Genomic DNA, 57,671 nt, shown 5'->3' on the forward strand with positions numbered 1-57,671 from the left:
ACGGGCCCACACACTACGACAACGCCTACAGCCCCGACACCGGCTTCCACACCCGAAAAGGCTGGGCCGGACGCACATAACCCCCACGACACGCCCGAGCGATGCCACACTTTCCTGCCGGTAACCCTGATCTCGGGGTCGCAAGCGCTCAGCGAGTGGTAGGCGCGCGAAACGGCCCCGCGCAGGTTTTCACCAGACGCGGGGCCTCTTCTCTTCTTGTGGAGCTAAGGGGATTCGAACCCCTGACCTTCTCATTGCGAACGAGACGCGCTACCAACTGCGCCATAGCCCCAAGTACTCATCCAGCATAACACCACCCTCACGGCTTCGGTGAAATCGAAAACCCGCGAACTGGGTCACCCTCGCGAAGAGAAGTTGAGATAGGGGTGGCAAGCATTCATGTCAAGGGGTGGCGGGCATTGAGTCAAAGTCCCGCTCGCTAGATTCACGCTGGCAACGCAGATCGCGCCGATAGGCTCCGAGCACAGTGGGGCTCTTCCGGTGCTCATTCAGTAAGAACCGCGAGGGCGCAGGCATGCTGCGAACACCAATGGAGACCCCACGAAGGAACGGGGGAGTTTGCAGCGGCTCAATCGCCAGTCAGTGTCGAACGGAAGCGCCCACAAAAGGGGCAGGGACGCTTGTGCGCGACCTCGCCTCTTGCAGCGAAGAATCAGGAGTTCACAGCATCTTTCGGCTCAGATCATCCGATCATTTGTAGTTTCCTGTCAGCTTTCACGCAGCCCCTCGACTCGGGATGCCCGTTGAATCGCAGCTGGCCGCTGGCTCTCACGAAAACCCCTGCTCGCGCAGCTGAGCGACCCAATCGACGCTCAGTGTCGAATGGGTGCCGTTCAATGCTGAACGAGAGCTCCCACAAAAGGACGGGGGCACTCAGAAGCGGCCCCCTCCTTCATGGCAAAAGTTCAGCGACTCATTGTGCCCTGCGCGAGTCGAGAACGGAGTCCAAGTCGAGCGCGACCGCTTGATCCGCGACGACATCCTCCGTCGAAAGCGCGTTCGCCCCGGAGACGCTCGCCTGCAAAGGACGAGCCGGGACGCGAGCGTCAACCTTCGGGATGCCCCGAAGATCCGTGTCGGCGTGAACTGCGCGCCCCACGACTCGGCCGCGCATCGCATATGAGGGAGCTGGGATGGATTTCACCGACCACGTGCACCGTTCCACCGAAGCCGTCGCGGGAATCGGATCAGGGTCGCTTCCCCGCTCTTTCGCCTCGGCTTCCCGCTCTTCAGCCTCGACCTTGCTCACTTCAGCCGAAGCTTCGACGACCTCATCGGCACGGGTTTCTCGAGAGGGTGCGACCACAGCGATTGCCTCTGCTGGCCGCTCAATGACTTCGTTCGCGCGGGCCTCAACAGCTGCGCGAAGGAGTGCGAGAGCGGCAGAATCGCTCGGCGGTTCAGTCGCCGCTGCATCCTCATCCTCGTTTTCGCCTCTCGGAGCGGAGGACTTCTTCACGCGTCGCTCAGGAGCCTGGGTGCGCAGCTCGTTGAGGAGTTCAAGCTCAGCAGCGCCAATTTTCTCGGAATGGATCGCGGCGATTCGCGAAGCGACAAGGGAGGCTGTGAGCAGCGATGCCGGGATCAATGTCCACGCCCAGGAGATTGAAGCCGCAACGACCGCCCCAGCGACGATGAGGGTGAAGAAGGCAAGAATCGCAGATACGAGGAGGCGACGCCGACCGGCAGCGGCCTCGGCCGCGAGTCGCGCGGCTCGACGAGCACGCAGCCTGGCGATTTCTTTCACCGCCGCGCTGCCACGACGATCAACGCGAGTTGCGGAGTTCTTCGCGGAAGGCTGAGCCATGACGCCTCCATTCGTTTCGGGGAGAGTCCGTTTTCGTGCGAGAAGAGGTCCGGTGGATTTCCCGCACGCTTCGACTTCCCGAGGGTCGTTCGTCAGGAGTCTGAGGTGCTCGGAGAATCGGTCGTTCTCACGGTTCTGAGTGATCGCGGTACGACGGGCAACGAGCAGAGGAATCAAACCGAACAGCGCGAATACCGCTGCAACGATGATGACTCCACCTAACTCCACAGGGCCACGCTATGCGTTTTCTGTCCCCAGGAGGCGGTGGCACGCTCGCGTGTTGGCTGTCCCCATTCGCGCCACATTCACAATTGTCACACCAGCAACACAAGCCCCATTTCGGATCTCTCATAGGGCAGTTCGCAGCATGTACGGCTCAGCCCCGAGACTGCCCGTAGAGGCAACGACGAAGAGGAGCGCGGGCGCTCTTCCGACAAGCGGCAGAGATTGAAGCGAATGAAAGCCCAACCCCGAACGAACGGGAAGCAAGGAAGACGGAAAGAAAGCAACGGCCCTTCTTCCACCTCGTGTCTCTTCCACTTCATTTTGCCACCAGGGTTAGTCGTCCTCGTCACGCTGCACCAGGATCCGTCATCCTCGTCACGCCTCCACCAGGATCAGTCGTCCTCGGCAAGAATCCGCGAGCGCACGAGCCCGCCCTCGGGAAGCGATTCACGGTCGATCGAAAAGCAGAGGTGATCCGCCCACGCGCCGTTAATATGCATGAAACGAGGACGCAGCCCCTCTTCCCTCAAGCCAAGGCGCCGACACACTCCAAGGGATCGTTCGTTCTCGGGGCACACATCGACTTCAACACGATGAAGCCCGAGTTCCCCGATTACGAGATCAATGACCATCGCACTTCCAAGAGCTCCCAGTCCACGACCGACAAAGTCACGCGCGAGCCAATAGCCGAGCATCCCCTGTGACATCGCACCCCAGACCACGTTCGACACGGAGAACTGACCGGCAAGGACACCATCAACCTCGCACGCCAGAATGAGGGCTCGCCCGCGCTTTTGTTCTCGGTCGATTCTTCGCGCGTACTCCCCCAGGTCCGGGATGGGCTCATCGCTTTCGGGCGGCATGCTCGCTTCCCAACGGCGCAGCCATTGCGCATTGTCCTGCCTAAGGGCATCAATGCGGAAGTGATCCCTTCCCCAGGCCGGGCGGATAAGGACAGAGTCGATCCTCCGCGTTTCTCGGGACGAGGGCGACCCTTCTACTCCCAAGCGCGAGTCAACACGTTCTAAAGCTTCAGGAGGCATCGGCCTGGGGGCGTGCAAGAGTTTCTGCTCGAGAGGATCAAAGACCTCGAGGCGGAGCGCATCAAGAGGCCGCCCCCAGACTCGCGCGAAGGGACGCGCAAGGCAGTCAAGCTTCATCTCCACCTCCGAGTACAACACTTTCACAGGCCCATAGCCACATGACGCCAGGAAGGAAAGCTGATCCGAAGCGGGCGCGACGCCATGAACGAGCCCGCGCCCACGTGACACCAGGAAGGAAAGGGACGAGGCCGCTTCGTCGATGCCGACAATTCAGGCTCGCACTCTTTAGAGCACAGCATCCGGCGGCCTGACTGCTGCGCCTCACACAATGCCCACAAACACACTGCGTAAAAACGCGCGGCCCCCTCATTCGAGCACGAGGCATTGCAGCATGTCGCCGACACGCACATTCGTCGTCGCCTCAGGCACGACCGCGAGCGCGTTCGACTCGGCGAGCGCGGAGAGGAGAAGCGACGCGGGCGCCCCCATAACCTTCGCCTGATAGCCATTCCTCGGGTCACCGACGAGACGCACCCGAACGAACTCGCGCCGTCCTCTGGGTGAATACCAGGCGCGGTCGACCGCGGCCTTCACTGAAGGACGGGTCAGCTGCGTCCACCCCTGCATGTGACGCAGGGCCGGACGGACGAACACCTCGAAACACACCTGCGCGGACACCGGATCGCCGGGCAGGCAGAAGATCGGGATGCCCCCCTTGCCGTCCTCGTCCCCACCGACGGTGCCGACACCGAGGATGTGCCCGGGCCAGGCGGCGACACTATCGAAACGAACAGTGCCAAGGACGGAAAGGACCTCACGGACCGTGTCCCCTGAGCCGTAGGAGATACCCCCGGTCGTGAGGACCAAATCTGCACGTACGAGCTGGTCTTCAATGGTCTCGCGGAGCAGATGCGGTTCATCCGGGACGGCGGCAACCCGGAAAGTCTGCGCACCAGCATCGGCAACCGCAGTCGACAAGGCATGCCCATTCGCATCGAAAACGGTGCCCGGGCGGGCTTTCGAGCCTGGTTCAACGATCTCGTCGCCAATTGAGAGGATGACGATCCGTGGGCGCGGGTGGACGAGAACGCGCGAGCGGCCGACTCCAGCGAGGAGTGCGACTTGGCGTGCGCCGACCCGCGTGCCCTTGCGCAAGACGACCTCGCCGCGTTCAACGTCCTCAGCGCGACGACGAATGTTCTCACCAATGGCCGACTGGGTGCGCACACGCACCTTCGCGAGGCCACGATCCGTGAAGTCCAAGGCGATGACCGAGTCCGAGCCGGCGGGCATCGGCGCCCCCGAGGCAATGCGGATCGCAGAACCCGGGACGAGGGCGGCCGGGTTGACGTCTCCGGCGCGGATCTCCTCCGTGACGGGCAGCTCGACCTCCTCCTTGGGGCGAGCTCCCGCGAGGTCCTCGGATCGAACTGCGTAGCCGTCGCAGGCGGCGAGGTCGGCGACTGGCAGGTCAAAGGGCGCTTCAACGTCTTCTGCGAGGACGCAGGAGACAGCGTCGGCGAGTTGAACCTCCAGAGGGGGCTGCTGGCCGACTGCTGCGAGACAGTCCTGGTAGAAATCGGCGACGGTCCTCATTGAGCTCCATCCAATTCGTTCTTAAGGAAGGCGCGCAGCTCCGCGCCCAATTCCGGGTTCTCGAGGGCGAAGGCAATAGTCGCCTTGAGGTATCCGAGCTTGTCACCCGTGTCGAAGCGACGCTCGTCAATGACGACGCCGTACACGCCACCACCCTCTTCGGCGGGCAGATCAATCATCTTCGCGTAGCCGTCGGTGAGTTGGTACTCGTTATTCGCTCCCGGTTCGATGGTTTCGAGCGCGTCAAACACGGCGGCGTCCAAAACGTAGCGGCCAATGACGGCGTATTCGGACTTCACATCCTCCAGCTTCGGCTTCTCGACGACCTCGTCGATGCGCACGAGCGCGCCCTGAGCGAGCTGAACTCCCTCGGGAATGTCGATGGGGGTGCAGGCGACGGAGGCGTAGGCGGTCGCCTGCTCACGAGTGACTTTCGTGAGGGCGATGACGCTGCCGCCGAGGGCTGCGCGCACTTCGATCATGCGGCGCAGGAGCTGAGCGCCGGGCTCCATGAGGTCGTCGGGCAGCATGACGACGAAGGGCGCGTCTCCAACATGGGCCTTCGCCTGAAGGATCGCGTGGCCGAGCCCCAGCGGATGTCCTTGGCGGACCGAGTGAACGCCAGGCAGCTCCTGATATTCCTTGACGAGGGCGAGAAAAGTGTCCTTCCCGGCTTTTTCAAGCTCGGACTCCAGAGCGGGATCCGCATCGAAGTAGTCTTCGATTGACTGTTTTCCGGCGCGCGTGATGAAGAGAACATCTTCGAGGCCAGCATCGTGGAGCTCACGCATGATGTAGTCGATGGCGGGCCGGTCAACGATCGGCAGCATCTCCTTCGGGACTGCTTTCGTAACCGGGAGGAACCGCGTGCCGCGTCCTGCTGCTGGGATCACTGCGTGGGCGACGGGGGGCTTCTGCTCTGTCATGATGACCACACTAGCGAGGAGGAAGGAGAATCTGCGTGTGCGACGAGCGTAAACAGGCGATCCGTCAACAGGCCCGTTCGAAGCGACATGAGCGTCGAGAACACGAATTGGCAGCTCGCGGCCTTGAAACCGGGGCTGGTAAGGGGGCCTTCTCCCCTGCTGAAACGTTGCCCTGCGAGATTCACCCGGAGGGCCCTGCTCTGATGGAAGCCTGGAGGGGGCTCCTCCACTCCCTTCACCTGACCTATGCCGATCTTCTTCCCGCTTTGTTCCTGCCTACTCCTACAGAGCCCGATATTCGTCTGCTCTTCGGCACTGTTTCCCATTGTCTTGTGCCAGCCCTCGTCGGTAAGGACGGGTGTCGCTTACCTGATCCGGCGTGGGTGATGTGGGACGCGCCTTCCGTGGAGGCTCTGCCACGTCCGCTCGAGATCCTGGGTGCACCGATGCGCCCTGAGGTTCTGCGACAAGCAGATATTGTCCTCCTTCCCGCGCTCGCAGTCGACGAGGACGGGACTCGGATCGGTCAAGGCGGAGGATGGTACGACCGTGCGCTCCGACATGCGCGTCCGGGCGCGCCGATCGTCGCTGTGATCTTCGATGATGAGTGGAGCGCTCAGCCTCTGCCTCGTCTGTCTCATGACATCCCCGTTGACGCGGTTGTGACTCCCGGCGGGTTCAGGATTCTCACAAGCGATCTGTCCTCTGTTTGAGGGTTCGTCCTCGCGCTTGTCGGGGCCGGTTTTCTTTCGTGTCAGGCCCCTTCTTCGCGCGCCGATTCTCAGCGCTTCCTCATGTCATCCACAAGCTTGTGTTGCCTCCTGCCTGCTGTTGGGGGCCTTGCCATGAGGTGCTTCCCCGTGTCGTCCACAAGCTCCCATTACCCCTTTCACTATTCACAGCTGCACCGACACGCCCTCGTCGATCGGGCATGGGCATTCTTCAATGAGGCCATGCCTTCTTCTCTTCGCCGTCTCACACCCACTGTCCTGCTCGTCCTCGCCTTGGTCATGGCTCTTGGTGCTCTGATCATGGGAGTCCTGCCCGCTCGAGGCCATCATCCGGTCCTAGTCCTTTCACGCGACCTTTCGAAAGGAGATGCCTTCGGCCCCGAGGTCGTGCGAAACCTCGAGGTTTCCGATGAACTGTTTCCCGCAGACGCTCTCGCCCCGGGAACACCCCTGCCGGACAAATGGCCGTCCGAACCGGTGAAAGCGGGAACGATCCTGAGCGAATCTGTGCTTGCGGGCTCCGCTTTAGGCCGGGAATTGGCGCCGGATGAATCCCTCGTCACCCTCATGTTCGATCAGTCACGCCTGCCCCCTGTAGAAGCCGGTGACGTGGCGGATCTGTGGGCTCTTTCAGGGGAGTGTGATCAATCCGGCTGTGCTTCTCGAAGAGTCGCGACGAATGCTCGCATATCCTCGATTTCGGTCAAAGACGCCCCAGCTTGGGATTCGTCGACGAGTGTCCGCCTTGACCTGATCATCAAGTCAACGCAAGTCGAATCGCTGCTCGGATATTCCGGAGCTGGGGCACTCAGCCTCGCATTGAGTTCATCTCACAAGGGATAGCGGGGCATCCCGCTGAGGAGAACACAATGATTCAGGGTTTCAAGGAATTCATTTCGAAGGGCAATGTGCTCGATCTTGCCGTCGCTGTCATCATCGGTGCGAGCTTCACCCCGATCGTCAAGTCGGTCACCGATGTCATCATGGGCATCATCGGCGCCGTTGTCGGCCAGCCGAACTTCGATTCGGTCCTCCAGTTCTCAATCAACGGCTCGGATCCGATTCAGCCGGGAACCATTATCACCGCGATTGTGAACTTCCTTCTCGTGGCCTTCGCCCTCTATTTCGCGATCGTCGTGCCGATGAACGCGCTCAAGAAGCGCAGGGCCAAAGAAGAGGCCGAAAAGGTCGAGGAGGTCTCCAAGGAGGTCAAGCTCCTCGGCGAGATCCGCGATCTGCTCGCCGAGAAGAACTGATTCTTCTCAATGGAGTAACGCCCCGGGCGGCGCGACTCAAGGAGAGAGCCATAAGGGGCTTCGCACTGTCAGGTGCGGGGCCCCTTCGCATCGAAGGGGGAAGAGATTGAAAGGTCTTCTCGTATACGCGGGACCGAAGCACGTTGGACGGTGAATAGCGTGAGTGCGTGACTGGAGGAGCCCACGCGCACCGGCGGGGATCAGCGCCCGCCAACGTGAAGGTCGGCGGCCAGGTCAGGAGCCCACGCGCACCGGCGAGGACGAGGCGGAACCACGAAACCCCGTATCGCCTGCGCAGGGAATCCACGCGCACGGGCGGGGACGCGAGAATGCTCCTCGTGGTGCTCCCCGGTACAACACACGCGCATGCCGGATTCACAGGCTCCCAGCATCCGAATCACAGTGAGGGCGTTCGACTCATATTGGGAGCATCCGAGTCACGCTCCCGGCGTCCGAGTCACACGGGGAGTCTATGAATCATTCAGGTGCGGACTTGCGCGTGCGGGGGCACATTCTCCATGAGGCGCCGATCATTCGCCCCGTCCCCACGATCGGGTGAATCGCGCATTGAACCAGGACGAATATCTGCGTCCGTCACCCGGTCCTCCCAAGAGGGGGCGAGTCCCTTGTCAATCAGCTGCTGGTCAACATCTGATACGAAGGTGGCGACACGGCGGCGCCTCCCCCGCCTCGCACCTACACCCCGGCTCTGACCAGGGACAGCCCCGAGGGGGGCGGCTTCATCCTCGGAGTGAAGCTCCTCGCTCATCATTCCTCCGCCCGCTCAGCGCCCTCCGCGGCCCCGGCCTCGTCCCCTGTCTCCTTGGCGACAGTGGCCGCAGCTCCAGTCCTTCGCACGACATTGCCGAGAACCGCGTCGGATTGGAAACCCCTGCGTGTAATCCCCAGGGCCTCACGAAGCTCCTCAACGGTTTCCTCGCGACTTCGTTCAATTCCGTCCGAACGCACCCATTGCGCCATCTCGTCGAGCTGATCATCCGAATAGGCGGCCAGAGGAAGGCCGGAAGCAATCGCAGGACGCGGCCCCCGGTTGGAGGGCGGAGCCTGCTGGGTGATCACTTCGAGCATGCCAGTGTTGAACACATCGGCACGCTCTCGAGCGTCACTCGTAGCTGCAACAAGCTCATCAAGAGCCGTCTCCCCAGTCCCCTCCTCAGCATTCCAGGCAGCTGAATACTCTGCGGCTTCGCCCACAGCACCATCTTCGAGCCCTGGGTCGCCTACGCCGAGCGCAGCAGAAGACTTCCCCGCGAATTCGTCCCCATTCGCCCCTTCTAGGAAATACTCGGAGTCGGACTCGAAGTCGATGCTGTCAGGGACCTGAGTCGAGGGAACGAAGGGGCCGTTGATCTCATCAACCGCGTCAAGGACGAGCTCGACAATCGTGTCCGCCTCCTTCGCAGGATCAATGAAAACCGCCATAGACAAGGCTGTGTGGACTTTCCATCCTTGAGCCTCGAGCATCGCCGGCCACATCCGGTCCCGGACTCGCAAGGAGGGCTCTGTAACGTAAGCGTCGTCATCGGTGAGAACCGCGACGAGCAGACGGCCAGGAACCTCGGGGTGGCCGATCGCGAGGGGAATGCGCATCCCACCGGGAATGCCGATGTTCGGAACGACCTCCAGGCCCATGCCGTACAGGCGATCCGCCAGATCGACGAGAAGCCGATCCGGCTCCACTTCGAGGACGGGCCAGGCGCCGCTGCCCACACCGGATTGTCCCTCGGCGATCTCAAGGAGCTCGACGAGCATATGAGCCCCCTCGGCCTTCAGACGACTCCGGTCAATCTCACCGGCTCTGAGCGAGGACACGAGGATGAGATCACCGCGCACCGAGCGCAACACGTCCGACATGACTTTGACGCCCTCGGGAGTAGAGAACTCACCGAAATCGTGAACGACTCTTCCGTGCGGTGTCTTCGCAAAGCCAACGGCCACGATGATGCAGTCGCGAGCGAGTCCACGCGCTTCTGCTGGGTCCACAACAAGGAAAGGCTGAGCCGAGGTCGCGTCGAAGAAGTCACCCAAGCCAGGTTCGCTCGCCCTCGTCCTCATGATCGCGTGACGGATCCGCTCCGCGTGGCGCGCATTCAGAGCGATGACCGCCAAGGAACGCTCAGGCTGCTCAACCGCATGGGCGACGACGAGTTCCACGACCGCATCCACTTCCGCCGAGGTCGACTCGATCGCGTGAGAACCGGGGGCGGGCATTCCCGTGCCCTCGCACCACACGGCGGTGACCGGAGCAGAAGCGGCCGTCCAAGGAACCGGGACGCCCGTGTGGTCAACGCCGTGTCGCGCCAAGAGCAGGGCGACCTGATCGTTGAGGCGAGTCGGGGTCACATCCATCCGAGTCTTCGGCAGGACCGTCGTCAAAATCGTGGAAGCCCCCTCCTCGCTGCCCGCCGACAGGTCGGCGAGCACCACGACCTGTCGGGCGCGCGCAATGATCGGCACAAGCTCGGCGAGCGGCAAACCATCGATATCGTCGAGGATGAGCAGGTCCACATGGTGGCCCGGGCGGACGATCTTCGGGACGAGTGTCGGCACTGTGAAGACCACTGGCACGAGCAGACGCACGAGCGGCACCGAGGTCAACACCTCAAGTGCAGAATCGAAGCTGCTGCACAATTGCGCGATAGTTGTCTTCTGGTCTGGCCGGGTCGCCATTGCTTGCAGGCGCAGTCGGCGCAACTGGTCGAGGGCCTGTGGAGCCAATGATTGGACTTGGAGAGCATCCAAGGAACGCCCAGCGGCGAGAGCCTCTTCGAGGTGGGCCGGATCATAACCGCCGAGTTCCGGCTCGCTTGCCAGCATGAGGCCAAGGATCGACGCCCACCACGCGAGGTCCAGTTCTGAATCGATGAGTTTCGTTTTGACGTGGCGTTCCCGCAGATCATTGACGAGGGCGGAAAGGCCCGCCTCCGAGAGGTGTTTGAGGACCTCAACTCTCTTGGGCAGTTCCCGTGCGCCCTTGGGGTCCGCGTCGAGGGCTTCGAGCCTGTTCGTAAGATCCTCGATCGACATGCTGGTGAAGTCTCGGTGCACGGTGGAAAACGCCGGTGCGAGAGCCTTCAGATCTGCGAGGACAGATTCGGTGAGTTCGCGGGTCTCGTCGAGGCGCTGCGGGAGAATCGGCCAGCCCTCGTCAGCAGCGTAGGCGCGCCACGCATCGCGGTGTTCTTGGACTGTGATGAGTGCGGAATGCAAGTCCTCAATGTGCGTTCCGGGACGCACGAAATCTTGAGCACGTTTGACCAGGCGAACGCGCTCGGAGCGTTTCATGGAGATGCCGTGGGCGGTGCGCCACTGTTTCGGCGCGGTCGCGATCACCATGTCTGCGGCGGAGCGTTCGAAGACTTGGGGGAGGAAAATATCGAGCACGTCGCGCACGCCCTCGAACATGGCGAGTTGTTCTCGCCACTCGCTCAGTGTTGTCGCTTCAGCAATATCGGTTTCAGCGGCGACTGCTCTCATCTGGTGGTGGAGCTTGGGCAGTGTATCCTTCGCGAGGCGGTGGATACGTTCGAGGACATCGGGGACCTGCTCCTCAGAGCCAATGACGACCCCTTTCCACGCGGTGTGCGCGGCGGAACGGGAGAAGATCCCGAGTTCAGCAGCCTTATGGAGGAGCTCGCGCGCATATGCTCCCTGGTCAGCGGCGATCGCCAGGAGAATCTCTTCGCGCAAACGCACACGCGTCTTGGGAGCTGGATGCGCGGCAGTCAAGTCAGTGAGGACTTGCAGGGCGTTGTAGGCACTGACCCCGAAAACGCCGAAGGGACGGTGCAGGGAGCTTGTGTACGAGGACAGGCCTTCACGGACGTCGCGAAGACGTGTGCGCATTTCGTCGACTTCACGAGGATCCGTGACGGAGGTGGTGTCACTCAGTGCTGAACGCAAGAGCGCACGTAGTTCCTCACCGGAGGCGGTCGTCCCGTCAATGCGCGTCGCCACCTCCGCTAGGCCGAGTTCACGTAGGCGGTCTTCGGCGCGAGTTGTCCGTGAGGGGGAGCCGCCGATGTGAATGGTCTGACGGCCAGAGGCGGCTGCATCTGCGAGGATCGCGCCAACGAGGGCTGTATCGTCTGCACCGTGGGGGACGTCGACGACGAAGGAACGGCCTTCGGCGACCGCTTCAACGACGTCGAGCTGACGGGGGGTGAGATCACCGGCGCCGCGTTCGCGCCACGGATCGCGATCTTTCGGATCTGAAGCTTTGAGGGGCTTGAGGGTTTGAGTGCGTGCCTCTTCTTCTCCTGCAAGCGCCCGCACGATCGGGGAGGCGAGCAGATGCTCAGAATGTTCGTATTCGCGTTGGAGTTCTGAGGCGGGGTGTTCGAAAATCCCGAGCACGAGCTCGTCTCTGAGTTCAAAGCGGTCAAGGACGGATGCGCTCACGCGCAGTTCAGACAGGGCTCTGGAGGAGGAGAATCCATGCTGGGTGCTGGCCCTCGCAACGAGGTCCTCGGCTTCGATGTGCACTCCGCGTCTGGCGAGGGCGGAAGCCAGGAGCGGATCGAGGGCGTAGCCGGGCAGGAGGGTGATCGTGATATCCGCACCGTTCTCGCTGAGGCGCGCCGTGCGCAATAGGGCGGCTGAGGATTGGGCGCGTCCTGCTTCGAACCAGCGGGCGTGACCGATCGCCATGTGGATGATGCCGACACCGTGACGCGCGGTGAGTTCATGTGAACGCGCGATGATGGTCCGAGCCCGTTCGACTGCCCGCTGGTGGGATGCCGGCTCGCGGATGAGGAGTGACAGGCGCGTCGGATGATCCGTGTAGAGCTGGGCGAGACCACCCGGATGCGGCTGGTTCATGGTTAGACGCGGAGCATCTTCACCGTCGATGCGTGTCAGGCGCGCGAGTTGGTTCTTCCAGTCCCCAAGAGCGTCATCGAGCTTCGTGTGCGGAGCCGGTGCGACAGGCTCGACGGGGGTTGGGTCCGCTAACTCCGAAGATGTGTTCTTCGGATGACGTGAGAAGAAACCATTAGCCACGCTCTCACGCTACCGGGGGAAGCGTGAACCTCCCGGGAGGCGCACGCGTGATCTGTGGATCGCTGCCCAACTTCAAGTGAAGCTGAGAAGTTGACGCTCTCATGCAGGGGTCTGGGAGAACTTGCCGAGGAGGGGGCGGAGCCGAGACGGCGCCAGCCGTTTTCAGCTGGCGCCGTCCCTTATGTATCGGGCATCCCGGATTCTTCACCGGGTATTCCGAGGTTTCGGTGCCCCCGAGACGATTCGAACGTCCGACACCCGCTTTAGGAGAGCGGTGCTCTATCCCCTGAGCTACGAGGGCCCGCCCGGCGTTGCCGAGCCCGCTTACTCTATCAGTCCCAAGGATCGAGGGCGAAGCCCACTGTCACCCTTTCCCAAGACCGGTACATCCGCGTTCTTTTCGTGCTGATTACCAGTGCCGAGAGCTGAGGCGTGTGCTCCCCCGCATTTTCTCCACAGTCACGCTTTTCCCGGCATCTCAAAGCGCAGGGCGCGAAGAGCTTGCGCTCTTCGCGCCCTGCTGGGCTACGCGCTACTAGCGCCGTCCCCAGTCGGGTGCGGCCGCGGATTCGGCCTTACCGAGGTGATCGGAGGGGACGATCATGACGGGGCAGGTCGAGTGCGACAAAACCGTTTGCGATGTGGAGCCGAGCAGGACGCCTGCGAGTCCACCCCGCGACCTCGTGCCGACGACAACAAGGTCAACGGCCGTCGAGAACTCAATGAGGAGCGAAGCCGGGGCACCGTCGAGAGCGTGGCGCGCGACTTCCATCGTGCGCCCGTGAAGAGCCTGGTCGATGGCCTCTCCCATCCCCTTGCGTACATTGTCGAGCAGAGCCGAGTGATCGACATTCGGGGTCCACGCCATCATCGAGGTACCGCTCCCGATTGGGACTGCGGAAACCGCTGTGAGCCGCGCTCCCCAGCCCTCGGCCTCGTCGACGGCCTTACGCAGAGCCGAAGAGGGAACTTCAGAACCATCGACGCCGACGACGATGCGCTCAACCGGCATGAACTTCTTGCCCGCGGTGTAGCGCGGGACGACGACAACCGGGCATTGTGCGTGTGCGGGCAGCGCCGAGGACACGGTGCCCAGGAGGCGATCAGCGAAAGAGCCCCCACCTCGTGAGCCGACGACAACGAGGTCAACTTCACGGCTCATCTCAACGAGGACGCCCGCAGGGTCACCCGGTTCGATCGAGGAGGAGACTCGCACTTCTCCTCTGGATTTCGCTATCTCGACAGCTTCTTCAACGACCTGCTGTGCACCTCGCTTGAGCGCTTCGTCGTCGAGAACTGCGTAGCCGCCGTCGAGTGCCGCCGCAGAGTACGAGGCGAGAGCGTAGGTGCACAGAACATGAACCCGACCGCCGAATCGGATCGCCCTATCCGCTGCCCATTTGACGGCTGCGAGGCTCTCCTTTGAGCCGTCGACGCCGACGAGAGTGACTTCGGTGGAACCCATCATGGCCTCCTCGTGATGTATGTCACGACCATTGTGCCCCATGAGCCCGCTTTAGGGAACTGAACCAGGGTGGAAATACGTGAAGACCTGTGAAAACACGGGAGGCCGGATCATGTGATCCAGCCTCCCGTTCACGCCTGAGATTCAGATGCGGATGAAGGTTCCTCCGCCACGGACCGCGGAGACCCGAGAGAGGGTGCCAAAGTCGACGGCCTCAACCATCTGGCCGCCGCCAATGTAGATCGCCACATGGCCCGGGTAAGCAATGAGGTCGCCCGGCTGGGCTTCGGCTGCGGAAACACGAACTCCCATCGCGGCCTGACCGGAGGAGGAGTGCGGAAGAGTGATTCCAGCAGCCGCGTAAGCGAGCTTCGTCAGACCCGAGCAATCAACACCTGCAGGGCTTTCGCCGCCCCAGACGTAGGGAATGCCGGTAAGAGCAAGGGCTGCGGCGACAACATCGGCTCCTGCGGCGTTGTAACGGGCGGCTGCGCCCGAGTCGGCCGAGAGTTCAGGGCGGGCTTCAGAACGATCCGCAGCAGCGTCCTGCTGCGCTTGAGGAGCGGCTGCACTCGCGGGAGCTTCAGCGGTGGCGGTAATCTCTTCGGCGGTCCAAGCGATATCGGGGACCGAGACGGTGGTCGCCGTGGTCGTTGGCGCGGTCGTAGTGGTCGGCGCTGCCGCATCCTCGCCCGACTGGGCCGAACCGGGGGCCGCATGTGCCGCGCCACCGACAACAGCGGTGAGCGCAAGACCGGTCACTGAGGCGATAGCCGCCGGACGAACGGGGCTCATCGCGGTGAGAGTGTCCGCAATATCGGTGAGAGGCTGAAGCGGACGGCGGGCGCGCCTGTGTCGAGGCGCTGGCCTAACTGTAGTCACCTGGTATGCATCTCCTTCTTACCTGCGAGGTCAGCTGTCGGATTCGGGCAGGAGAGCCCGGCCTGAGAATTCAGGCTTCACCCCAAGGCCTTGCGGCCATAAGTGGTTCCCCCGTGTCGGACCTGTGATGCCGTTCTCTCAGGGTCCGACTTCGGTGTCTGAGAGACGGTTGGCTTATCAGCCGAGGTCCACTGTAAACCGCCCCACCCCCAAATGTCACGTATTCATAACGAGAATGTGAGCTACACCCAGACCGGATTCACAGCGTGTATTCAGCAGAATCTCAGCCAGCGAAGCTGGGAGAAAACCCTCACCCGCGCGGAGCACGGACGGGGGACACCCCGACCGGATGCACCCAGAGAAAACCCTCACCCGCGCGGAGCGCGCAAGCAACAGCGAAACTGTGCCGAAGGATACTTAGACCGTGACGAAGAGGTGCGCGGCCAATGCCATCGGGATCTTAAAGCCCTGCACATCGGCACCCTTTTCAAGGGAACGGAGACGGACGAAGTTTCCTTCAGCTGCAGCTTCAATCTGTGTACCCGGTTTCAGCTCACAAGCGGCGAAGTTCGCAATGATCCCCTTGTCCGCCTGGATCGGTTCCCCGATTCGAAGGAGGCGCAAGGCCTCGCCCTCGCGCGTTTTCACGGCGAGCTCAAGTGACTCGCCGGGGGTGGGCTGCGCAGAGCCGGGGATCGGGTTGCCATAAGGATCGGTCTTCGGATCTTTGAGGAGTGAGACGAGACGTTCCTCAACTGTGTCAGACATTACATGCTCCCACCGGCAGGCCTCCTCGTGGGCACACTCCCATTCCAATCCAATGACGTCGATGAGAAGACGTTCGGCGAGGCGGTGTTTACGCACGACCTCAGTAGCTTGGCGGCGCCCTTCTGGAGTGAGTTCGAGGCGCCGATCTCCCAGCACGTGCACAAGACCGTCGCGCTCCATACGATTCACCGTCTGAGAAACGGTCGGGCCAGAATGCTCAAGTCGTTCGACGATCCGCGCGCGCAAAGGCGTGACTCCATCCTCTTCCATCTCGAAGATGGTCTTGAGGTACATCTCGGTGGTGTCAATGAGGTCGCCCACTCCGACCCTCCCCTTCCGCTCTTGCCTCTCCTGTGTGCCTCAAGGATATGGTCTCGTGTCAGAATCCTCCCCCCCCAAGTGGGAAAATACGCGATTTTCCATTCATCGCACCTTCGTGCCCTGCGCCTATTTCGCTCAAGTCCCGGTACTGAAAACGCCGTGAACGGCAAGGCGACTAGGCTGAGCACATGGTGAATATCGCGCCCATTCCCGCCGACCTGCTCCCCAAGGACGGCCGTTTCGGTTCCGGCCCCTCCCGAATCCGCCCCGAGCAGATCGAGGCGCTGCGCGCTCCCCTGCTCATGGGAACCTCTCACCGCAAGGCCCCGGTCAAGTCCCTTGTCGCCTCGATCAGGGAAGGTTTGCGTTCTCTTTACGCCCTACCCGAGGGCTACGAGGTCGTCCTCGGTAATGGCGGCGCCTCAGCGTTCTGGGATGTCGCCGTCACTTCGCTCGTGCGTGAACGCGCAGCCTTCGGAGTTTTCGGCGAGTTCGGCTCCAAGTTCGCAACTGAAGTTGATCGGGCGCCTCATCTCGATGCTGCGATTCGCGTGAGTGCTGCGGCCGGGGCCCTGGCCCGTCTCAGCGGCACTGAGACGAACGAGGACGGGGCTTCGCCGGATGTTTTCGCCTACCCGCATCATGAGACTTCGACGGGTGTTCTCAGCCCGGTTGAGAGGATCGGCTGTGATGATGCACTGACTTTGGTGGACGCGACCTCCGTTGCGGGCGCAGCTCAGGTCGATGTTTCAGCGGCGGATGCCTATTACTTCTCGCCGCAAAAGGCTTTCGGCTCCGACGGGGGACTCTGGCTTGCTCTGCTCTCCCCTCAGGCGATGCAACGGGCAGAAGAACTCCACTGTGCTTCAGATCGTTGGATGCCGTCCTTCCTCGATCTTTCCTTTGCGGTGAAGAACTCTGTCAAGGACCAGACTCTGAATACTCCCGCGATCGCGACGCTCATCATGTTGGAGCAACAGATCACGTGGATGTTGGATGAAGGTGGCCTCGATGGCATGGAGGAGCGTTCTCGAGCGGCTTCTGAAGTGCTCTACCGTTGGGCGGATTCCTCGCCCTTGGTTCGGCCTTTCGTGTCCGAGCCTTCCCACCGCTCCCATGTCGTCGTGACCCTCGAATTCGACGAGTCCGTTGATACGAAGGCTCTCTCGGCGGCGCTGCGCGCGCAGGGGATCGTTGATGTGGATCCCTACCGAGGGGTCGGAGGCAAGCAGCTGCGCATTGGGACCTGGCCGACGACGCCGGTCTCGGATGTTGAGGCTCTGGTGGCGTGCCTCAATTGGCTCCTCGAGCACTCGGCGTAGTCGTCGACAAGTCCGCCAAGCTCGTCGACAAACCCTGAGCGGGGCCATCCCGTATGAGTCCAGTCGCTCTCCCTTTTTCAGATCACGTTTTTTACGAGGCGCGGGCCCGCGGGAGGTCACTCCCGCGGGCCCGCGTTTTCCGCTTCAGTAAGCGATCACTCAGCCGATCAAAGCTTCGATCGGACCGAGGAGGAAGTAGACGATGAACAGGATCGACACGAGCCACATGAGCAGGTGAACCCTCTTCGCCTCGCCCTTCGCAATGCGAATGAGCGTGTAAGTGACGAAGCCGACGCCGATGCCGACCGTGATCGAGTAGGCGAAAGGCATGAAAGCGATCGTAAGGAAGGCAGGGATCGCGATCTCAGCCTTCGACCAGTCGATGTCGGCAACCTGCATCATCATGAGGAATCCAACGAAGACGAGGGCCGTGGATGCGGCCTCGGTCGGAACGAGAGCGACGAGGGGCGAGAGGAAAGTCGAAGCGAGGAACAGCAGACCCGTCACAACCGAGGCAAGGCCGGTGCGCGCACCTTCTCCGACGCCCGCAGACGACTCGATGTAGGAGGTGTTCGAGGAGACGCCGCCGACGCCGCCTGCGATTGCCGCAAGGGAGTCGACGAGGAGGATTTCACGCGAACGCGGCGGGTTACCGTTCTCATCGAGGAGCTTCGCCTCACCGCCGATGGCGACCATGGTGCCCATCGTGTCGAAGAAATCGGCGAGCATGAGGGAGAAGATGAGAAGAACGACAGCGACCGGGCCGAGCTTGGAGAAGGCGCCGAACATATCGACCTGGAAGAGCGAGCCGAAACTCGGCAGGGAGACAACCGAACCGGAAAGCTCGGGGATGGTCTGACCCCAACCGGTCGGGTTCACGATCTCACCTGTTTCGTCCTTCATCGCCGAGACGTGGAAGATCGCTTGGAAGATCACCGCGAGAACGGTCGAGGACAGGAGGCCAATGAGGATGGCGCCTTTGACCTTACGGATGTAGAGAACAACCGTGAGAAGCAGGCCGAAGACGAAGACCAGGGCGGGAAGGCCGGCGAGGGAGCCGTTGATGCCGAGCTGGACGGGGGTGCCGCCGGGGCGGATGATGCCGGCGTTAATGAGGCCGACGAAGGCGATGAACAGGCCGATTCCGACGGAGATCGCAGTCTTAAGCTGACGCGGAACGGCTTTGAAAACGGCCTCACGGAAGCCGGTGAGGACGAGAATCGTGATGAGGATGCCCTCCCACACGATGAGGCCCATGGCCTCCTGGTAGCTCAGTCCATTGCCTCCGACGAGGGTGAATGCGACGACGGCGTTGAGGCCCATTCCCGCAGCGAGCGCCAAAGGGAAGTTCGCAACAAGGCCCATGAGGATCGTGACGATGCCCGCGACAAGGGCGGTTCCCGCAGCGATGTCGGAGAAGGCGAAGCCCGCTTCAGCTGGGAGGGTCGTCGAAAGGATGATCGGGTTCACGACGAGGATGTAGGCCATCGCGAAGAAGGTGACGAAACCGCCACGGACTTCCTGGGCGATGCTCGAGCCTCGTTCAGTGATGTGGAAGAAACGGTCGATGGTCGACGAGGACGCCGTCGCAGATGGGGATGCGGCGGTCTTCTTTTGTGTGCTCACGCGCTAATCGTGCCTTTTCGAGCCGAATCCGCGCAAAATTCGTGCGCCGCGACACACTTCACAGTGTAGGACCGTCTTCAGTTCGCCCCTGTTCGCTGAGAGGAGTGAGCTTCATTCGTCTCTCCGCCACTCGTACCCCCTCTCTATCCGATCTCCACGAAAGGGCTACGGAGCTTCGGAGCTTTACTCCTGTGGTGCTGGCCCCGCTTTGGGCATCGGTTCGCTCACGACAGCGGAATCGTCGACACGTGAGGGGCGCACAGTCCACACGCTTGCCTGCTTGGGCACATCCGTTTCCGAATGCGCGCCGCAGGTGTGGTCGAGGCTGACGACTCGCCCGTCGTCGGGTGCCCACTCGTTCGCACACACGCCGAACATCGTGCGCATCGAACCCGACATTTTCACGAGGAAACCGCAGGTTGAGCACGTGTTCTTCGGGGGGCGCCCCGGTTTGGGCCCCTGGTCGGACTTGTACCAGCGTGTCACAGCCGCTTGACGTCCCTCGTCAGAGAGGACGCGTTTACGTCCCAAACCAATTTCAGCGAACTGCGCAATATCTGGATCGTCGCCAACGGCCTCGAAGCTCTGCTCAAGGCGGGCGTCTTCCGCCTGGTAGGGCAAGGCGTCCTCGCGTGAGAGATCACCGGGGCGAAGCCGCTCCTCCCAGGGGACCCATTCGGGAGCGAGAAGCGCACCCTCGCAGGGGATCATATCGACTTCACACACGGTCGCCGTCCGCGAGCGCGCAACCCTGGCGAGGGTCACAGCCCACGCCCAGCCAACATAGCCCGGGTCACTCGAAGCGAACCAGTGGGTGCCGAGGCGCTCAGCATCCATTGTGAAGCCCAAGTGTTCACCAATAGGGCGCGGGTATGCGAGGGCTTCGGCGGATTGTCTCGCCACGTCAACAGCCTTGGCGAGAACCTGATCGATCTTCGGGGCTCGTGTCCGCACGGCCCGGGTGGCTTCCTTAGGCATCGAAATCATCCGCCACTGCGCGAAGAACCTTCGCGATGGCCCGTGAGTTCTCGGGGTACTTTCCGTTGCGCAAGGCGGTGGAGGAAGCGTCGAGGAGTTTAATGAGGTCCTCGACGACGGGGACCATCGCTTGGGGCTTGCGCCTGCGGGCCGCTGAAACAGAACGAGTCGGCGACAAGATTTTCACGGTCAGGGCCTGCGGGCCCTTGCGCCCATCGGCGACCCCGTATTCGACTCGAGTCCCCGGTTTGGGCGCCGCAGCCCCCTCGGGCAGCGCCGAGGCGTGGAGGAACACCTCGACGCCGTCATCGCCTCCGATGAAGCCAAAACCGCGCTCGGCATCGAAGAACTTCACCTTTCCAGTGGGCACTGCAACTCCTCAAGAAGACTATGGGGTCATGTTCAGACCTCCGCCCATTCTAGTGGGCGAGGCCGGGCTGTGCTTCTCGGCGGATACTCCTTCAGCCTGTCACTGAACTCTCGGCTCGCATGGTCGCAGGTCGGCTGGGGAGGGAAGGCTTTGGGATCCAGCTCCCTGTCACTGGAGTCTCGGCACGCATACTCGCAGGCGGGAGAGTAAACGAAGGGGCGAACCAAGGCCGATTGATCCGAACCCTCCCCTGTGGCGACTGCCGCACGAACACAGCATGCAGCACGGGCGCCGCAACAACACTGACACGAAGAGCTCCAGCTTGAGCGACGCCCGGCGAGGATCACAAAAAGTCGAAGGGGTTGAAGTCGTCGACATCAATGATGCGCAGCCTCGGCAAGGTCACTTGGAAGGCGTGTACGTCGTACTCGAGGTCAATGACCTTGAGGCCCTTTTCCTCCAGCTCATGCAAACCCGAGGCGAGGAACTCGCGGAAGCACATGACCGCGACATTGCGTCCCAGGTCGAGAAGATGCTCAACCTGGGGAACGAAGTCGGCATCATGGCTGGCCAAGATGACATCACCGGATTCAAGTTCCCCGATCGCCTCCATCGTGCGTTGGAGGCCGACGTCCACGACCTTCACATCCTCCGGTCCAGACAGGGGGATCACCGTGTAGTCCATTGCGGTCAGTGCCTGAACGAATCCCATTGGGAGGGCGCCGGAAGAACCATTGAGGAAGAACAGTCCTTTAGCTTCCTCGTCGAAAGCACGACGCGCGCCTTCGAGGACACGATCCCATCGGGGGCGCTCTTCAGGGCTGGGCCGACGCTCGAGCACCGACAGACCGAGGGTCGCATCGATGTTCTCACCATCAACGATCAAATAGGTTTTGCCATTAGATGAATACATTCCCATACCTCAACACTACGGCCCGAGCGCGAAAAAGGGGCACTCCCTGAACAAAAGTCAGAGAGTGCCCCGTGTGAGCGGACTCAGACGCTCACTTCACGTCCTCGTCAACCCAGTCGAAAGTACGGGTGACGGCCTTCTTCCAGAGGCGGTAGGTGCGGTCGCGCTCAGCCTTGTCCATGGACGGGCTCCAGCGCTTGCCTTCCTGCCAGTTCGCAACGACATCCTCGGTGCTGCTCCAGAATCCGACGGCAATGCCGGCCGCGTAGGCGACGCCGAGGGCGGTGGTCTCGGCAACAACGGGGCGGACCACGTCGCAGCCGGAGAGGTCGGCCTGGAACTGCATGAGCAGCTCGTCGTGCGTCATGCCGCCGTCGACCTTGAGCTCCTTGAGGGGCACTCCCGCATCGGCGTTCATCGCCTCGATGAGTTCAGCGGACTGGAATGCCGTTGACTCTTCGACCGCGCGCGCGATGTGGCCCTTGTTCACGTAGCGTGTGAGGCCCACGATCGCGCCGCGGGCATCATCGCGCCAGTAGGGTGCGAAGAGGCCGGAGAAAGCGGGGACGAAGTAGACGCCGCCATTGTCTTTGACCGACTCGGCGAGGGCGCCAATGTCCGAGGACTTGACGATCATGCCGAGGTTGTCGCGTAGCCACTGGACCAGGGAGCCTGCGACGGCGACAGAGCCTTCGAGGGCGTAGACCGGAGCCTCATCGCCGAGCTGGTAGAGGACGGTGGTGAGCAGGCCGTTCTTGGAGAAGACGGGCTCGGTGCCGGTGTTCATGAGGGTGAAGCAGCCGGTGCCGTAGGTGTTCTTCGTCGCACCCGGTTCGAAGCAGGCCTGGCCGAAGGTCGCGGCCTGCTGGTCGCCGAGGATGCCCGAGATCGGGACGCCTGCGAGGAGACCGTTCGAGCGGCCTTTACCGTAGATCGCGGCGGAGGGCTTGATCTCCGGGAGCATCGACATCGGGATGCCGAAGTCCTTGCAGATGTCCTCGCGCCACTTGAGCTCGCGAACGTCCATGAGGAGCGTACGAGAGGCGTTGGTGACGTCGGTGGCATGGACGCCGCCGTTCACGCCACCGGTGAGGTTCCACAGGACCCAGGTGTCCGGGGTACCGAAGAGGAGGTCTCCGGCCTCGGCGCGCTCGCGGGCGCCCTCGACATTGTCGAGGATCCACTTGACCTTCGTGGCCGAGGGGTAGGTCGAGATGTTCTCGCCGGTGATCTGACGGTAGCGCTCGGTGCCGAGCGGGTCGCCGGCAGCGATTTCGCGGGCGATGTCGCCGGTGCGCACATCCTGCCAGACGAGGGCGTTGTAGACGGGTTCGCCGGTGTTCTTGTCCCAGACGATGGTGGTTTCGCGCTGGTTGGTGATGCCGACTGCCACGAGATGCGAGGCGTTGATCTCAGCCTTTTGGAGGGCGGAGGCGACGACGGAGCGGACCGACTCCCAGATCTCAACCGGGTTATGCTCGACCCAACCCGGGTTCGGGAAGATCTGAGTGAATTCCTTCTGGCCGACGGCGACAATCTCGCCGGAGTGGTTGAAGATGATCGCACGGCTTGAGGTCGTGCCCTGGTCGATCGCGAGAACGAATTTCTCTTCAGACATGGACGAATTCCCTTCTGTCACTTCTTTGTGGTGAAGACGATTCCTAGTGGAATACGGGGCACGAAGGCCCCTGCTCCTCGTGTGTGTTATACGGAGCTGAAGATGGAGCTCGACGGCAAGCTCTTATAAGGATGGAGATGGAGGTGGGGTCCCGGAGGCGTCCGCCCGGGACCCCACCATCTCTGGATGCTCGGATCAGGCCAGGCCGGTAACGAAGGCGATGACGGTACCGACGATCGCGCCGATGGTCGGGCCGACAACGGGAACCCAGGAGTAGCCCCAGTCGGAGCCGCCCTTGCCCTTGATCGGGAGAATGGCGTGCGCGACACGCGGGCCGAGGTCACGAGCCGGGTTGATGGCGTATCCGGTCGGGCCGCCGAGGGAGTTACCGATCACGACGATGATGAGCGCGACACCGAGCGGGCCGATCGGCGCATGTTCGGCGGTGTAACCCGAAACCCAGATCCACAGGATGAGGACGGCGGTGCCGATGGCCTCCGTGAGGGTGTTCCAACCGTAGGAGCGGATCTCCGGGGCGGTCGAGAAGACGCCGAGCTTGAGGGCCGGGTCGAGGTCCTCATCGAAGTGCTGCTTGAAGGTCAACCAGCACAGGATCGCGCCAACGAAGGCTCCGAGGAACTGGGCGACGATGTAGACGACGACATTGGCGACGGTGACGGGGATACCGCCTTTGGAAACGAAGTCATTGAGCCCAACATCAGGGTTGAACATGTGGCCGACGACCTTCGCGATCGTCACGGCCGGGTTCAGGTGGCCGCCCGTGCCGTAAGCGACGTACACACCGGCGAGAACAGCGAGACCCCACCCCCAGTTGATGAGGAGCCAGCCTCCGTTACGCCCCTTCGACTTTGGAAGGAGGTTGGTGGCGACGACGCCACCACCGAGGAGGAGGAGGACTGCGGTCCCCATGAACTCCGACATGAAGATCTGAGGCATCGTCACCTCTTGCGGCGCCATGGGAAGAAGTGTTGCGAGCATTTTCCCTATCTTTCTCCAACGCTTCATCGCATTGGATCTTCGAACGGTGAGCCGTTCGACTATTCCGAGAGTGAGAGCGTTGAGCTTCACCTTCGCAGCTTTCGGCTCACCCGGATCCGGGAATTTCCTTTGAACCTTTGGGATTCATTGTGGAAAAACCGCTCTTTTTCCAAGCGGCACCTTCAGCCTGCGATCTCGATGAACGACAACGTTCTCACAAGGACGACAATAAGTATGACAGGCGATGCACATCGATTCGGACCATATGGCCAATTGTGCACACGATTTATCAATCTTTCGGTCATACGTGTCCGCTCCCAGCTCTACATATCCACGCCCTGCACATGCAGAGCCTGGCCATTGCACGCCTGTGCATGGCACACTAGGGCACGTGACGATTCGTGACGAGCAAGCCCATGAAGCCGCTTCCATGTACTACCTCCAAGGGCAAACCATGGAAACGATCGCCCGACACCTCGGAGTCTCCCGCTCCTCAGTCTCCCGTCTCCTGTCCTACGCGCGCGAGACCGGCCTCGTTCGTATTTCCGTCAGCGCGGCTCCCGGAAACAAGGGCACACTTTCAGGGCAGATCTCCGAGATTTTCGGCGTACAGACCTCCGTTGTCCCGGTTCATGACGTCCACACCGAAGTCAACCGCCTCCACAATGTTTCTCTTGTCGCCGCCGAACGCCTCATCGATATGCTCAAGCCGGGCGTCACCCTTGGCATCGCCTGGGGCAATACGACCTCAGAAATCACCCGTTGCATGCCTCGAGTGAATTTCCCCGGCTCCACTGTCGTCCAACTCAATGGAGCAGCCACCGCCACCGAATCAGGCATGCCCTACGCTGACGCGATCATTTCCCGCGCTGCTCGCGCAATCGGCGGGCGCATGGTCCACTTCCCCGTTCCCACCTTCTTCGACTACGCGGAAACGAAAGACGCCCTTTGGCGCGAGCGCTCCGTCCAGGCAGTCCTGAAAACCATTGAGGACTGCGATATCGCCCTCTTCGGTATCGGCTCCCTTTCCGCACGCCTCCCCTCGCATGTCTACTCAGGAGGATTCCTCGACACCGAAGAACTCGCCGCCGCCCAGCGCGACGGAGTCGTCGGCGATGTGTGCACCGTCCTGCTGCGCGAGGACGGCTCGACCGATATGGCATTGAACTCGCGCGCGTCTGGCCCCACCCCCGAGACCCTTCGCCGAATTCCCCGCCGCCTTTGCGTTGTTGCCGGCGCCTCGAAAGCCCTTCCCCTCCTAGGGGCTCTGCGAGCAAAAGTCATCACCGACCTCGTCCTCGATGATGGCGCCGCGCGCGAACTTCTCGAACTCGTCCGTTCTTGTGCAGTACAAGCGAAAGGCACCGGAAGGTGAGCATTCGTATTCGCGACGCGCGCCCCAAAGATGCGCGCCGCATCGCCGAACTCACCACCCCCTACGCGATGCGCCGCATCCTCTTACACAAAGAACTCATCGCCTACTTCGAGGACATCCAAGAGTTCGTCGTCGCGATTGACGAGGAAACGAACGCGCTCGTTGGCTGCGGCGCTCTGCACGTCATGTGGGATGATATCGCTGAGATTCGCACCCTCGCCGTCGCCCCCGAGTTCCTTCACAAGGGGATCGGCTCGGCGATTCTTGAAAGCCTCCTCGCACGCGCGCAAAAGCTCGGACTCCAACGGGTCTTCTGCCTCACCTTCGAAGTCGACTTCTTCGCGCGCCACGGCTTCTACGAAATCTCAGGTACTCCCGTCGGCGAAGACGCTTTCCTCGAAATGCTGCGTTCACATGACGACGGAGTGAAAGAGTTCCTCGACCTCGCTTCCTACAAGCCCAATACTTTGGGCAATACCCGGATGCTCCGCGACCTCGAGCACGCCCCACTCTCAAAGGCCACGAGCGATCACGGTATTCACAGCGTTCAGGTGCCTGCACACTCCTCGGGAGCCTGAGCGCTCCGCTCTCAACGAGGGCGAGGGGCCGTCGGTGGTGTACGCCCTCAGGTTCCTGAGCTCTCCCAACGCTGAACACTCCTCGGGCCCGGGGACGTTCCTTCGTCGCCCTAGTGAAGATGGACCGCGACCGGAACACTCCCCCGAGCCTCTGGACACTCCTAACGCTCCGGCCCCGGCCCCTTACCCGATAGGCACACTCCCCGGGCCTCTAGACACTCCTCCAGGTCCTGACATCCCTTGAGCTTCTGGACATTCTTCCAGCCCCTGACATCCCTTTGGCCCTTCAGACTCCCCTCAGGCCGTTCAAGTTCCCTCAGGTCAGTGAACACTCCCCTATTAATAGGAGTTCTTCACTCACCCGGTGCCGCCCACCAAAATCCCACCTGCCTATAGGGAGGACTTCGGGCCCACACTCAAGAGCGCCCATTGCCCGCGGCCTCGTCCTCACAAGGAAAGAAACCCGCGAGAGTCCTCTCCACCGCACACGTGAGAGCCCATTTCCCTAACTCTCTCCTCACGGATTTAGATCTTCCACTTGCTTCACAACTCCGTGGACGTAAGTCCCAAAACCGCAAGATTCTGCGGCTCTCAGAGCTTCACAACGGTTCAGGCTTGCGGGAAACCCCCCTTTGTTACGCTCCGAATCACCAACGAGCCGCAACGACAAGGACGCCCATGCGAATCGCACTCTTCGCCACCTGCGTCGGGGATCTCATGTTCCCACAAGCACCGCAGGCAACCGTTCACCTTCTCGAACGTCTCGGTCACGAAGTCGTCTTCCCCGAATCCCAAGGATGCTGCGGGCAGATGCACATCAACACCGGATACTTCCCCGAAGCCGTTCCCCTCATCAAGAACCATGTGAAGACCTTCGAGCCGGTGCTCGACGGCGAATGGGACGCGATCGTCGTCCCCTCGGGCTCATGCACGGGATCGCTGCGCCACCAGCCCGAAATGGTCGCCAAATCCGAGGGCATGCCCGGCATGGCTAAGCGCGCCTCGCAGATCGCAGAGAAGACCTACGACCTTTCAGAGCTTCTCGTCGACGTCCTCGGACTGACCGATGTGGGCGCATACTTCCCGCACCGCGTCACCTACCATCCGACCTGCCACTCAATGCGCATCGCCCGCGTCGGAGACCGCCCCTACCAGCTCCTCAAGGCCGTTGAGGGCATCACCCTCGTTGATCTTCCGGAAGCCGAGTCCTGCTGCGGTTTCGGCGGAACCTTCTCCATGAAGAACCACCAGACTTCCACGGCGATGCTCGCCGACAAGATGGCCAATGTGAAGTCCACAAAGGCCGAGATTCTCACCGCAGGCGACTACTCGTGCCTCATGCACATCGCCGGCGGTCTTTCGCGCCAGCGCGCCGGCATCCGCGCAATGCACCTCGCGGAAATCCTCGCGGGCACGAAGGACCAACCCTGGGAAGCAGACGAAACGACGACGAAGCTGGGGGCATGACATGGCACGCAAACATGTGAACCCGAAGTCCGACGTGACCTGGACACCCTCCGCGGACGCGCCGGAAGAACCGCTCAAGTGGGGCGAAGGCTTCCCCAAGGCCGCGGCAAAGACCCTGCGCAACACGCAGATGCGCCGCAACCTCACGCACGCGACAACCACGATCCGCAACAAGCGGGCCCTTCGCGTGTCCGAAACCCCGGACTGGGAGGAACTCCGCTTGGCGGGCTCCTCCATTAAGAACCGCGTCATGAGCCGTCTGCCCGAGCTCCTCGAAGAGATGGAGCGCAATGTCACCGCACGCGGCGGCATTGTCCACTGGGCGCGCGACGCAGCCGAGGCCAATGCCATCGCCTACCAGATCGCGGCCTCCAAGGGTGTTGACGAGGTCGTCAAAGTCAAGTCCATGGTCACCCAGGAGATCGGCCTCAACGAATACTTCGCTGAGCGCGGCATCTCCGCATGGGAGACCGACCTCGCGGAGATGATCGTTCAGCTCTCCGACGACATGCCGAGCCACATCGTCGTCCCCGCGATCCACCGCAACCGCTCCGAAGTTCGCGCCATTTTCAAGGCGCGCATGGGCGACGCCCCCGACAACCTCGGTGACGAGCCCGTTGAACTCGCTGCAGCGGCTCGCGCCCACCTGCGCAAGAAGTTCCTTTCGGCAAAGGTCGCGATCTCCGGGTCGAACATGATGATCGCCGAAAGCGGCACCCTCACCGTCTTCGAATCCGAAGGCAATGGCCGCATGTGCCTCACCCTCCCGGAAACCCTCATCTCGATCGTCGGCATTGAGAAGATGGTTCCCACCTTCCGTGACGCCGAGGTCATGGCTCAGCTGCTCCCCCGCTCCGCGACCGGTGAGCGCATGAACCCCTACACCTCCATGTGGACGGGCGTGACCCCGGGTGATGGCCCGCAGGAGTTCCACCTCATTCTGCTTGACAACGGCCGTTCCCGCGTTCTCGCCGACCCGATCGGCCGTCAGGCCCTGCACTGCATCCGCTGTGGTTCGTGCATGAATGTCTGCCCCGTGTACGAGCACGTCGGTGGCCACGCCTACCAGTCGGTCTACCCCGGCCCCATCGGTGCGATCCTCACGCCCCAGCTGCGCGGCGCTTTCGATCACAACGATCCGGCCTCGACCCTTCCCTTCGCGTCCTCGCTGTGCGGCGCCTGCTACGACGCCTGCCCGATGCGCATCAATATCCCCGAAGTGCTGGTCGAGCTGCGCCACCGCGCCGTCGAAGCTCAACGCGGCGGCATCCCGACCGTGTGGGATGTGGCGATGGGAGCCGCGAAGATCCCGATGTCCTCTGGCCCGCTCATGAAGGCCGCCGGCAAGCTCATGCCGCTCGGCCGGAAGATCGCGGGTTCGGATCGTCGCCTCGTGAATCTGCCCTGGCCTGCGACCGCGTGGTCGACTTCTCGAGACGTGCCCGCTCCGCCCTCGAAGACCTTCCGCCAGTGGATGGCCGAACACCAGAAGGAACAGGGCTGCACCGCTTGCTCGTGCACGCCCACCACCCGCATCGACGAAGAGGGGGCCCAGCTGTGAACGCCCGCGAAGAAATCCTGGCTACCCTGCGCACTGCGCGTGACGCTTCGCAGCCCGGCGCTCCGAAGGACGAGGTCGTCCGCGACTACATGTGTGAAACCGACGACGCTCCCGGTTCGCGCCCGGTGCTCGACTTCTTCATCGAGATGCTCGGGGACTACCACGTCGCCGTTCATGAGGTCACGGCCGATAAGATCCCCGCGACGATCGACAAGGTACTCAAGGAGAAGGAAGCGCCCTCCGTTGTCGTCCCCGCTGGTCTGGATGCCACTTGGCGTAAGGCCGCAGGCAAGGGGCGTACGCTGCACGTTGACTCCATTGAGAAACCCTGCACCAAGGAGGAGCTCGATCAGACTCTCGCGGTCGTGACCGCTTCGCGCACTGCGATCGCTCAGTCTGGGACGATCATCCTTGACGGCGAGCCGGATCAGGGCCGCAGGATTATCAGTCTCCTGCCGGATCTGCATCTGTGCGTCGTCAATGCATCGACCGTTCAGCCGACCGTCCCGCAAGCGGTCGCGATCGTCGGTGAGCATCCGACTCGTCCGATCACCTGGATCGCTGGCGGTTCAGCGACCTCGGACATTGAGCTTGTCCGCGTTGACGGCGTACACGGCCCCCGAACCCTGGTTGTGCTGTTGGTGACGGATCGCTGAGCCTTTCCATCTGATAGACGCTGGGGGCAGTCGGCATTGACCGACTGCCCCTTAAGCTGTGCCGGTTCTTCTTCGGGATGCTCAGGCTGTCCCCTTGTGCCTCGCTCCCACTCCTTTCCCCTGCTCCGGCCATATCTTGCCCTGTGCTCATGCTTCTTAGCTCATCCTTATCTTGAGCCTCGCCGAAGTGTTCTCAACAGGTCTCGTGTACGTCAACGTCTCACCTGTGGAAGGGAAAGGTGGGGGCGGGAGTGTTCTCAACAGGTCTCGTGTACGTCAACGTCTGGATTCGTGCAGGCCGAGGGCTACCGTGGAACCTTTTCAACAGGTCTTGCGCGTGGGCATTCTTCGGGGGCCGTGTGTGCACTTCCCTCGGCGGCACATGCCTGCACAAGCGCTCGTAGCGGGCCATCTCAGCGGACCATAGGTGCCCGAGCACTCTCAACAGCTCATGCGCGAGCGGATACCTTCAATGATCGTGTCAAGCTCGAAAGTGAATTGGAGGTCGGCGCTAGCCGGATCCTCAGGTGCAAAACCTGGGTATTCACCCTTGAGAAGAGCGCGGATGATCGGCAAATCTGTTCCGGCCTCACCCTCGAGGAGAGTTTTCACGCCATTGCCATGCAAGCCCTGTGGGCCCGAAGAATCGCACATCGTGTCCCTCTTGCCCGTGTGGGCGGCAAGATGCGCAACAAGACTGATGGAACGCAGTGCATCCGCTGAGCTCAAGCCCGCGTCGACAAGGGTCTCAAGGGCCTTCTCGATCGAGATCATATACCCCAGGGCCAGCCTCGAGTCGAACTCCAAGTAACGTGCAAGAGGGCCGATCGAAGCGACCGAAGCGCGCATCCCGGAGGCGAAGCCCCGCAGGAGGGATTCCCAGTCCCCCTCGGTCAATTCGGCGAGGACGTCAAGGCTCATGCTCGCTCGATCCAGTGCGATGAGCTGCATGAATTCACGCTTACCACCGACGTGGTAGTTCAATGCGGTCGGATCGACTCCGAGGATGTCTGCGACGGACTGCATTGTGACATCTTCCGGGGCGAGGGTGCGGGCGGCCTCGAGGATCTTATGCCGGTCGATTCTCGCGGGCCTGCCTTTTGAGCGTTTCTCTCCTCGCGACGCAGCTGTCTTCGTGGTCTTCGCCGCCATGCCGCCTCCCCGTTTCAGGTGTTCTCCCCATTCTAAGGGGCGTTTCTCCGGGAGCTGAAAAACCTGGCGGCCCAAGATGATCTCGGGCCGCCAGCACACTCGCGGGGTGTCCACCCCGCCCTCGTGAATGAAAACTCAGAGTTTCTTCACGAGCGGGAAGGTGATGGTCTCGCGAATCCCCTGACCGGTCAGAGCCATGAGGAGACGATCCAAGCCCATGCCCATGCCACCGGCGGGCGGCATGCCGTACTCCATTGCCATGAGGAAATCCTCGTCAAGGACCATCGCCTCAGGGTCACCGTTCGCCGCAGCGAGGGCCTGCGCTTCGAAACGCTGACGCTGGATCACGGGATCGACGAGCTCGGAGTAGGCGGTCGCCAACTCGAAGCCGCGCACATACAGATCCCACTTCTCGACGATCCCCTTCTTCAAACGGTGGCCGCGCGTGAGGGGACTGGAGTCCTCGGGGTAGTCGCGAACGAAGGTCGGCGCCCAGAGCTTGTCGCCGACGGCGGCCTCGAAGATGACCTCCGCGACCTTGCCCGGACCCCAGTGGTCGGCCACATCCTCGCCGAGTTCCTCAGCGATCTTCACGAGCTCCTCAAGGGGGGTGTCGACATTGAACTCGCGGCCAAGAGCCTCGGCGGTCGCGTCGAACATTGAGATCTCAGCCCAGGACCCGGAAAGATCGTAGAGGGAGCCATCGGACAGGGTGACAACCTCCGTGCCGAGGGCGTCGCGCGCAGCCTTCTGGACGAACTCGCGGGTGCGGCGGGCCATCGTGTCGTAGGAACCGTAGGCCTCGTAGGCTTCGAGCATCGTGAACTCGGGGCTGTGCGAAGAGTCCGCGCCCTCGTTGCGGAAGTTGCGGTTGATCTCGAAGACCTTGTCGATGCCGCCGACGACCGCGCGCTTGAGGAAGAGCTCGGGAGCGATCCTCAAGAAAAGATCCGTGTCGTAGGCGTTCATATGCGTCGAGAAGGGGCGGGCTGCGGCGCCGCCGTGCAGGTTCTGCAGCATCGGGGTTTCAATCTCGATGAATCCCGCCTCGTCGAAGTAGTCGCGCAGGGACTTCACGACTTTGGAGCGCGTGCGCACCATGTCGCGTGCCGCCGGTCGGACGATCATGTCGAGGTAGCGGCGCCGAACGCGCATGTCCTCGGACAAGGAGACCTCGGTGCCGTCCTCGGCGGTGTAGGTCTTAGGCAGTGGGCGGATCGACTTCGCGGCGATCTGCCATGCGGGCACCGGATCGCCCTCGCCAATACCGGGAGTGAAGAGCCCGGCGGGTGCGGTGCCGGGGCAGGCCAGGACAGAGAGTTCGCCGCGGCGCGAGGAGATCACGCGGCCGTGGATGAAAAGGTGATCGCCGAGGTCGACATCCGCCTTGTACTGTGCGAGGGACTCGACGCCCACTTCGGCGGCGGAGAGCATCACCTGGATACGATTGCCCTCACCGTCCATGAGGGTCGCGAAGCAGAGCTTGCCTCCATTGCGGGCGAGCATGACGCGACCGGCGATGCCGACCTCGTCCTGGGTTTCGTCACCGGCCTGAAGATGCGAGTACTTCTCGCGGATCTCGGCGATAGTGGAGGTGATTGCGAGGACGACCGGGTAGGCCTGGCGTCCGTCGGCGAGAAGGCGCGCGCGCTTCTCCTGACGAACCTTGACCTGCTCGGGAGTGTCATCGGCTTCAGGGGCGGGATTCTGGTTCACGTCAGTCACCTCACCATCGTAACCGTCCGAAGAGGTGGCTCTTCACCCACGTGAGGCTCTCCACGCGTGATGTCTCCCTCGCCGATCGCAAGCGCCTGAGGTCTTTCTTGTCCTGGTCGCTTGGTGCGCGTAATTGAGGAGGGGCCTTTGCCCCTCAAATACTCGTGGCGTCCGCCTGAAACTCTCTCCCCTCTTCGCGTGTCCGGAATGGGGGATATTCATCAAGCATGGCGAGAATGCTGCAGGTCTCCCTCAACCACGAGAGCGGAGCCGCTGGCGCGATGATGATCCACTGTTTGGGTGCCTCGCTCAACGACTCACGCGAAAAGAAGGCAGAGCCTTTCGCCTCCCTTTCTTCGTCTGCGTTATCGCCCGAGTAGAGAAGGCTGTTCAGCGGGACCCTGCGCGCAGACACAAGCCCATGACTGCGCCAGCGGACTGAGAAGGATTCGCCATCACCAATCCATCGAAGTAGCACAAGCACTACGAGAGGAACGAAGGACAGCATGGAAACTCTCTGCATCAGCGCAAAGGCGTGAGCAAGCCTGTTCCCCCGAAATTCTCAGCGATCTCCACAGAAACGCAGGCGGTTCTTTGCCCTCAACTTAACGACAATGAGAAAGATGCCGTTAAGCCCCATCAGGATCATCGTCGACAGGAAACACAAGAGAAGAATCATTGTATTCACCGTGGTCGACTGAACTTTCAGAAGAGCATGATTCATCCAGAGAATACCGACAGGCAACAGCGTTGCTCCCGAAATAATCGCGGAGCGCTCTACATGGAGAGCTGAAAAACCTTACCCCGATCACTCGCCATCGTGTTCTGCACCCACCATGTGAATCCGAGGAACTCTCGCCCATCGCGAATTCTCCTCATCGAGTTCCGCACTCGTGACGACCTCGCTCATATTCTCGCAGGCCGTTGCACACAAGCCCGATAGCTCAGTAGAGGCTCCGATGAGCCGAGTTGCGATCGCTTCGCTCACCTTGCCCGCTTCCATGCTCGGAGGAATCACACGGGAGGAATGAACAGTTCCACAGCGTCCGAATCCGGTTCCTTCTGAAAAACACCTGCCCCAAGGGGTCGGAAGTGAAGAGGCACAGTGCTCTCGCGGAGGGGACTCCAAGACCCTGGATCTCGGTCAGCTCCACTACAGAGGCACAGTAGTCTCCCGGAGGGAAGCCTCAACTGCCACCCGATTCTCAGGGCTTCCCCGCCGATTTCAGGCCGAGTTCTCGAGCTCGCTCGGAGTCCTCGGGCACGCGCCCCGCAGAATCTCCGGTCTCAATGATGCGATTGTGCTCGTCCACGAAAGCGACCGAGGGCTTCCACCCCCGCACCTGGGACTCGGGCACCTGACAGTACGCCATGATGATGACGAGGTCGTCAACGCTCACCAAATGCGCTGCAGCCCCGTTGAGCTGGACAACGCCAGAACCTCGGGGTCCTGCGATCGTGTAGGTCGACAGGCGCTTGCCATTGTCAATGTCCGCGATATCAACACGCTGACCCTCGACAATATTCGCGGCGTCGAGCAGATCTTCGTCGATCGTGACCGAGCCGACGTAGTGCAGGTCCGCGCCGGTGACCCGCGCCCGGTGGATCTTGCCCTGGATCATCGGACGCATGACTTCCATTCGCATCGCCTCAGCCACGCTCCACCTCCAAGATGACGGGAAGATTGTCAATGAGCCTGGTCGTCCCGACCTTCGCGGCGACGAGGAGGCGACACGCCCGCCCACCTTCCACCATGGTGGCGGGCCGGGCGTCCTTTTCAGTCACGAGGGCAACACCAGGCGTTCCAGCGAGAATGTCAAAGGTCCCATCGTCAACGAGGGCAATGTAGTCGACCTCGATCCCCCCGGTGGCCTCAAGGACCTTAAGGACTGCTGCGACAGCCTGCTCGGCGCTCGCACCATTGGCCGCAGCATCACGTCCGGCTTCGAGCCCTTTCGACAAGGATCGAGCGCGCACTCGCTCGTCCTCTAAGAGGTAGCGGTTACGGCTGGACAAGGCCACACCATCGGTGTCGCGAACGATCGGAACGCCTTCAACGCGGACAGGCACGTCCAATTGGGAGAAGACGTGGCGCAGTACCGCGAGCTGCTGCGCGTCCTTTTCCCCGAAGAGCGCAACGTCAGGGCGGACGAGTCCCATGACCTTCGTGCACACGAGGGCGACCCCAGCGAAGTGGGTGGGGCGGGTGGTGCCTTCAAGCACGTGCGCAATACGACCCGGGTCGATGCTGAGGTCAACCGGCTCGGGGTAGGCGTCCTCGGGGCCTGGCGCCCAGACAAGATCGGCACCGACGCTTTCAAGAGCCGCCATATCCGCGTCAAGGGTGCGCGGATAGGCATCGAAATCCTCTCCGGGGGCGAATTGAGTCGGGTTAACGAAGATCGTGACGACCACGTGGTCGCCGAGTTCTTTCGCGCGTTTGACGAGCTGCAGGTGTCCCTTGTGCAGGGCACCCATCGTCATGACGAGGGCGCGAGTCCCCTTCAAATCTGCGAGGGCGGCGGCGAGTTCTTCCCGCGTACGGGTGAGGACAGGTCGATGGGTCATGCCTCCATTGTCGCGCCCTGTAGCGCGTATTCCCACTGCGAAGAGAGTTTCTTTAACCACGCTGAACGTGAAATCAGGCGCACACCGGGGTCAGAGCTCTCCCCTTCGGGTTTCCGGTCAGGCCGCGCATGACGGTCGCTATTTCGCTTAAACCCCTTGCAACCAGCTGATGAGAGGGGGTCTGCGCTAGAAGAAGAGGAGTCATCAGGCACCCCTGGAAGCTGCCCAAGGGTCGGCATTCGGCGCCCTCGGCCAAAGGGCTTTCAGCCCTCCAGGAGCGCGCTCCGCACAGCGTCGGCATCCCGCTCGTTCAGGCGAGCTCGGCCGAGCAGCATCGTGATCGCATCACGAGCCCCGGCCTCGTAAGCATTGAGCGCATCATCGCTGAGGGCGGCGAGGGCTTTCACGTGCGAGCGCACGGCCTCGGCATCCGCCCTGGTGATGGGGGCGGCAATGGCAGCCTCCCCTTCACTGAGGGCAGCATCTGTGGTCTGTCCGAAGAGGGTGCCCGCGATAAGGGAGGGTTCTTCAATTCCTTGAGCCTTCAAGGCTTCGAAGGCTCGGATCACTGCCATTGCGATTCCGTTGACGCCGAGGGTGAGGGCGGCGTGCACTCCTGGGCGAGCGTCCTCTTCGATGATGATGGGTTCACCTCCCATTTCAACGACGAGCGCCTGCGCGATCGGGAGGAATGGGGCGGGCGCAGTCACCAGGAAGGGGGCTCCACTGAGTCGCTGCAGGTCGACGCTCCAGCCGGTGAAACGGATCGTCGGGTGGATCGCAACCGGAATCGCGCCTTGAGCTTGGGCAGGAGCGAGGATGCCGGTGCCGTAGGGGCCGGCGAGGTGAACGAGGATCGTCCCCATCTTCCAGGCGCCGAGTTCTGCCAAGCCCGCAACGAGAGGGGCGATCTGCTCATCGGGGAGGGCGAGGAGGACGAGTTCGGATTGTCCGACAAGCTCCTCGATGGAAAGGACTGGGACTCCGGGGAGGAAAGCATCGGCTCTTTCGATCGCGTCTGCTGATCGAGCGGCGACTCCGATGATCTCGTGTCCGGCGGCCCGCAGGGATGAAGCGATGATCGGGCCGGACTTGCCGACCCCGATGAGTCCGATCCCGAGGCGCCCAGAGTTCATGTGTGCTCCTCAGGGAAAGGGGGCTGCGCACTCGACGCCTGGGGCGGTGTCTCGGGGATTGGCCCTGCCTGCCCATTCGGAGGTAAAGGAGCGGGCTGCCCGTTCGGAGGGATCGGCGCGGGGTGCGCGATCTGCGGCTGAGTTGTGGCCTGTGGGAATGGCCCTGCCTGCCCAGCCGAGGGGAACGGGGTGGTGAGCCCGTTCAGCGCGGGCTGTCCACTCGGGGCCTGAGCCGCAGGCTGCCCGCCCTGGGGGTAGGGCATAGGCTGCCCGTTTTGGGGGTAGGGCATGGGCTGCCCACCTTGCGGATAGGGCATGAGGGGCGGGCTCTGCACTGCTGACGGAATCACCCCGGGCTGCGAATAGAGTCTGCTCTGACCGCCCGCCATCGACGAGGCGGATTGCGCTCCTGAAGGAAGCACTGCCCCGGCCTCGCCGATCACACCGGTGCGCCCCTCAAAGTCGAGACGCGACTGGACTCGTGAAAGCCAACGCTCGGGCGGCTCCTTCGTACGCCGAATCCGCGCTCGTTTTCGTACGCCCTCACTTAGCCCCACGGCGGCTGAGACATCGAGGTGACGCGCCCTGCAGGGGGTTGTACCTGGAACGATCTGCGCCTCCACATCAGCCAGGGAAAGGCGACGTTCAAGGGGCCCCTGAGTGAGTTTGAGGGACTGAACACGCTCAACGGGAATGACCGAGAGGTCCCAGCTCAACCATCCATCGCGGATGACGAGGCAGGTCTGAGTCAAAGCGACGGCGCGACGTTTCTTGACCAGCGGATCGAGAATCCTGGCTCGCGTGGAAACAGGGATGAAGCCGACACCTTCTCCCGTCCCATCGAGAGCGGCGCTCATGAAAGCCTGAGGGTCGGGTACGCCAAGGTCTCGTACGACGAGCCACAAAGCGAGCTCCGCATCCGCCCTCGTACCGACGGGGAGAAGCAGGTCTGTTGAAAAGCCCTTCTTGGTTTCCTCCTGGTTCTGCGCTGCGAAACCTGCCTGAGTGATCGTCACCCGATACCAGCCGACCCACCTCCACAGCAACGGGCGTTGGATACGAACCGCATGGATTCGGTTCGGAGGGATCGTCTGTGAACGAGTCTCAAGCAGGCCCGAACGTGTACGGATGCCATCGGGTGACACCGCTCCGGTGAAATTGAACTCGCCTGCGAAGCGCTTCCAGACTATCGCCCCCATGGCCAGCAGGATCGGGAGGAGACCGACAACCCCGGATAGGCCCCCAGCCCCGATCAGGGTAGTGAGAACGCCGACTCCGACGAGCACTGCGAGGAGGACGAGGACGCCGACGAAGACGCCGCTGGTGAGGATGAGGGAACCCAGGAGCCGTCCGCTCGGCACCTTGTACAGCACTCGTTCAGGGGCGGACGGGGCGAAACGGCGCGGAGTCATTCCCGCAGTCGCGCTGGGCGAAGACGCTCCCGCAGGTGGCAAGGGCGTTCCTTCTCCATAGCCTGCATTCGTACCCGGCACTGGGACGCCCGCCTTGCTGTGATGGGGGGCAAAACTCCCGGCCTGGGCCACCGTGGCATCGGAGAAAACTCCTGAAGCTCGCGCGAGGATTTCTGCGCGAAGATCCTCAAGCTCCTGGGTCTTCAAAAAGCCGAAAGCAACCTTCGATCCGGCCCCGCCCGCGACCTCAATGTCGATCGTGCCGAGCCCGAAGACACGCCCTAGGAGAGGATGTTGGATGTCAACACCTTGGATGCGTTCAAGGCGAGCCTGCTTCAAGGTCCGCAAAAGGATCCCGGAGCGGTAGTAGACGCCACTATCGGTGACCGCGAAGCGGGTGACCCGCCAGGACAAATACGAGATCAAACCGAGGATCAGCACAAGCCCTAAGAGCCCCCCGACTGCGATCAAGACGATGCGACCGGTACCGAGGGAATGCGCATAATCCGAAGACAGCGAATTGACGAACAGGTTCGTGTTCTGGAACAAGACGATCGCAAGGAGGATCGTCACCCCTTTCCATGCTTTGATCAGCGGGGAGAGCGGGTGCAGGCGGCGCCACTGTCCTTCGGCGATCGCTCCCTCAGTTGCGCGGATCTTGGGGGCCGCTCCCCCTCCGACGCTCACAGGCCCGCCAGTTCAGCAGAGCCGCGCTCAGCGAGCATGTCACGAAGACGCACCGCCTCATCAACGGGCACGCCATTCAAAGTCGCATCGGTGTGCGCCGAGGCGGTGTGGACTTTAATCTCCGCAATCCCGAACATGCGCGCGATCGGCCCCTCGGAGATCTCGATGTACTGAATCCGACCATAGGGGATCAGGGTGAGGCGACGGAACATGATGCCCTTACGAATGCAGAACTCATCCCCGGCGAGGGCGAAGGCCATCGCTTTGACCTGACGGGAGATGAACCACAGGTCCCAGACAGAGACGCACACGAAAACCGCGAACACGATCCAGAACAAGGGGGTCAGGAGGCGTGCAGCAACGACGGATGCGATGAGCACTGGGAGCAAGCCGAGCATCGAGGAGATGATTCGCACGAGCGCAAGCTTTTGAGATACCGGATGAAACTCGAGTCCTACCGGAGCCATGGGGTCGGTCATTGCGACGCCTTTCGAATACTGCCCAGATCGTGGGCTGTTTGCGAGCCTTTATCGTCTCACAGCGCCCATTATCGTCTCACAGCCTCGCTTCTTGGCGAGACAGCTCTTCGCCTCACCCACAGGACACACCCCCTTCCACCCAACTCCCAGCGAACATCCAGTTTCCTGGTCGAAGATGAACTCATGTCACGACAAAACTCCGAGGGCGAAGCCCGCCTCCTCGTCGTTGACGACGAGCCGAACATTCGCGACCTGCTCGCATCCTCCCTGCGTTTCGCCGGCTTCGAAGTGTCGACCGCCGCCGACGGACACTCCGCCTATCGTCAAGCAATGGACGAGTCCCCGGACCTCATCGTCCTCGACGTGATGCTTCCCGACATGGACGGTTTCACCGTGACGCGTCGCCTACGCGAAGCGGGCGTACAAATCCCCGTTCTCTTCCTCACCGCCCGTGATGACATGCGCGACAAGATCCAGGGGCTCACCGTCGGCGGAGACGATTATGTGACAAAACCCTTCGGCCTCGAAGAGGTTGTCGCCCGTATTCGCGCGATCCTGCGCCGCACTCTCGGGGCTGAAGAAGACGACGGCCTCTTGCGCGTCGGCGACCTCGTCATCGACGAAGACGCCCACGAAGTGACAAGGGCGGGGGTCTCCATTGACCTGTCGCCCACCGAATTCAAGCTCTTGCGTTACCTCGTCATCAATGAGCGGCGCGTCGTGTCAAAGATGCAGATCCTCGACCACGTGTGGGAATACGACTGGGATGGCGAAGCCGCGATCGTGGAATCCTATATCTCCTACCTGCGTCGCAAACTCGCCGTCGAAGGCGCCTCCGGGGAGCTCATCCACACGAAGCGCGGCGTCGGTTATATCCTGCGCGCCGAGGACTGACCGTGAGCAGTGGCCCACTCGCTTATCTTCGAGCGTTCTGGGAGCGTCGTCCTCTTTCCTCCCAGCTCGTCGGCCTCATTACGGCGCTCCTCGCCCTCGGCCTCATCATGTCGGGCACAGTCATGCTGGGCCTTTTGCAACGCCACCTCGTCTCCCAGATCGACGAACAGCTCAGAACCACCGCGCCCTCGGCACTGAGCGCGAACGATTTTGGAGCACAAAAGGGCATCTCCGTCTTCCCCACGCTCTTCTACATTCGCAGTACGCTGCCCGGAAGTGAGGACGCGGTTTACTACTATCCCGGCACGCTCAAAGTTTCCGGCACTCCGAAAATCCCCGAACTGCTCAGAGTCGGAGATGTTCCCGATACCGAGGATCAGATCACGAGGCCGGTGACAGTTGCTTCGAGTCGCTCGGGAGAGAATTGGCGTGCGATCGCTTTCCCGATCTACGCCGAGAAAACCCATGAGCCGATTGGCGTGATGACGGTCGCGCTTCCACTGACCGATGTGCAACGCACGATTCGCACGACAGCCGCCTACTTCATGATCGGTGGCCTCGTCATCGTCATGGTCGGAGCAACGATCGGCTCGTCCCTCGTGCGTCGTTCTCTGCTTCCTTTGCGAGAGATTGAATCGACGGCGGGGAAAATCGCCGCAGGTGACCTCACAAGGCGCGTCCCCTCCGCTCCCCCATCCACAGAGGTCGGGTCCCTCGCCCTGTCATTGAATGCGATGCTTACACAGGTTGAGCAGTCCTTTGAGGCGCGTCAGGCCTCCGAGAAGAAGATCCGGCGTTTCGTCTCGGATGCTTCGCATGAGCTCCGCACGCCACTCGCCGCGATTTCCGGGTATTGCGAACTCTATTCGATGGGCGGCGTGCCTTCGGAGCGCGTCGAGGAGGTCATGGGGCGTATTCAATCCGAATCGAAACGAATGGCGACCCTTGTCGAGGATCTGCTGACGCTGGCGCGGCTGGACGAAGGACGTCCCCTGGAGTTCAGGGACTTGGATCTCGTGAAATTGGCGGATAACGCGGTTTTCGACCTGCAGGCCTTGGATCCGACGAGGACGGTGCGCCTGTGCTCCCTCAATGGGCATCGCCCACCCATGACTGTGGTGGTGAGCGCCGACCGTGACCGGATCTCCCAGGTCTTCACGAATGCGATCGGCAATATTGTCCGCTACACGCCGGAAGGCTCTCCCGTTGAGATCGCCCTGGGACGAGTCGGGGGCGATGCGGTCGTCGAGATCCGAGATCACGGTCCCGGTATCGCCGATGCGGATCGAACTCGCGTGTTTGAGCGTTTCTACCGCTCTGATTCTTCCCGTGCTCGTGCCAGCGGAGGTTCGGGCCTCGGGCTCGCGATCGTCGCCTCCATCCTTGCTGCACATAAGGGCAATGCGAGTCTGACCAAGACGAAAGGCGGGGGGCTCACCCTCCGGATCGAGTTGCCGCTCACCCGCTCGGTCTCGTCTTCTTCGAGTGAAGCTTCCTCGACGCAGGATTGCGCGAGCTGCGAGCTTGCCTCCTCGGAAAACGCAGCGCCCACGCTTGCCTCCTCGGAAAACGCTTCGCCCGAGCCGAGCGGGCAGGATTCTCACTCAGCTGAATCTTCCGCGCTGGAAGGTCTGCCACCTGGAGCGTCCTCCCAAGGCTCTTCCTCTGACGAATCACCCTCTTCGGGCACGGCGAATCGCCCTCGGGAAAGCGTCGAAGCGCCGAAAACTGAGGATGGCGAAGAGCACACCACGGGGTGAGAATCGCCACCCGATATGGTGGTCCTCGTCGAAGTGGCTACGATTCTGGCCGTATTCCCGAATTCAGGAGAGAGTCGACTATGGGGGCAGAAGCGCCTCAATGGCTGTTCAGTTCTTTCACTGACACGATGCAGGAAATCGGTGCGAGTGCCTCTTTGGAGCGCCTCGACGCCGAGGCCCGCGACTTGGTTGCGCACTGGTCCGCTCCGGAGCGCCGCCTCCACAACACCCGCCATCTCATTGATGTCCTCGCGCACATCGACGAGCTCGCAGCGACCTCGCACGACCCCGATGTCCTGCGGGTTGCCGCCTGGTACCACGGTATTGCGCTGAACCGTTGCCTCTCGATCCGCGTTCAAGGCACTGACCCTGTGTCGGCTGAGAATCTGTGCGTGCACATCACGCGGACTCGTCTCTTGGAGCTCGGTGTCAGTGAAGACGTTATCGACAGGGTTGCCGAGCTCTTGTCCTACATTGCCCGCCACCGCGCGCCCCGCACGGACGTGGATGCACAGGTCCTCGTGGATGCCGACCTTGCGATGCTGGCTGTTTCCCCGCAGGAATACAAGAAATTCCGGGAGAACCTGCGCGCAGAGCTATCGGATGTTGAGGAGACCGAGTACCTTCGCGCTCGACGTGCCGTGGTCAAGCAGCTCCTGTCCTTCAATCCCCTCTACCAGTCTCCTCTTGGTGAAGCCTGGGATTCGGCGGCGCGAGCAAACCTTGAGGTTGAACTCGCGAAACTGGATTCTGCCCTGCGCGATTGTGCGGACGATTCTTCCGCAGACGAGGCTGAGCCTGAGACCGAGCCTTCCGGGTCCATCAACGATGAAGGGCGGACTGCGACGGGGACGATCATCATTAAGCGCCGTCAGTTGAAGAAGAAGGCGCCGGCGAGCCCGGACGAGTTCACTTCGACGGGTTTGCTTCCGAAGATCGCACCGGTTCCGGAGACTCAAGTGCTCTCTTCCGAGGAGGATTCCGCATCATCTTTGGAGATGGCGATCGAAGCACTCGATTTGCCTTCCACTCCTTCAAAGTGACAAGGCTTGTCTTCTCAGTGTCCTGAGATTTCGCTGCCCCGGTCCACAAGGATCGGGGCAGCTGTGTCTTTCCACAAGGCGAGGGCGGGGGCGAAGCGTACGTGAGCGCATCTTCATAGCCTGTCGTGCAAGCGCCGGAAAAGATCGGCGTATTCACACGGAAGGACAGGTCCTATGGCGATGTACACGATCGATTCGGCCCAGGTGAGCGCGAGTGCCGCCAGAGTCGGTCAAAGAAGCGCAGAGATCCGTTCCCAGGTCGAAGCCCTGATGGCTGACTTGTTGGCTCTGGAGGGTTCATGGACTGGGGTTGCGCAAGCGGGCTTCCAAGCGTGTATCACGGATTGGAGGGCTACTCAGGCCCAAGTCGAGGCCTCTTTGGATGCGATCGGCCTTCGTATGGGCGAGGCAGCGGCAGTGTATGAGGAAGCCGAGGCCCGCTCCGCTTCGCTCTTCGCCGGGTGATTCTTCGCCTTTGGTGCAGGCGCGGGGCCCTCCGCTCGGCCCTCACTGAAGATCCGCCTCCTGGATGCCTTCGCTGCAGGCGCGGGGAGCGCCCTCCAACGCCGCGAGGAACCAGCGGGTACCGAGCGCCTTCGCTGCAGGCGCGGGGAGCGCCCACTGGAGCGAGCTCCCCGCCGCCCCCTCCCCCAAGGCTCATGCAGGCGCATGGGGGCGCCCACTGGAGCGAGCTCGCCACCTCCCCCCTTCCCCCAAAGGCTCATGCAGGCGCGGGGGCCGCCCTCGTAAAGGACGACCCCCGCGCAACGAGGTGTCAACCAGCGCCTCGTGGCCGGTCGAGTAGAGGCTCGGCTCAGTACATTCCACCCATGCCGGCGTCTTCACCGCCAGCCGGAGCCGGGGGCTCGGGCTTGTCGGCAACGACAGCTTCGGTGGTGAGGAACATACCAGCGATCGACGCCGCGTTCTGCAGGGCGGAACGGGTGACCTTCACCGGGTCGGAAATGCCTTCCGCCATGAGGTCGCCGTACTCGCCGGTCGCAGCGTTAAGGCCGTAGCCCGCCTCCAGGGAGGAGACGCGGTCGACGACGACGCCACCTTCGAGGCCCGCGTTCTCAGCGATCTGCTTGAGCGGCGAGGACACGGCGATGCGAACGATGTTCACGCCCGTCGCCTCGTCGCCGACAAGGCCCTCGAGAGCCGGGAGTGCACGATCGGCGGCCTGGATGAGAGCGACGCCGCCACCGGCGACTAGGCCCTCTTCGGAAGCCGCACGAGCATTGCGGATCGCGTCCTCAATGCGGTGCTTGCGTTCCTTGAGCTCGACCTCGGTAGCAGCGCCGGACTTAATGACGGCGACGCCTCCGGCGAGCTTGGCGAGGCGTTCCTGGAGCTTCTCACGGTCGTAGTCGGAGTCGGTGTTCTCGATCTCCTGGCGGATCTGGCGGACGCGCCCGTCGATCATCTCCTTGTCGCCAGCACCCTCGACGATGGTGGTCTCGTCCTTGGAGACGACGACCTTACGGGCGCGGCCGAGCAGCTCAAGGTCGGCGTTCTCAAGGGAGAGGCCCACGGTCTCGGAGATGACCTGGCCTCCGGTGAGGATCGCCATGTCCTGCAGCATCGCCTTGCGACGGTCGCCGAAGCCCGGTGCCTTGACGGCGACGGACTTGAAGGTGCCGCGGATCTTGTTCACGACGAGGGTCGCGAGGGCTTCACCCTCGACATCCTCGGCGACGATGAGCAGGGGCTTGCCGGTCTGCATGACCTTCTCGAGGACGGGGACGATGTCCTTGACGTTCGAGATCTTGGAGTCCATGAGCAGGACGTAGGCGTCCTCAAGGACTGCTTCCTGACGCTCGGTGTCGGTGACGAAGTAAGCGGAGAGATAGCCCTTGTCGAAGCGCATGCCCTCGGTCGTCTCGAGGGTCGTGTCGAAGGAGTTGGTCTCTTCGACGGTGACGACGCCCTCTGCGCCGACCTTCTCGAAGGCCTGAGCGATGAGGGAGCCGATCTCGGTGTCATTGGCCGAAATGGAGGCGGTCGCGGCGATCTGCTCGGTTGTTTCGACCGGCTTGGCGTCCTCGTGGAGCTGGGCGACGATGGCGGTGACGGCCTGGTCGATGCCGCGCTTGAGGGCGATCGGGTTCGAGCCGGCGGCCACATTGCGCAGGCCCTCACGGACGAGCGCCTGAGCGAGGACGGTGGCGGTGGTGGTGCCGTCGCCTGCGACGTCGTCGGTCTTCTTCGCAACTTCCTTGACGAGTTCGGCGCCGATGCGCTCGAAGGGATCTTCGAGTTCGATCTCCTTGGCGACGGAGACGCCGTCCTTCGTGATCGTCGGAGCGCCCCACTTCTTGTCGAGGACGACATTGCGGCCCTTGGGACCGAGGGTGACCTTGACGGTGTCGGCGAGGAGGTTGAGGCCGCGCTCCATGCCGCGGCGTGCTTCCTCGTCGAAGTGGATGATCTTGGACATTCTGTCTGGTTCCTTCCGCGATGCGGATCAGGGGCGGTGCCCGCGACGGACGAGGAGCCTGTCTTCGACCCTGTGTCGTCGACCGACGCCTCTCACCGACCCGATGGTTTTGTCACTCTGCCTTGGCGAGTGCCAACGCCAAGTCTGGCACTCGACCCATGCGAGTGCAAGACGAGTGAGGGGTTCAGCCCTCGGCTGAGAGCAAAACTCGCAAGGCTCGGGCTGCTAAGGCAGGCCAGGTCCTCGGAGGTGCAATGCTATGCGAGCCACTCATGCAGAGCATGTGTTCGTTGAGGCACCAGTGCCACGCTCATGGGTCACTGCCCCACCCCGTGCACCACTGCACTACTTGTGCACCAGAAGCGCGGCGTGTCGTGCAGGCCCCTCTCCGAGCGGATCGAAATGCCTGCTCGCGCGCCAGATGCGCCGCCCGTGCGCCGCTGCTCTACCCGCGCACCACTGCCCTGCCCGTGCGTCGCTGCCCTGCTTGTGCGCCAGAAGCGCGGCGTGTCGTGAATGCCCTCGCCGAGGGGATCGAAATGCCTGCTCGCGCGCCAGATGCGGGTTCGCGCAGCCATTCCGACTCCGATATGCGGGTTCGCGCAGCCGATCCCCACTCACACATGCAAGCCCGCTCGAGCTGCGTTCTCTACTCCAGGTTTCCCCGCAATTGCGAGGCCCTACTCCAGGTTTCCCGGCAGCCCCGCTTCCGATTCCAGGTTTCCCGGCAGAAATGGCCGTCATAGGGCAGGAATACGACGGGAAACCTGGAATCCACACAGGAAGCGCCCAGGCCCCTCGCACCCAGAAGGGCAGCACGACCTGCGAAGACTGATAGAGGCTCGACCCAGGGCCCCACACAGAAGACCAACCCCCGACAAACACAGAGGTGGCCGCTCGGCTCATCCGAGCGGCCACCTCATCACGTCAAAGGCTCTCGCCTAACGAAGAACGCACCGGCGCATCCTCAGCGCAGAAGGACGACCACATCCGGATCACCCAGCCCAGTGGTGGTGCGGACATTATCAATGCCGAGGGTCTGACCAATGGCCTTTGCAGTCGCCTCGAGGTTCGGATCCTCGTAGTAGATGACGGTGATTTCGCTGGCCCAACCGTTCGCGTTCGCAGCAGTAGCACCAAGGAATCCCGCGTTCGCCAGATCAGAGACGCGAGCAGCGGCGAGACCGGCCTGGTTAGTGCCGTTAAGGACCGAAATCTTCACATTGTGGTCAACGATCGGCTCAGGCGGAGTGGACTGTGCCTGCTCGACGGGAGCGGGCTGCGGCTGAGGCTCTTCGGCGGACTCATTCTGGTCAGTTGACATGGGCTGAGAATCCGCAGACTGAGCTTGGTTGGCCGACTGGGCGGGCGTCGGGTTCGCGTTGTTATTCGACGTATCCCGATGGGTCAAGTAGCTGCTCGCTCCCCAGGCGAGCAATGGCACGATGACGAGAATCGCAAGGAAGGGCATGACTGCCTTCCAGCGCGAAGGCACGGGACGATGCATGCCGACTGGCATGTCTTCGCCGGCAAGGTCGAATTCATCACGGGGGTACTGAGAGCTCACGGTGCCAGATTAACCGTCGAAGCACACTTGCGCTCGCAGCTCCACTGGGCGAGCCCCGTCCTCGTCACTCACTCCCGGATGCAGCGCTTCGCCCCTCTACTTCGCAACAAGCCCACTGCGACGTTGTCTCCCTGTGTTCTATACTCCGCCACACCGACAGGGCGGAGCAATGTCGCTCACCTCGGTGTCTCCCTGTGTTCCATGCTTCGCCTTCCCCATCGCAGCAAGCCAGCGGAGAGTTTTCGCTCTCGCCTTCATGTCTTCGCTGCCCCGCCCTCGTCGTTGAACCCGAAGCGAAGGTGCCTTCCCCATTAGGCTGAAGGGGTGACTGATGTTTCCCCGAAGCCCCTATCCGCCCTCATTGACCCGGGGTGGGCGAAAGCCCTCGCGCCGGTTGAGCCGAAAATCCACGAACTCGGAGTGATGCTGCGCGCCGAAATCGCCCAGGGGCACAACTACCTTCCAGCGGGGACGGATGTCCTTCGGGCCTTCACCTACCCCTTTGAGCAGGTGAAAGTCCTCATCGTCGGTCAAGACCCCTATCCGACGCCGGGACACGCGATGGGATTAAGTTTCTCTGTTGCTCCAGGGGTTGCGATCCCGCGTTCACTGCAGAACATCTTCGCGGAATTGGAGTCGGATATTGGCGCGCCCCGCCCCTCCTCCGGTGATCTGCGGAAATGGTCGCGTGAGGGCGTGTGCCTTTTGAACAGGGTGTTGACGGTTCGACCTGGTGCTCCGGGCTCGCATCGCAGGCGCGGGTGGGAAGAGGTCACCGAGTGCGCGATCGACGCCCTCGTTCACCGCAGGGACGATGCGGGAAATCGTTTGCCGCTTGTTGCGATCCTGTGGGGAAAGGACGCTCAGACTCTGGAGCCTCGCCTCGAGGGAGTGCCGATCGTCAAGTCCTCCCACCCCTCCCCCATGTCCGCGCGCTACGGTTTCTTCGGTTCCCGACCATTTTCGAGGGCGAATGCGCTGCTCGAATCCCAGGGAGCGAGCCCGGTCGATTGGGCCCTCTGAGCTGGATGAACCCTCGAGCCAGCTGGGCCCTCCGACCTGGCTGAGCGCTCTGAACCAGCTGGACCCTCTGGGCCGGCTGGGCCCTCTCGGCTGGCTGAGCGCTCTGAACCAGCTGGGCCCTCGAGACGGCTGGGCTCTCTGACCTGACTGGGCCCTCTGAGTCGGCATGCCTCCTCTCAGCTGACCGGCCCCCTTACAGTCCCTTGTTCCCTCGAGCCGATTCGCTTCTCTGAGTCGGATCTCTCCTCTGAGTCGGCTCTCTTCTCGGAATCGAGCGCCACTAAGAAGGAGAGCACGAAGCGCGGAAGAACAACACGAAGGCGACCCCAAGACGGCTATCGCGAGCACTGAAGGCAGCGCTTGGGGACGTCCTCACACGCTGGGATGCCAGGCCGAAGGGCACCTGAAGTCCAGGCTCGCGCCTCGACTCTGGACGGCTCGGACCGAGAAACTCAGGAGTCTTCCCCTCGCCTGAGAGTCGAGTCCTTCAACACGTTTAGCGTCCCAGCTGAAGGCGAGCCAGTCTCTCGCCCAAAAGAAGAAAAATGGATTCTAGGGGACTTCTCCGACACGTTTACCACCGCTAGTGGCAGCGACACCGACACCAATCTGGCCCTTCTGCCGCAAGGAGAGTTTCTCGGCACTCTTGCGCAGGAGATCGCGCGCTCTTGTTGCTCCGTGGCCCACAGATGCCTATGGGGCGCCGTTATGATACGGGTATCTCGTCGACACACTTTTCTTCCCTTGGAGGCTCGCATGGCTGTCTCAATCAGGCAGGCTTTCCGCCGCAGTGGAACCGTCATCGGACTCGTCCTCGCGCTCATTGCAACTCCAGGGGTCGCGCTGGCTGATTCTCTGGAGTCACCAACGCCTCGACCGTCAAGCTTCGAGCAACCGACTCCCCCGAATCCTGGGACCAGCAGCCCTCATGAGGACTCCCACCCCACAGCTCCTTCTACTTCCCTCCCCACAGCTCCTTCTATTTCTGGAGCAAGCAGCGAGGACGGGGCTGAGACGCAAGTGCCTGAGAATCCTCAATCCGGGAGCGGCTGGGTTGGCGAAGGTGCTCAGAGGCGCTACATCGACCCTGAAAGCGGCCTTGCCGTGACGAATAAAGTCCGCAAGATCGACGGCGTTGTTTACGCATTCAACGCGGAGGGCTTCATCGTTGATGGATGGTTCACGTCTCCTGAAGGCGAGCACTACTACTCAACACCTCAGGGGGTTCGTTTCGGCTGGTTCTCACTTAACTCGAAGTGGTACTACGGTGATCCGGCTGCGCTAGGTGCTCGAGTGCACGGCTGGCTCAACGAAGGTGGAGCCCGGTACTACTTGGCTCCCACTGGCGAGATGCTCACGGGGTGGCAGAACCTCGATTCCGACTGGTACTTCTTCGCTGCTTCAGGTGCGATGCGCACCGGTTGGCTCGCACAGGGCTCAACCTGGTACTACCTCAGCCCTTCCGGCGCCATGGCCACAGGATGGCAAGCCGTCGGCGGCTACTGGTACTACCTCTACTCCAGCGGAGCAATGGCGAGCGGCTGGCTCAATGACCAAGGCACCTGGTACTACCTGAACGGTTCAGGCGCAATGTACACCGGTTGGCTCGCACAGGGCTCAACCTGGTACTACCTCAAGGGCTCGGGAGCAATGGCAACCGATTGGGAGGGAATCGGCTGGAAGTGGAATCTCTTCGATCACTACTCCGGTGCGTGGATCACGGATCGGGCGAGTTTTCAGTACGACTGGGACCGCGCGAAGTCTTTGTACTCACCGACGAACTACCTGATCCTCGTCGACACTTCTGCCGTTCATTGCACGGGCTTCTACTGGCGCGACGGCACGTGGTGGCCGCAGCATGATTGGCCGTGCTCGGTCGGCGCCCCTTCGACTCCGACGATTACGGGGACCTACTCCATCGGTTCGCGCGGGCATTCCTTCGGCAACGGGTTTACCGCCTACTGGTGGACACAAATCTGGGGCGATTACCTCTTCCACTCGACCCTCTACTACCAGGGGACCCTCACGCCCCTCGATAGTCGTCTCGGCATGCACATCTCGCACGGCTGTATCCGCATGAGGTACGAGGACGCCTACTGGATCAACCACACGATCCCCTCGGGCACAACCGTCCACCTGTACTGAAGCCCCGCAACCGATGGATCTAGGTGCTCACAAACCGACGGATCTAGGTGCGAGTGAGCCTTTCGTTGGGCCTTTGCTCTTTCGACCTCTCCCCGATCCGGGAGGCGAGTCGGCCTTTTGGTGTGCCTCAGCTCTATCGATGTCCCCCGATCCGGGAGGCGAGTCGGCCTTCAGCCTTCATCACCTCTGAATACGCGTCAGTCCTGGATCCGGGGTGTTCACAAGGATCACTCACAGTTTTCGCTGAGAAGGCGAGACAGCACCTGGATCCGGAGTGCTCACAGAGACCACCTCGAACACAGCGTCCCTACTGTCCTTCACCCCTAGGTTCAAGCCCACCAATGATGAGATCCATCATCTCCTCGAGGCTGTGCTCCCAGTCCTTCGTCGCCTCCTTAGAGGAAAGGAGCTTCTCGAAGGCTGCTTCGACAATGGTCCTGAGGATAGAGATGTTGACTCGGCGCAATTCTCCGGCCTCCATCCCTCTAGCGAGAAACTCAATGATCGGTTCCCACCCACTTTGGAGTCTCTTGACAATGTGGCGATGAATCCTGGGATGTTCACTCAGAAACTCCGTGAAGCTGCTTGTCGCAACAGGCCCGTAACCTTCTGGCTGGACGATCATCACCAGGCGGACCTTTTCGACCGTCGTTAAATCCGGATCTGAGAGGATCTGCATCTTCGCGGCCTTGACCTTGTCGAACCACTGGTCGATCGCGGACAGAATCATCTCCTCCTTATCCTCGAAGAGGACGTAGAGGGTCTTCTTCGACATTTTGAGGTAGGTCGCCAGCTCACTCATCGTGAATGCTTTACCAGTCTCAGCCCATAGGTTGACGACTCCGTCGAGGCAACGCCTGCGTTGTTCTTCGCTCGACTTCTTCATTACCTTGATCTCCATTCAAAAACCCGACGATGCTTCCTAAGTTTCCTATGAGAGTTTCTTAGCAGAAAAACAGGGTCGCCATGAAACTCTATTCAGGGCAAGAGGCGTTCCCCGGTCAAAAGAATGTGCGCCGTGGCCCTTGTTCCGCAGCTCCTCTGTTCCTCGGTTGCTCCGTTCCTCTGTTCCTGCGTCGGTGACGACCCCACACATGATCTCAAGCCGCACACCAGACCCCACACCACGTCGAGATCACAACCAGGGTCAACACAAGTCCCCAACACCCCTGCCCACACACCCCACACACAATCTCAAGCCGCACACCAGACCCCACACCACGTCGAGATCACAACCAGGGTCAACACAAGCCGCCAACACCTCTGCCCACACACCCCACACATGATCTCGAGCGGCACAGCGAGCCCCGCACCAGATCGAGATCACAATCAGGGGGTACTGAACTGCCCACGCCCTGCCGTGATGCCCAGCTCATTGCGCGCCAAGGCCCAAAACACCATTGTCCCCACCCGCGACGTACCACGGCGCCCCAGCAACCCGACAACGCTTTCCTCCACACACGCCAACGCCCCCTGCACACAACAGAAAGCCCCACACACGCGACACCCACCCGCGACGTACCACGGCACCCCAGCAACCCGACATCGCTTTCCTCCACACACGCCAATACCCCGCACACAACACAAACCCCCGGACAGGCCACCCCTGCCCCTGCCACAACACAAACCCCCGGATAGGCCACCCCCTGCCCCTGCCACAACACAAGACCCCACACACCAGCCCTGCACGGCCGAGGGTGAGCACATCGACGGCCTTGGACCGAAAGCCCCCCACACGCCAATACCTCCGCGCACAGCAGAAAGCCCCGCGCCGACTTTCGTCGACACGGGGCCGTTTCTCAGTGGAGCCGCCTATCGGACTCGAACCGATGACCTGCTGTTTACAAGACAGCTGCTCTACCAACTGAGCTAAGGCGGCGCGCCAATAGTGTGCCATGGAGTCCGGGGCTCAGACGAATCCGCGAGCGCACGCGTCCGAGCCCCGAGAATCCAGGAGAGTGTTTACTCGGTCTTCAGGCTCATTGCCGCCCGCACAACGGACAGGAATTCTGCGGCATTTGAACCACTCAGAGGAATCTCGGTGGAGTGGTCTTTGACGAACTCGGGGGTGCCAAGATTTCCGCGCCCTTGAATCGGGGCGTCCCGCCATGCCTGGGTGGAGGCTTCGAGGTACTTTTCGACGACGTTGGGGGGGAGTTTTGCGACGACCTCATCGGAGATGCCCTGTTCCTTCGCGATCATCTTCACCTGCTCCCAGGACTTATCGAGGTCCTGGATGACCGTGCCCTTCCCGGAGTTGAACTGCGAGGCGAAATACGACAGGAGCGCATGGTGGAAGCTGATCCAGTGCTCGGGGTCTTCTTTGGCGATGATGAGCGAGGCCGAGGTCGCGGGGAGTTCATAGGCCATGCCGACCGTGGTGACGGGCTGGATTTCGAGGTTGTATTCGCCTCGTTCCGCCCCTTGGACGAGGTCGTGGCCGAGCGCAACGTCGATGTCTGCGCAGGCGTGGCAGGAGTAGTCGAAGTATTCGGTGAGGGTCGGGAGGGCTTCGTCCTTCTTGCCGACGCCGAGGTGGGAGTAGATGATCGGCTCGCCATTAGCGTATTCCCCGAGGGTTGTTGCCGGGTCGGCATCTATTGCCGCGTTCTTCTTGTTCACCTGGTTGCTGATGACGATCGCGACTGTCGCGATAACAGCGAGGACAACGATGAGGACGATCGAGATGATGATCATGCGGGTTCGACGATCGGCCTTTGCTTGGGCTTCACGCATTTGCTGCGCCTTCAAGCGGACCTCGTCCTGGGGCTTGTTGAGGGGCATGAGCCTCCCTTTCTTCGGTTCGATCGTCACCCTAGCGATGGTTCCTGGAGTTTGCTTTCAGGAGAGGCCTCCTGTGAGGAGGTACCAGGTGGTAATCACCACTCCTGCGCTGATCATTCCAGCGATGAAGCGCACCCACAAGGGGCCGAAAACCGCCTTGGAGAATCGGCTGGTGCCGTCTCGCAGGTCAATCGAGGTGGGCATCAGCCAGGTCAACACCAGAGTTGCCCACAGTGCAGCCCACAGTGAGGCGGCCCCATGGGGGTCTTGGATCAGAGGCTCGGCGCTGATCGGTATTCCTGGGTGGCTCATGAGTTTCGGCCATAGTCCCCAGTTCGGGTTTCCCATTGTCGAGGACGAGTAGGCCACCCATGAGAGGTAGGGGATGAGGGCTGCGAGTGTGAAGCCGAAGGCGAGTTCTGCGAGGACGCGCAGGAGCATGAGCGGCGAGGCGGCGATCATTGCTGCTGTGTCGGAGCTTTTCATTCCGCCGTTGCGGATTCGTCGCATTTCGCGTCGTCGGAGGTTCGCTCCTGTGAAGCTCACAAGGAAGAGGACGAGGGCGAGGGCGAAGGAACCTGTGGTTCCGAGGAGGATGGGGAGCAGTGCCAGCGGCATGAGGAGTGCGGGTCCGAGGATCCATGTTGTTTTCGGCAGAGCGGGGGTGTAGCCGGGCTCGTCTGCGTGCAGCCATGTGGGCTCTTCTTCGTCCTCGTTTTCGGGGTGATTGGCGCGTATGTCTGTTGGGAATCCTCTTCCACTATCTTCCAGGTCCCATGTGCGAGGTTGACCAATCGGGGCTTCTCCCCATCCGGGGAGGTGTTCGGGCGCGACTGGCGCCCATCCTGCGCCTTGTCTTAGCGTAGTGCTTGCCCCTCTAGGGGCTGTTGGCACGCCCCCGCTCAGCTGTCCAGCTACTGGCGCACCTGCGCCCAGGTGTCCCGGCATTGCGACTGCGCCCCCGGCAGCCTGTCCCGGTGTTACTACTGCGCCCCCAGCATTTTGCCCGGGCACTGGGGCAAAGGCTCCACCAAAGTGTCCCGGCACCCCCTGAGCCCAGTCCTGGGGGTGCCCTCCCAAAGCAGGATCCCATGTTCCTTGTGCTCCAGGTATAGGTCCCCACTGCCCGTTTGTGGGCCCCCACTGCCCGTTCGTCGCATCCGCCGGGAGCGCGCCTGCCTGCGAGAATCCTCGCCCACCTGGGGTATCTGCGCTTTGCCCTGCATCCCAGGCCTCAGCCTGTGACTGCTCGTGCGCCGACCCTTGAAGGGGCGTCGCACCTTGGGCTGGCATTGTGCGTGTCCGTCCGGGTGCATCATCGGTGGGCAGGACGCAAGTGGGTTCTGCTTTTGCGGCATACGCGGTCGGCCAATCGACGGCATCGAGATCAACCTCGTACGCGAAGTCGGCTGCCGAGTTGAAGGCGTCAATGATCTGACCTGGGGCGAAACGGACGGAGGGGTCCGGGGAGAGTCCCTGAGCGAGAGCCTGGGCGACCAGGGGATCAATTCCTTCAAGATCGGCTTGGCCGGTGAGGACGCGCATGGTGATGCCCTGCAGGTCTCCGCTGCCAAAAGGCGGACGACCGGTCGACGCGGAGAGCATGGTCGCGCACCACGCCCACCAGTCCGTCGCTTCGCTGGCTTCCTGGCCTCGAAGTAGTTCAGGTGCGGTGTATCCAGCGGTGCCGGAGACGAGGCCCGTGCGGGTCAGGTGCTCGTCCTCGTCGCTCATGGCGATGCCGAAGTCGATGAGGATGGGACCTTGAGTCGAGCAGATGATGTTTGAGGGTTTGATGTCGCGGTGGATCACGCGGGCGGCGTGGACTGCTTGGATGGTGTGGCGAATGTCCTCGCCGAGGACGGCGACGCTTCTCGCGTCGAGGGGACCTTCTTTGAGGACTGCGGCCAGGGTGGGCCCGGCGATGTATTCCGAAGCGATGAAGGGCTGGGAGGCTTCGGTCTCGATATCCACCACTCTCGCGACGGAATCGGAGCGGACCGAGTTCACTGTCGCGGCTTCACGTTCGAGGCGCCTGCGCGCAGCTTCAGAGGAGGCGAGGGCGGGGTGGAGAAGTTTCAAGGCGACCTGAGCGCCGCCTCCGTCCTCGGCGAGCCACACTGTTCCGGCGCCGCCCGAACCGAGGGAGCGCACCAGGGTGTAGCCCCCGAACTCCTCACCCGCATTCACGCTCCAAGCCTACAGGCGCCCGGCTTCACTCAGCCCGAGGGTGCTGCGAAGGGAGGGACTCCCAAGCAGCCGTGGCAACGCCGTCCGCCTCACTCAACCCGAGGGTGCTGGGAGGAAGGGGACTTCGAGATAGCCACGGTTGGCGCCCGATTTCACTCAGCCGGAGGGTGCTGCGAGAAAGAAGGGCCCTCTTTTGAAGGCGGGTCCTGTTCTGAAGGAGGGCTCTGCTCTGAAGGCGAGCCGAAAAGCCCGCACAAGCCACGGGAAAACCGGCAGGTGTGGGTTCTCACCGTCCTGCGCCGCAAAAGCCCCGCACAAGCCACGGGGAAAACCCTGCCCGCAAGCGATGGATCGAACTGCGCACGCAAGCAAATCGAACTGCGTACACAAATTACGGGAAGAACCCTGTACACGAGTGCACAGCAGTGATAGCGTGACAGAGGTTTTTCACATGAAAAGCCCCCGATCTTTTCGGCGGACAAAGTCAACCCACTCGGATCGTCCGGCACGTACCTGCCGGTGGGAAGGAATACTGATCATGGCTACGGTCACCTTTGAGAAGGCCACTCGCATCTACCCGGGCAATGACAAGCCCTCGGTCGACCAGCTCGACCTGAAAATCGAAGATGGCGAGTTCCTCGTCCTCGTCGGCCCCTCCGGCTGCGGAAAGTCCACGTCGCTGCGCATGCTCGCAGGTCTTGAGGACGTCAATGAGGGTCGCATCTTCATCGGCGATAAGGACGTCACCGACGTCCCCCCGAAGAACCGCGACATCGCGATGGTCTTCCAAAACTACGCCCTCTACCCGCACATGACGGTCCGCGACAACATGGGTTTCGCTCTGAAGATCGCGGGCACTCCGAAGGAAGAGATCGCCAAGCGCGTCGAAGAGGCCGCCCGCATTCTCGACCTCGAGCCCTACCTCGACCGCAAGCCGAAGGCCCTGTCCGGCGGTCAGCGTCAGCGCGTCGCGATGGGTCGCGCCATCGTCCGCAAGCCACAGGTCTTCCTCATGGATGAGCCGCTGTCGAACCTCGATGCGAAGCTGCGCGTCCAGACCCGCACCCAGATCGCGTCCCTGCAGCGCCAGCTCGGCGTCACCACCGTCTACGTCACCCACGACCAGACGGAGGCCCTCACCATGGGCGACCGCATCGCGGTCCTCAAGGACGGCCTGCTCCAGCAGGTCGGTTCTCCGCAGGAGATGTATGAGCGTCCGGCGAACGAATTCGTCGCGGGCTTCATCGGCTCTCCGGCGATGAACCTCGGCAAGTTCAAGGTTGAAGGCAGCACTGCGATCCTCGGCCCGGCCCGCATCCCGCTCTCCGCGGCCACGGTCAACGCGCTGACCGCCGAAGACAAGGGCATGATCACGATCGGATTCCGCCCCGAGGGCCTCGAGCTCGTCTCCGAAACCGAGGCGAACTCCATTCCGATCCAGGTCGACTTCGTTGAGGAGCTCGGCTCTGATGCCTTCGTTTACGGCCACCTCGCCGGCACGGACGGACAGGGCATCGGCTCGGCGGAAGAGGGCTCCTCGAAGCAGCTCATCGTCCGTGTGCCTCCGCGCACTGCTCCGGCTCGCGGTGGTGTCGTGTACACCCGCATTATCGCCGGTCAGCAGCATAACTTCTCCGCCTCGACCGGTATGCGTCTTCCGGAGTGACCCCCTGCGGTTTCGGCCCCGTCCCTGTTCTGGGGGCGGGGCCGTCCCGTCTTTCCACAGGTCTCGTCCTCGTCAGACAGCGGGAAGCGGGAAGCGGGCCAGTTTCTCGCTCACTTTCCTCAGCTGATGGGAGGCACTGGCAGTTTCGCTCTCGCCTCGTTAGCCAGTGAATAGCTTCACCCGTTTCTCTTTCCGCTGCTCGCCCGACAACTTCCCCAGCCAAGGCGACCCCCCAAGTCGAGTCGATGCCCCCAGCCAAGGCGACGCTCCAAGCCAAGGCGACGCTCCAAGTCGAGTCGATACCCCAAGCCAAGGCGATGCCTCCCCCGTGCGCGCTAGGAGGATTCACTCGACACACCGAGGCTTCACACGAGGTCGCAAGCCGTGCCCGGAGAAGATACAAGCGCGCCTGAGCGCACTCGATATGAAGGAATGACGCAATGCCCACAGATTTTGAGATCCAGGCGACGAATGTCGATCCGGCTCTGCTTGATCTGCCCTGGAACCTGCCCCTCGAAGAATGGCCGGACTCGCTCCTCGTCGCTCTCCCCAGAGGCATTTCACGACATGTCGTTCGTTTCGTCCAGCTCAACGAGCGCGTCGTCGCAGTCAAAGAGATCGGAGCACCGGTCGCCTGCCACGAATACGTGATGCTTCGCGACCTGTCGCGTTTGAACGCGCCCTCGGTGGTGCCCACTGCGGTGATCACGGGACGCACTGACGATAATGGTGAAGAGCTCAACGCGGTCCTCATCACCGAGCACTTGCAATTCTCCCTGCGCTATCGAGCGCTCTTCTCTCGGCATATGGCTCCTGATACAGCGACGAGACTCATTGATGCGCTCGCAGTCCTGCTGGTGCGTCTCCACCTTCTGGGCTTCTACTGGGGCGATGTTTCCCTGTCCAACGCCCTCTTCCGCCGCGATGCCGATTCTTTCAGTGCTTATCTCGTTGACGCGGAAACCGGAGAGCTGCATCCGAAGCTGACGTCCGGGCAGCGCGCCTACGATGTCGACATTGCGCGCACGAACATTATCGGTGAGCTCATGGATCTTCAGGCCGGGGCGTTCTTCCCCGAGGAGGTCGATCCGATCCATATCGGTGATCGGATTTGCTCACGTTACAAGACCCTTTGGAATGAGCTCACAGGCATTGAAATGATCGATGCCAGCCAGAAATGGAGGGTCGCTCAGAAGATCGAGCGCTTGAACGAGCTGGGCTTTGACGTCGGTGAGTTCAATATGTCCACTGTCGCTGGAACCTCCACTTTGAAGATCCAACCGAAGGTCGTTGACGCGGGCCATCATCACCGTAAGCTCATGCGTTTGACGGGGATGGATGTGGAAGAGAATCAGGCTCAGCGTCTCCTCAACGACATCTACGCTTTCCACACGGCTTCGGGGAGGCCGAATTCTTCTCTGGAGCTCAGCGCCCATGAATGGCTCAACACCGCGTTTGAGCCGGTCATCGCCGCGGTTCCGCC

44 protein-coding genes, 3 tRNA genes, 1 pseudogene and 1 riboswitch (1 of these 49 running past the window's edge) are annotated in these 57,671 nt (G+C 62.0%); of the genes and pseudogenes, 17 read left to right on the forward strand and 31 right to left on the reverse strand.

Going from position 1 to position 57,671, the window contains the following annotated elements:
• Positions 1–219: 219 nt before the first annotated feature.
• The 5 genes from JFX23_RS05880 to JFX23_RS05900 form a co-directional block, all read right to left on the reverse strand.
• Positions 220–292, reverse strand: a tRNA-Ala gene (locus tag JFX23_RS05880).
• A 642-nt stretch (positions 293–934) separates the two neighbouring features.
• On the reverse strand, positions 935–2,056 hold the full coding sequence (locus tag JFX23_RS05885) for a hypothetical protein (RefSeq protein WP_198776131.1): 1,122 nt from the start codon (positions 2,054–2,056) through the stop codon (positions 935–937).
• 389 nt (positions 2,057–2,445) lie between these two features.
• Positions 2,446–3,213 (reverse strand): GNAT family N-acetyltransferase, encoded by a 768-nt coding sequence (locus JFX23_RS05890; RefSeq protein ID WP_198776132.1) that lies wholly within the window; start codon positions 3,211–3,213, stop codon positions 2,446–2,448.
• 249 nt (positions 3,214–3,462) lie between these two features.
• Positions 3,463–4,692, reverse strand: a complete 1,230-nt coding sequence (locus JFX23_RS05895; RefSeq protein WP_198776133.1) for a molybdopterin molybdotransferase MoeA — start codon at positions 4,690–4,692, stop codon at positions 3,463–3,465.
• Positions 4,689–5,618, reverse strand: coding sequence for a UTP--glucose-1-phosphate uridylyltransferase (locus tag JFX23_RS05900; protein WP_198776134.1), 930 nt, complete (start codon positions 5,616–5,618; stop codon positions 4,689–4,691). Before JFX23_RS05900 ends, JFX23_RS05895 begins: the two co-directional genes overlap by 4 nt.
• A gap of 35 nt (positions 5,619–5,653) precedes the next feature.
• Between JFX23_RS05900 and JFX23_RS09605 the strand changes: the two genes are divergently transcribed.
• The 3 genes from JFX23_RS09605 to mscL all read left to right on the forward strand — a co-directional run bounded on the left by JFX23_RS09605 (position 5,654) and on the right by mscL (position 7,605).
• On the forward strand, positions 5,654–6,331 hold the full coding sequence (locus JFX23_RS09605; protein WP_276670166.1) for a 5-formyltetrahydrofolate cyclo-ligase: 678 nt from the start codon (positions 5,654–5,656) through the stop codon (positions 6,329–6,331).
• Between the two features lie 240 nt (positions 6,332–6,571).
• The gene (locus JFX23_RS05910; RefSeq protein WP_198776135.1) at positions 6,572–7,192 is read left to right on the forward strand and encodes a CpaB family protein; all 621 of its coding nucleotides are present in this window, start codon (positions 6,572–6,574) and stop codon (positions 7,190–7,192) included.
• Between the two features lie 26 nt (positions 7,193–7,218).
• Positions 7,219–7,605: a large conductance mechanosensitive channel protein MscL gene (mscL, locus tag JFX23_RS05915; RefSeq protein WP_198776136.1), complete on the forward strand. Its 387-nt coding sequence runs from the start codon at positions 7,219–7,221 to the stop codon at positions 7,603–7,605.
• A gap of 481 nt (positions 7,606–8,086) precedes the next feature.
• Here mscL and JFX23_RS05920 read toward each other — a convergent pair whose 3' ends face one another.
• The 6 genes from JFX23_RS05920 to JFX23_RS05945 form a co-directional block, all read right to left on the reverse strand.
• A complete protein-coding gene (locus tag JFX23_RS05920; RefSeq protein ID WP_198776205.1) occupies positions 8,087–8,242 on the reverse strand; it encodes a toxin in 156 nt (51 codons plus the stop codon).
• Positions 8,243–8,373: 131 nt separating this feature from the next.
• On the reverse strand, positions 8,374–12,627 hold the full coding sequence (locus JFX23_RS05925) for a prevent-host-death family protein (protein ID WP_198776137.1): 4,254 nt from the start codon (positions 12,625–12,627) through the stop codon (positions 8,374–8,376).
• Positions 12,628–12,855: 228 nt separating this feature from the next.
• Positions 12,856–12,928 (reverse strand) — tRNA-Arg (locus tag JFX23_RS05930).
• A gap of 234 nt (positions 12,929–13,162) precedes the next feature.
• The gene (locus JFX23_RS05935) at positions 13,163–14,092 is read right to left on the reverse strand and encodes a universal stress protein (RefSeq protein WP_198776138.1); all 930 of its coding nucleotides are present in this window, start codon (positions 14,090–14,092) and stop codon (positions 13,163–13,165) included.
• 144 nt (positions 14,093–14,236) lie between these two features.
• Positions 14,237–14,974, reverse strand: coding sequence for a C40 family peptidase (locus JFX23_RS05940; protein WP_198776139.1), 738 nt, complete (start codon positions 14,972–14,974; stop codon positions 14,237–14,239).
• Positions 14,975–14,978: 4 nt separating this feature from the next.
• A riboswitch (cyclic di-AMP (ydaO/yuaA leader) is annotated at positions 14,979–15,141 on the reverse strand.
• 250 nt (positions 15,142–15,391) lie between these two features.
• Positions 15,392–16,063 (reverse strand): metal-dependent transcriptional regulator, encoded by a 672-nt coding sequence (locus tag JFX23_RS05945; RefSeq protein WP_198776140.1) that lies wholly within the window; start codon positions 16,061–16,063, stop codon positions 15,392–15,394.
• A gap of 188 nt (positions 16,064–16,251) precedes the next feature.
• Between JFX23_RS05945 and serC the strand changes: the two genes are divergently transcribed.
• Positions 16,252–17,385, forward strand: a complete 1,134-nt coding sequence (gene serC, locus JFX23_RS05950; RefSeq protein ID WP_198776141.1) for a phosphoserine transaminase — start codon at positions 16,252–16,254, stop codon at positions 17,383–17,385.
• Between the two features lie 159 nt (positions 17,386–17,544).
• Here the strand turns inward: serC and JFX23_RS05955 are convergent, their stop codons facing one another.
• The 6 genes from JFX23_RS05955 to JFX23_RS05980 form a co-directional block, all read right to left on the reverse strand.
• Positions 17,545–19,011 carry an NCS2 family permease gene (locus JFX23_RS05955; RefSeq protein WP_198776142.1) on the reverse strand — a complete coding sequence of 489 codons (1,467 nt, stop codon included), beginning with the start codon at positions 19,009–19,011 and terminating at the stop codon, positions 17,545–17,547.
• Between the two features lie 183 nt (positions 19,012–19,194).
• Positions 19,195–19,989 carry a DUF3027 domain-containing protein gene (locus tag JFX23_RS05960; protein ID WP_198776143.1) on the reverse strand — a complete coding sequence of 265 codons (795 nt, stop codon included), beginning with the start codon at positions 19,987–19,989 and terminating at the stop codon, positions 19,195–19,197.
• The gene (locus tag JFX23_RS05965) at positions 19,982–20,359 is read right to left on the reverse strand and encodes a cold-shock protein (RefSeq protein ID WP_005962314.1); all 378 of its coding nucleotides are present in this window, start codon (positions 20,357–20,359) and stop codon (positions 19,982–19,984) included. Before JFX23_RS05965 ends, JFX23_RS05960 begins: the two co-directional genes overlap by 8 nt.
• Positions 20,360–20,702: 343 nt before the next feature.
• Positions 20,703–21,272 (reverse strand): PIN domain-containing protein, encoded by a 570-nt coding sequence (locus JFX23_RS05970; RefSeq protein ID WP_005962315.1) that lies wholly within the window; start codon positions 21,270–21,272, stop codon positions 20,703–20,705.
• Positions 21,273–21,363: 91 nt separating this feature from the next.
• Positions 21,364–22,890, reverse strand: a complete 1,527-nt coding sequence (gene glpK, locus JFX23_RS05975) for a glycerol kinase GlpK (RefSeq protein ID WP_198776144.1) — start codon at positions 22,888–22,890, stop codon at positions 21,364–21,366.
• A gap of 195 nt (positions 22,891–23,085) precedes the next feature.
• A complete protein-coding gene (locus JFX23_RS05980; RefSeq protein WP_198776145.1) occupies positions 23,086–23,889 on the reverse strand; it encodes an MIP/aquaporin family protein in 804 nt (267 codons plus the stop codon).
• Positions 23,890–24,319: 430 nt separating this feature from the next.
• Between JFX23_RS05980 and JFX23_RS05985 the strand changes: the two genes are divergently transcribed.
• The 5 genes from JFX23_RS05985 to JFX23_RS06005 all read left to right on the forward strand — a co-directional run bounded on the left by JFX23_RS05985 (position 24,320) and on the right by JFX23_RS06005 (position 29,526).
• Positions 24,320–25,264, forward strand: coding sequence for a sugar-binding transcriptional regulator (locus JFX23_RS05985; RefSeq protein WP_005962319.1), 945 nt, complete (start codon positions 24,320–24,322; stop codon positions 25,262–25,264).
• Positions 25,261–25,842 carry an amino-acid N-acetyltransferase gene (locus JFX23_RS05990; protein ID WP_198776146.1) on the forward strand — a complete coding sequence of 194 codons (582 nt, stop codon included), beginning with the start codon at positions 25,261–25,263 and terminating at the stop codon, positions 25,840–25,842. The genes JFX23_RS05985 and JFX23_RS05990 overlap by 4 nt, the downstream gene beginning before the upstream one ends.
• A gap of 678 nt (positions 25,843–26,520) precedes the next feature.
• Positions 26,521–27,309: a (Fe-S)-binding protein gene (locus tag JFX23_RS05995; RefSeq protein ID WP_198776147.1), complete on the forward strand. Its 789-nt coding sequence runs from the start codon at positions 26,521–26,523 to the stop codon at positions 27,307–27,309.
• A gap of 1 nt (position 27,310) precedes the next feature.
• Positions 27,311–28,870 carry a LutB/LldF family L-lactate oxidation iron-sulfur protein gene (locus JFX23_RS06000; protein WP_198776148.1) on the forward strand — a complete coding sequence of 520 codons (1,560 nt, stop codon included), beginning with the start codon at positions 27,311–27,313 and terminating at the stop codon, positions 28,868–28,870.
• Positions 28,867–29,526 carry a LutC/YkgG family protein gene (locus JFX23_RS06005; protein WP_198776149.1) on the forward strand — a complete coding sequence of 220 codons (660 nt, stop codon included), beginning with the start codon at positions 28,867–28,869 and terminating at the stop codon, positions 29,524–29,526. The genes JFX23_RS06000 and JFX23_RS06005 overlap by 4 nt, the downstream gene beginning before the upstream one ends.
• A 441-nt stretch (positions 29,527–29,967) precedes the next feature.
• Here the strand turns inward: JFX23_RS06005 and JFX23_RS06010 are convergent, their stop codons facing one another.
• From JFX23_RS06010 to JFX23_RS06045, 8 genes are all read right to left on the reverse strand, one after another.
• Positions 29,968–30,678: a TetR/AcrR family transcriptional regulator C-terminal domain-containing protein gene (locus JFX23_RS06010; protein WP_198776150.1), complete on the reverse strand. Its 711-nt coding sequence runs from the start codon at positions 30,676–30,678 to the stop codon at positions 29,968–29,970.
• Positions 30,679–30,813: 135 nt separating this feature from the next.
• Positions 30,814–32,403 carry a lysine--tRNA ligase gene (locus JFX23_RS06015; RefSeq protein WP_198776151.1) on the reverse strand — a complete coding sequence of 530 codons (1,590 nt, stop codon included), beginning with the start codon at positions 32,401–32,403 and terminating at the stop codon, positions 30,814–30,816.
• A gap of 799 nt (positions 32,404–33,202) precedes the next feature.
• Positions 33,203–33,397 carry a hypothetical protein gene (locus JFX23_RS06020; protein WP_198776152.1) on the reverse strand — a complete coding sequence of 65 codons (195 nt, stop codon included), beginning with the start codon at positions 33,395–33,397 and terminating at the stop codon, positions 33,203–33,205.
• A gap of 202 nt (positions 33,398–33,599) precedes the next feature.
• Positions 33,600–34,034, reverse strand: a complete 435-nt coding sequence (gene panD, locus JFX23_RS06025) for an aspartate 1-decarboxylase (protein ID WP_198776153.1) — start codon at positions 34,032–34,034, stop codon at positions 33,600–33,602.
• Positions 34,035–34,044: 10 nt separating this feature from the next.
• Positions 34,045–34,962, reverse strand: coding sequence for a pantoate--beta-alanine ligase (gene panC, locus JFX23_RS06030; RefSeq protein WP_198776154.1), 918 nt, complete (start codon positions 34,960–34,962; stop codon positions 34,045–34,047).
• Between the two features lie 263 nt (positions 34,963–35,225).
• Positions 35,226–36,098 (reverse strand): Rossmann-like and DUF2520 domain-containing protein, encoded by an 873-nt coding sequence (locus tag JFX23_RS06035; protein ID WP_198776155.1) that lies wholly within the window; start codon positions 36,096–36,098, stop codon positions 35,226–35,228.
• Positions 36,095–38,197 (reverse strand): PH domain-containing protein, encoded by a 2,103-nt coding sequence (locus JFX23_RS06040; protein WP_198776156.1) that lies wholly within the window; start codon positions 38,195–38,197, stop codon positions 36,095–36,097. Before JFX23_RS06040 ends, JFX23_RS06035 begins: the two co-directional genes overlap by 4 nt.
• Positions 38,194–38,676: a PH domain-containing protein gene (locus JFX23_RS06045; RefSeq protein ID WP_005962340.1), complete on the reverse strand. Its 483-nt coding sequence runs from the start codon at positions 38,674–38,676 to the stop codon at positions 38,194–38,196. The genes JFX23_RS06040 and JFX23_RS06045 overlap by 4 nt, the downstream gene beginning before the upstream one ends.
• Before the next feature lie 183 nt (positions 38,677–38,859).
• On the opposite strand from JFX23_RS06045, the gene JFX23_RS06050 reads away from it, so the two are divergent.
• The 4 genes and pseudogenes from JFX23_RS06050 (at position 38,860) to JFX23_RS06065 (ending at position 42,838) form a co-directional block, all read left to right on the forward strand.
• A complete protein-coding gene (locus JFX23_RS06050) occupies positions 38,860–39,570 on the forward strand; it encodes a response regulator transcription factor (RefSeq protein WP_005962341.1) in 711 nt (236 codons plus the stop codon).
• 2 nt (positions 39,571–39,572) lie between these two features.
• Positions 39,573–41,033 (forward strand): annotated as a pseudogene (locus JFX23_RS06055) (sensor histidine kinase); the annotation flags it as partial.
• A 377-nt stretch (positions 41,034–41,410) separates the two neighbouring features.
• Positions 41,411–42,373, forward strand: coding sequence for an HD domain-containing protein (locus JFX23_RS06060; protein WP_198776158.1), 963 nt, complete (start codon positions 41,411–41,413; stop codon positions 42,371–42,373).
• Between the two features lie 174 nt (positions 42,374–42,547).
• Positions 42,548–42,838, forward strand: coding sequence for a WXG100 family type VII secretion target (locus tag JFX23_RS06065; RefSeq protein ID WP_005962344.1), 291 nt, complete (start codon positions 42,548–42,550; stop codon positions 42,836–42,838).
• A 349-nt stretch (positions 42,839–43,187) separates the two neighbouring features.
• Here the strand turns inward: JFX23_RS06065 and groL are convergent, their stop codons facing one another.
• On the reverse strand, positions 43,188–44,813 hold the full coding sequence (gene groL, locus JFX23_RS06070; protein WP_198776159.1) for a chaperonin GroEL: 1,626 nt from the start codon (positions 44,811–44,813) through the stop codon (positions 43,188–43,190).
• A 967-nt stretch (positions 44,814–45,780) separates the two neighbouring features.
• Positions 45,781–46,380: a LytR C-terminal domain-containing protein gene (locus tag JFX23_RS06075; protein WP_198776160.1), complete on the reverse strand. Its 600-nt coding sequence runs from the start codon at positions 46,378–46,380 to the stop codon at positions 45,781–45,783.
• A gap of 324 nt (positions 46,381–46,704) precedes the next feature.
• Here JFX23_RS06075 and JFX23_RS06080 point away from each other — a divergent pair, with 324 nt between their 5' ends.
• Together JFX23_RS06080 and JFX23_RS09515 are read left to right on the forward strand one after the other, a co-directional pair.
• Positions 46,705–47,403: a uracil-DNA glycosylase gene (locus JFX23_RS06080; protein WP_198776161.1), complete on the forward strand. Its 699-nt coding sequence runs from the start codon at positions 46,705–46,707 to the stop codon at positions 47,401–47,403.
• A gap of 756 nt (positions 47,404–48,159) precedes the next feature.
• Complete coding sequence (locus JFX23_RS09515; protein ID WP_198776162.1) at positions 48,160–49,548, forward strand: L,D-transpeptidase family protein; 1,389 nt, start codon at positions 48,160–48,162, stop codon at positions 49,546–49,548.
• A 307-nt stretch (positions 49,549–49,855) separates the two neighbouring features.
• Here JFX23_RS09515 and JFX23_RS06090 read toward each other — a convergent pair whose 3' ends face one another.
• The 4 genes from JFX23_RS06090 to JFX23_RS06105 all read right to left on the reverse strand — a co-directional run bounded on the left by JFX23_RS06090 (position 49,856) and on the right by JFX23_RS06105 (position 54,522).
• Positions 49,856–50,434, reverse strand: coding sequence for a TetR/AcrR family transcriptional regulator (locus JFX23_RS06090; protein WP_165544459.1), 579 nt, complete (start codon positions 50,432–50,434; stop codon positions 49,856–49,858).
• Positions 50,435–51,351: 917 nt separating this feature from the next.
• Positions 51,352–51,427 (reverse strand) — tRNA-Thr (locus JFX23_RS06095).
• Positions 51,428–51,510: 83 nt separating this feature from the next.
• A complete protein-coding gene (locus JFX23_RS06100; RefSeq protein WP_198776163.1) occupies positions 51,511–52,362 on the reverse strand; it encodes a DsbA family protein in 852 nt (283 codons plus the stop codon).
• Between the two features lie 27 nt (positions 52,363–52,389).
• Positions 52,390–54,522 carry a serine/threonine protein kinase gene (locus tag JFX23_RS06105; RefSeq protein WP_198776164.1) on the reverse strand — a complete coding sequence of 711 codons (2,133 nt, stop codon included), beginning with the start codon at positions 54,520–54,522 and terminating at the stop codon, positions 52,390–52,392.
• A 538-nt stretch (positions 54,523–55,060) separates the two neighbouring features.
• Between JFX23_RS06105 and JFX23_RS06110 the strand changes: the two genes are divergently transcribed.
• Together JFX23_RS06110 and JFX23_RS06115 are read left to right on the forward strand one after the other, a co-directional pair.
• On the forward strand, positions 55,061–56,188 hold the full coding sequence (locus JFX23_RS06110; protein ID WP_198776165.1) for an ABC transporter ATP-binding protein: 1,128 nt from the start codon (positions 55,061–55,063) through the stop codon (positions 56,186–56,188).
• 440 nt (positions 56,189–56,628) lie between these two features.
• A protein-coding gene (locus tag JFX23_RS06115; protein WP_198776166.1) for a DUF4032 domain-containing protein crosses the window boundary here: on the forward strand, positions 56,629–57,671 show its 5' portion. 220 nt of this gene lie beyond the right edge of the window; 1,043 of the gene's 1,263 nt are visible here — the first part of the coding sequence; its start codon is at positions 56,629–56,631; its stop codon lies off the right edge, out of view.

It is taken from the genome of Schaalia cardiffensis (assembly GCF_016405145.1).
In the GTDB taxonomy this organism is placed as follows: Bacteria; Actinomycetota; Actinomycetes; order Actinomycetales; family Actinomycetaceae; genus Pauljensenia; species Pauljensenia cardiffensis.

Coding starts and splice junctions, on each gene's coding strand:
- JFX23_RS06045 (WP_005962340.1), bottom strand. CDS start 38,676: ATGACCGACCCCATGGCTCCGGTAGGACTCGAGTTTCATCCGGTATCT.
- JFX23_RS05995 (WP_198776147.1), top strand. CDS start 26,521: ATGCGAATCGCACTCTTCGCCACCTGCGTCGGGGATCTCATGTTCCCA.
- serC (WP_198776141.1), top strand. CDS start 16,252: ATGGTGAATATCGCGCCCATTCCCGCCGACCTGCTCCCCAAGGACGGC.
- JFX23_RS05980 (WP_198776145.1), bottom strand. CDS start 23,889: ATGCTCGCAACACTTCTTCCCATGGCGCCGCAAGAGGTGACGATGCCT.
- JFX23_RS06020 (WP_198776152.1), bottom strand. CDS start 33,397: ATGGAAGCGGGCAAGGTGAGCGAAGCGATCGCAACTCGGCTCATCGGA.
- JFX23_RS05985 (WP_005962319.1), top strand. CDS start 24,320: ATGTACTACCTCCAAGGGCAAACCATGGAAACGATCGCCCGACACCTC.
- JFX23_RS06110 (WP_198776165.1), top strand. CDS start 55,061: ATGGCTACGGTCACCTTTGAGAAGGCCACTCGCATCTACCCGGGCAAT.
- JFX23_RS06035 (WP_198776155.1), bottom strand. CDS start 36,098: ATGAACTCTGGGCGCCTCGGGATCGGACTCATCGGGGTCGGCAAGTCC.
- JFX23_RS05895 (WP_198776133.1), bottom strand. CDS start 4,692: ATGAGGACCGTCGCCGATTTCTACCAGGACTGTCTCGCAGCAGTCGGC.
- panD (WP_198776153.1), bottom strand. CDS start 34,034: ATGGAAGTCATGCGTCCGATGATCCAGGGCAAGATCCACCGGGCGCGG.
- panC (WP_198776154.1), bottom strand. CDS start 34,962: ATGACCCATCGACCTGTCCTCACCCGTACGCGGGAAGAACTCGCCGCC.
- JFX23_RS06000 (WP_198776148.1), top strand. CDS start 27,311: ATGGCACGCAAACATGTGAACCCGAAGTCCGACGTGACCTGGACACCC.
- JFX23_RS06090 (WP_165544459.1), bottom strand. CDS start 50,434: ATGAAGAAGTCGAGCGAAGAACAACGCAGGCGTTGCCTCGACGGAGTC.
- JFX23_RS05935 (WP_198776138.1), bottom strand. CDS start 14,092: ATGGGTTCCACCGAAGTCACTCTCGTCGGCGTCGACGGCTCAAAGGAG.
- JFX23_RS05900 (WP_198776134.1), bottom strand. CDS start 5,618: ATGACAGAGCAGAAGCCCCCCGTCGCCCACGCAGTGATCCCAGCAGCA.
- glpK (WP_198776144.1), bottom strand. CDS start 22,890: ATGTCTGAAGAGAAATTCGTTCTCGCGATCGACCAGGGCACGACCTCA.
- JFX23_RS06010 (WP_198776150.1), bottom strand. CDS start 30,678: ATGGCGGCGAAGACCACGAAGACAGCTGCGTCGCGAGGAGAGAAACGC.
- JFX23_RS06065 (WP_005962344.1), top strand. CDS start 42,548: ATGGCGATGTACACGATCGATTCGGCCCAGGTGAGCGCGAGTGCCGCC.
- JFX23_RS05890 (WP_198776132.1), bottom strand. CDS start 3,213: ATGAAGCTTGACTGCCTTGCGCGTCCCTTCGCGCGAGTCTGGGGGCGG.
- groL (WP_198776159.1), bottom strand. CDS start 44,813: ATGTCCAAGATCATCCACTTCGACGAGGAAGCACGCCGCGGCATGGAG.
- JFX23_RS09515 (WP_198776162.1), top strand. CDS start 48,160: ATGGCTGTCTCAATCAGGCAGGCTTTCCGCCGCAGTGGAACCGTCATC.
- JFX23_RS05910 (WP_198776135.1), top strand. CDS start 6,572: ATGCCTTCTTCTCTTCGCCGTCTCACACCCACTGTCCTGCTCGTCCTC.
- JFX23_RS06050 (WP_005962341.1), top strand. CDS start 38,860: ATGTCACGACAAAACTCCGAGGGCGAAGCCCGCCTCCTCGTCGTTGAC.
- mscL (WP_198776136.1), top strand. CDS start 7,219: ATGATTCAGGGTTTCAAGGAATTCATTTCGAAGGGCAATGTGCTCGAT.
- JFX23_RS05960 (WP_198776143.1), bottom strand. CDS start 19,989: ATGCCTAAGGAAGCCACCCGGGCCGTGCGGACACGAGCCCCGAAGATC.
- JFX23_RS06060 (WP_198776158.1), top strand. CDS start 41,411: ATGGGGGCAGAAGCGCCTCAATGGCTGTTCAGTTCTTTCACTGACACG.
- JFX23_RS05970 (WP_005962315.1), bottom strand. CDS start 21,272: ATGTATTCATCTAATGGCAAAACCTATTTGATCGTTGATGGTGAGAAC.